56 protein-coding genes (2 of these 56 only partly in view) are annotated in these 56,108 nt (G+C 61.5%); 18 read left to right on the forward strand and 38 right to left on the reverse strand.

The features are described 5' to 3' along the window. The 3 genes from ACE3OA_RS13540 to ACE3OA_RS13550 form a co-directional block, all read left to right on the forward strand. A protein-coding gene (locus ACE3OA_RS13540; protein ID WP_374311495.1) for an FAD-dependent oxidoreductase crosses the window boundary here: on the forward strand, positions 1–375 show its final stretch. The gene continues 1,698 nt to the left of window position 1, outside the view; only the last 375 of its 2,073 coding nucleotides appear in the window; the start codon falls outside the window, past its left edge; its stop codon occupies positions 373–375. After that, on the forward strand, positions 372–833 hold the full coding sequence (gene ruvX / locus ACE3OA_RS13545; protein ID WP_374311497.1) for a Holliday junction resolvase RuvX: 462 nt from the start codon (positions 372–374) through the stop codon (positions 831–833). Before ACE3OA_RS13540 ends, ruvX begins: the two co-directional genes overlap by 4 nt. Positions 834–926: 93 nt before the next feature. Beyond that, positions 927–2,228: an esterase-like activity of phytase family protein gene (locus ACE3OA_RS13550; RefSeq protein ID WP_374311499.1), complete on the forward strand. Its 1,302-nt coding sequence runs from the start codon at positions 927–929 to the stop codon at positions 2,226–2,228. Positions 2,229–2,311: 83 nt separating this feature from the next. On the opposite strand, the gene ACE3OA_RS13555 is transcribed toward ACE3OA_RS13550, so the two are convergent. From ACE3OA_RS13555 to ACE3OA_RS13565, 3 genes are read right to left on the reverse strand one after another with little or no spacing between them, the layout of a single operon-like run. Next, on the reverse strand, positions 2,312–3,682 hold the full coding sequence (locus ACE3OA_RS13555; RefSeq protein WP_374311501.1) for an aspartate aminotransferase family protein: 1,371 nt from the start codon (positions 3,680–3,682) through the stop codon (positions 2,312–2,314). 56 nt (positions 3,683–3,738) lie between these two features. Beyond that, positions 3,739–3,861: a hypothetical protein gene (locus ACE3OA_RS13560; RefSeq protein WP_374311503.1), complete on the reverse strand. Its 123-nt coding sequence runs from the start codon at positions 3,859–3,861 to the stop codon at positions 3,739–3,741. A 2-nt stretch (positions 3,862–3,863) separates the two neighbouring features. After that, on the reverse strand, positions 3,864–5,213 hold the full coding sequence (locus tag ACE3OA_RS13565; RefSeq protein ID WP_374311505.1) for a glutamine synthetase family protein: 1,350 nt from the start codon (positions 5,211–5,213) through the stop codon (positions 3,864–3,866). Between the two features lie 190 nt (positions 5,214–5,403). Here ACE3OA_RS13565 and ACE3OA_RS13570 point away from each other — a divergent pair, with 190 nt between their 5' ends. Further along, entirely contained in the window at positions 5,404–5,838 is a 435-nt protein-coding gene (locus ACE3OA_RS13570; RefSeq protein WP_374311507.1) for a VOC family protein, read from the forward strand. A gap of 59 nt (positions 5,839–5,897) precedes the next feature. Here the strand turns inward: ACE3OA_RS13570 and ald are convergent, their stop codons facing one another. After that, complete coding sequence (gene ald, locus ACE3OA_RS13575) at positions 5,898–7,016, reverse strand: alanine dehydrogenase (protein WP_374311509.1); 1,119 nt, start codon at positions 7,014–7,016, stop codon at positions 5,898–5,900. Between the two features lie 68 nt (positions 7,017–7,084). Then, positions 7,085–8,443: an aspartate aminotransferase family protein gene (locus ACE3OA_RS13580; RefSeq protein ID WP_374311511.1), complete on the reverse strand. Its 1,359-nt coding sequence runs from the start codon at positions 8,441–8,443 to the stop codon at positions 7,085–7,087. Between the two features lie 195 nt (positions 8,444–8,638). Between ACE3OA_RS13580 and ACE3OA_RS13585 the strand changes: the two genes are divergently transcribed. Continuing rightward, a complete protein-coding gene (locus ACE3OA_RS13585; RefSeq protein WP_374311513.1) occupies positions 8,639–9,199 on the forward strand; it encodes a cupin domain-containing protein in 561 nt (186 codons plus the stop codon). 814 nt (positions 9,200–10,013) lie between these two features. Here the strand turns inward: ACE3OA_RS13585 and ACE3OA_RS13590 are convergent. Further along, positions 10,014–10,223: a hypothetical protein gene (locus ACE3OA_RS13590; RefSeq protein WP_374311515.1), complete on the reverse strand. Its 210-nt coding sequence runs from the start codon at positions 10,221–10,223 to the stop codon at positions 10,014–10,016. Positions 10,224–10,229: 6 nt separating this feature from the next. Continuing rightward, complete coding sequence (locus ACE3OA_RS13595) at positions 10,230–11,330, reverse strand: mandelate racemase/muconate lactonizing enzyme family protein (protein WP_374311517.1); 1,101 nt, start codon at positions 11,328–11,330, stop codon at positions 10,230–10,232. Between the two features lie 658 nt (positions 11,331–11,988). On the opposite strand from ACE3OA_RS13595, the gene ACE3OA_RS13600 reads away from it, so the two are divergent. The 6 genes from ACE3OA_RS13600 (at position 11,989) to xsc (ending at position 19,758) form a co-directional block, all read left to right on the forward strand. Further along, positions 11,989–13,155: an extracellular solute-binding protein gene (locus tag ACE3OA_RS13600; protein WP_374311519.1), complete on the forward strand. Its 1,167-nt coding sequence runs from the start codon at positions 11,989–11,991 to the stop codon at positions 13,153–13,155. 144 nt (positions 13,156–13,299) lie between these two features. Beyond that, complete coding sequence (locus ACE3OA_RS13605; RefSeq protein WP_374311521.1) at positions 13,300–14,385, forward strand: ABC transporter ATP-binding protein; 1,086 nt, start codon at positions 13,300–13,302, stop codon at positions 14,383–14,385. Continuing rightward, a complete protein-coding gene (locus ACE3OA_RS13610) occupies positions 14,378–15,382 on the forward strand; it encodes an ABC transporter permease (RefSeq protein ID WP_374311523.1) in 1,005 nt (334 codons plus the stop codon). The genes ACE3OA_RS13605 and ACE3OA_RS13610 overlap by 8 nt, the downstream gene beginning before the upstream one ends. Continuing rightward, the gene (locus ACE3OA_RS13615; protein ID WP_374311525.1) at positions 15,379–16,254 is read left to right on the forward strand and encodes an ABC transporter permease; all 876 of its coding nucleotides are present in this window, start codon (positions 15,379–15,381) and stop codon (positions 16,252–16,254) included. Before ACE3OA_RS13610 ends, ACE3OA_RS13615 begins: the two co-directional genes overlap by 4 nt. Positions 16,255–16,383: 129 nt before the next feature. Continuing rightward, complete coding sequence (locus tag ACE3OA_RS13620) at positions 16,384–17,880, forward strand: PLP-dependent aminotransferase family protein (RefSeq protein WP_374311527.1); 1,497 nt, start codon at positions 16,384–16,386, stop codon at positions 17,878–17,880. Positions 17,881–17,982: 102 nt separating this feature from the next. Continuing rightward, positions 17,983–19,758, forward strand: coding sequence for a sulfoacetaldehyde acetyltransferase (xsc, locus tag ACE3OA_RS13625; protein WP_374311529.1), 1,776 nt, complete (start codon positions 17,983–17,985; stop codon positions 19,756–19,758). Positions 19,759–19,878: 120 nt separating this feature from the next. On the opposite strand, the gene ACE3OA_RS13630 is transcribed toward xsc, so the two are convergent. The 7 genes from ACE3OA_RS13630 to ACE3OA_RS13660 all read right to left on the reverse strand — a co-directional run bounded on the left by ACE3OA_RS13630 (position 19,879) and on the right by ACE3OA_RS13660 (position 26,535). Continuing rightward, complete coding sequence (locus ACE3OA_RS13630) at positions 19,879–21,201, reverse strand: LLM class flavin-dependent oxidoreductase (RefSeq protein ID WP_374311531.1); 1,323 nt, start codon at positions 21,199–21,201, stop codon at positions 19,879–19,881. 5 nt (positions 21,202–21,206) lie between these two features. Then, positions 21,207–21,494: a hypothetical protein gene (locus ACE3OA_RS13635; RefSeq protein WP_374311533.1), complete on the reverse strand. Its 288-nt coding sequence runs from the start codon at positions 21,492–21,494 to the stop codon at positions 21,207–21,209. Positions 21,495–21,510: 16 nt separating this feature from the next. Further along, the gene (locus ACE3OA_RS13640) at positions 21,511–22,986 is read right to left on the reverse strand and encodes a hypothetical protein (protein WP_374311535.1); all 1,476 of its coding nucleotides are present in this window, start codon (positions 22,984–22,986) and stop codon (positions 21,511–21,513) included. A gap of 142 nt (positions 22,987–23,128) precedes the next feature. After that, the gene (locus ACE3OA_RS13645) at positions 23,129–23,908 is read right to left on the reverse strand and encodes a sulfite exporter TauE/SafE family protein (protein WP_374311537.1); all 780 of its coding nucleotides are present in this window, start codon (positions 23,906–23,908) and stop codon (positions 23,129–23,131) included. Positions 23,909–23,977: 69 nt separating this feature from the next. After that, positions 23,978–25,276: a S8 family serine peptidase gene (locus ACE3OA_RS13650; RefSeq protein ID WP_374311539.1), complete on the reverse strand. Its 1,299-nt coding sequence runs from the start codon at positions 25,274–25,276 to the stop codon at positions 23,978–23,980. A gap of 6 nt (positions 25,277–25,282) precedes the next feature. Further along, positions 25,283–25,963, reverse strand: coding sequence for a hypothetical protein (locus ACE3OA_RS13655; protein WP_374311541.1), 681 nt, complete (start codon positions 25,961–25,963; stop codon positions 25,283–25,285). Then, complete coding sequence (locus ACE3OA_RS13660) at positions 25,960–26,535, reverse strand: sigma-70 family RNA polymerase sigma factor (RefSeq protein WP_374311543.1); 576 nt, start codon at positions 26,533–26,535, stop codon at positions 25,960–25,962. Before ACE3OA_RS13660 ends, ACE3OA_RS13655 begins: the two co-directional genes overlap by 4 nt. Before the next feature lie 185 nt (positions 26,536–26,720). Between ACE3OA_RS13660 and corA the strand changes: the two genes are divergently transcribed. Continuing rightward, positions 26,721–27,692: a magnesium/cobalt transporter CorA gene (corA, locus tag ACE3OA_RS13665; RefSeq protein ID WP_374311545.1), complete on the forward strand. Its 972-nt coding sequence runs from the start codon at positions 26,721–26,723 to the stop codon at positions 27,690–27,692. Here corA and pspF read toward each other — a convergent pair. Then, positions 27,687–28,658 carry a phage shock protein operon transcriptional activator gene (gene pspF / locus ACE3OA_RS13670; RefSeq protein WP_374311547.1) on the reverse strand — a complete coding sequence of 324 codons (972 nt, stop codon included), beginning with the start codon at positions 28,656–28,658 and terminating at the stop codon, positions 27,687–27,689. The two genes, corA and pspF, sit on opposite strands and share 6 nt — an antisense overlap. Positions 28,659–28,828: 170 nt before the next feature. Here pspF and ACE3OA_RS13675 point away from each other — a divergent pair, with 170 nt between their 5' ends. From ACE3OA_RS13675 to ACE3OA_RS13690, 4 genes are read left to right on the forward strand one after another with little or no spacing between them, the layout of a single operon-like run. Beyond that, the gene (locus tag ACE3OA_RS13675) at positions 28,829–28,981 is read left to right on the forward strand and encodes a hypothetical protein (protein ID WP_374311549.1); all 153 of its coding nucleotides are present in this window, start codon (positions 28,829–28,831) and stop codon (positions 28,979–28,981) included. Positions 28,982–29,024: 43 nt separating this feature from the next. Further along, the gene (gene pspA / locus ACE3OA_RS13680; RefSeq protein ID WP_374311551.1) at positions 29,025–29,696 is read left to right on the forward strand and encodes a phage shock protein PspA; all 672 of its coding nucleotides are present in this window, start codon (positions 29,025–29,027) and stop codon (positions 29,694–29,696) included. A 57-nt stretch (positions 29,697–29,753) separates the two neighbouring features. Continuing rightward, entirely contained in the window at positions 29,754–29,990 is a 237-nt protein-coding gene (pspB, locus tag ACE3OA_RS13685) for an envelope stress response membrane protein PspB (RefSeq protein WP_374311553.1), read from the forward strand. Continuing rightward, positions 29,987–30,421: a PspC domain-containing protein gene (locus tag ACE3OA_RS13690; protein WP_374311555.1), complete on the forward strand. Its 435-nt coding sequence runs from the start codon at positions 29,987–29,989 to the stop codon at positions 30,419–30,421. The genes pspB and ACE3OA_RS13690 overlap by 4 nt, the downstream gene beginning before the upstream one ends. A gap of 50 nt (positions 30,422–30,471) precedes the next feature. On the opposite strand, the gene ACE3OA_RS13695 is transcribed toward ACE3OA_RS13690, so the two are convergent. The 10 genes from ACE3OA_RS13695 to ACE3OA_RS13740 all read right to left on the reverse strand — a co-directional run bounded on the left by ACE3OA_RS13695 (position 30,472) and on the right by ACE3OA_RS13740 (position 39,455). Beyond that, a complete protein-coding gene (locus ACE3OA_RS13695) occupies positions 30,472–30,807 on the reverse strand; it encodes a DUF1491 family protein (RefSeq protein ID WP_374311557.1) in 336 nt (111 codons plus the stop codon). Then, the gene (locus tag ACE3OA_RS13700; protein ID WP_374311559.1) at positions 30,804–32,492 is read right to left on the reverse strand and encodes a thiamine pyrophosphate-binding protein; all 1,689 of its coding nucleotides are present in this window, start codon (positions 32,490–32,492) and stop codon (positions 30,804–30,806) included. Before ACE3OA_RS13700 ends, ACE3OA_RS13695 begins: the two co-directional genes overlap by 4 nt. Positions 32,493–32,576: 84 nt before the next feature. Then, the gene (locus tag ACE3OA_RS13705; RefSeq protein WP_374311561.1) at positions 32,577–33,989 is read right to left on the reverse strand and encodes an amidase; all 1,413 of its coding nucleotides are present in this window, start codon (positions 33,987–33,989) and stop codon (positions 32,577–32,579) included. Continuing rightward, entirely contained in the window at positions 33,986–34,804 is an 819-nt protein-coding gene (locus ACE3OA_RS13710; protein WP_374311563.1) for a hypothetical protein, read from the reverse strand. Before ACE3OA_RS13710 ends, ACE3OA_RS13705 begins: the two co-directional genes overlap by 4 nt. After that, positions 34,801–35,658, reverse strand: a complete 858-nt coding sequence (locus ACE3OA_RS13715; RefSeq protein ID WP_374311565.1) for an ABC transporter permease — start codon at positions 35,656–35,658, stop codon at positions 34,801–34,803. Before ACE3OA_RS13715 ends, ACE3OA_RS13710 begins: the two co-directional genes overlap by 4 nt. Further along, entirely contained in the window at positions 35,655–36,743 is a 1,089-nt protein-coding gene (locus ACE3OA_RS13720) for an ABC transporter ATP-binding protein (RefSeq protein WP_374311567.1), read from the reverse strand. Before ACE3OA_RS13720 ends, ACE3OA_RS13715 begins: the two co-directional genes overlap by 4 nt. Before the next feature lie 8 nt (positions 36,744–36,751). Further along, the gene (locus tag ACE3OA_RS13725) at positions 36,752–37,099 is read right to left on the reverse strand and encodes a hypothetical protein (RefSeq protein WP_374311569.1); all 348 of its coding nucleotides are present in this window, start codon (positions 37,097–37,099) and stop codon (positions 36,752–36,754) included. 25 nt (positions 37,100–37,124) lie between these two features. Beyond that, on the reverse strand, positions 37,125–37,586 hold the full coding sequence (locus ACE3OA_RS13730) for a GNAT family N-acetyltransferase (protein WP_374311571.1): 462 nt from the start codon (positions 37,584–37,586) through the stop codon (positions 37,125–37,127). Between the two features lie 9 nt (positions 37,587–37,595). Further along, a complete protein-coding gene (locus tag ACE3OA_RS13735) occupies positions 37,596–38,081 on the reverse strand; it encodes a YajQ family cyclic di-GMP-binding protein (RefSeq protein WP_374311573.1) in 486 nt (161 codons plus the stop codon). A 42-nt stretch (positions 38,082–38,123) separates the two neighbouring features. Then, positions 38,124–39,455, reverse strand: coding sequence for an MATE family efflux transporter (locus ACE3OA_RS13740; RefSeq protein ID WP_374311575.1), 1,332 nt, complete (start codon positions 39,453–39,455; stop codon positions 38,124–38,126). A gap of 266 nt (positions 39,456–39,721) precedes the next feature. Here ACE3OA_RS13740 and ACE3OA_RS13745 point away from each other — a divergent pair, with 266 nt between their 5' ends. Next, positions 39,722–41,788 carry a putative bifunctional diguanylate cyclase/phosphodiesterase gene (locus ACE3OA_RS13745; RefSeq protein ID WP_374311577.1) on the forward strand — a complete coding sequence of 689 codons (2,067 nt, stop codon included), beginning with the start codon at positions 39,722–39,724 and terminating at the stop codon, positions 41,786–41,788. 52 nt (positions 41,789–41,840) lie between these two features. On the opposite strand, the gene ACE3OA_RS13750 is transcribed toward ACE3OA_RS13745, so the two are convergent. The 6 genes from ACE3OA_RS13750 to aguB all read right to left on the reverse strand — a co-directional run bounded on the left by ACE3OA_RS13750 (position 41,841) and on the right by aguB (position 48,692). Beyond that, positions 41,841–42,683: an ABC transporter permease subunit gene (locus ACE3OA_RS13750; RefSeq protein ID WP_374311579.1), complete on the reverse strand. Its 843-nt coding sequence runs from the start codon at positions 42,681–42,683 to the stop codon at positions 41,841–41,843. Beyond that, the gene (locus ACE3OA_RS13755) at positions 42,680–43,627 is read right to left on the reverse strand and encodes an ABC transporter permease subunit (protein WP_374311580.1); all 948 of its coding nucleotides are present in this window, start codon (positions 43,625–43,627) and stop codon (positions 42,680–42,682) included. The genes ACE3OA_RS13750 and ACE3OA_RS13755 overlap by 4 nt, the downstream gene beginning before the upstream one ends. A gap of 8 nt (positions 43,628–43,635) precedes the next feature. Then, on the reverse strand, positions 43,636–44,784 hold the full coding sequence (locus ACE3OA_RS13760) for an ABC transporter ATP-binding protein (protein WP_374311582.1): 1,149 nt from the start codon (positions 44,782–44,784) through the stop codon (positions 43,636–43,638). A 109-nt stretch (positions 44,785–44,893) separates the two neighbouring features. Then, positions 44,894–46,147 (reverse strand): polyamine ABC transporter substrate-binding protein, encoded by a 1,254-nt coding sequence (locus ACE3OA_RS13765; protein WP_374311584.1) that lies wholly within the window; start codon positions 46,145–46,147, stop codon positions 44,894–44,896. A gap of 285 nt (positions 46,148–46,432) precedes the next feature. Next, on the reverse strand, positions 46,433–47,659 hold the full coding sequence (locus ACE3OA_RS13770; protein ID WP_374311586.1) for a polyamine ABC transporter substrate-binding protein: 1,227 nt from the start codon (positions 47,657–47,659) through the stop codon (positions 46,433–46,435). A gap of 157 nt (positions 47,660–47,816) precedes the next feature. Then, on the reverse strand, positions 47,817–48,692 hold the full coding sequence (gene aguB / locus ACE3OA_RS13775; protein WP_374311588.1) for an N-carbamoylputrescine amidase: 876 nt from the start codon (positions 48,690–48,692) through the stop codon (positions 47,817–47,819). Between the two features lie 318 nt (positions 48,693–49,010). On the opposite strand from aguB, the gene ACE3OA_RS13780 reads away from it, so the two are divergent. Continuing rightward, positions 49,011–50,114, forward strand: coding sequence for a TRAP transporter substrate-binding protein (locus ACE3OA_RS13780; RefSeq protein ID WP_374311590.1), 1,104 nt, complete (start codon positions 49,011–49,013; stop codon positions 50,112–50,114). 59 nt (positions 50,115–50,173) lie between these two features. Here the strand turns inward: ACE3OA_RS13780 and ACE3OA_RS13785 are convergent, their stop codons facing one another. From ACE3OA_RS13785 to motB, 7 genes are all read right to left on the reverse strand, one after another. Next, positions 50,174–51,862 carry a TRAP transporter large permease subunit gene (locus tag ACE3OA_RS13785; protein WP_374311592.1) on the reverse strand — a complete coding sequence of 563 codons (1,689 nt, stop codon included), beginning with the start codon at positions 51,860–51,862 and terminating at the stop codon, positions 50,174–50,176. Beyond that, positions 51,859–52,464 (reverse strand): TRAP transporter small permease subunit, encoded by a 606-nt coding sequence (locus ACE3OA_RS13790; RefSeq protein WP_374311594.1) that lies wholly within the window; start codon positions 52,462–52,464, stop codon positions 51,859–51,861. The genes ACE3OA_RS13785 and ACE3OA_RS13790 overlap by 4 nt, the downstream gene beginning before the upstream one ends. Before the next feature lie 178 nt (positions 52,465–52,642). Then, a complete protein-coding gene (locus ACE3OA_RS13795) occupies positions 52,643–53,269 on the reverse strand; it encodes a LysE family translocator (RefSeq protein ID WP_374311595.1) in 627 nt (208 codons plus the stop codon). Positions 53,270–53,366: 97 nt separating this feature from the next. Then, positions 53,367–54,479, reverse strand: a complete 1,113-nt coding sequence (locus ACE3OA_RS13800) for a TRAP transporter substrate-binding protein (RefSeq protein WP_374311597.1) — start codon at positions 54,477–54,479, stop codon at positions 53,367–53,369. A 148-nt stretch (positions 54,480–54,627) separates the two neighbouring features. After that, complete coding sequence (locus ACE3OA_RS13805; protein ID WP_374311599.1) at positions 54,628–55,359, reverse strand: arginyltransferase; 732 nt, start codon at positions 55,357–55,359, stop codon at positions 54,628–54,630. A gap of 94 nt (positions 55,360–55,453) precedes the next feature. Then, positions 55,454–55,990, reverse strand: coding sequence for an RDD family protein (locus ACE3OA_RS13810; RefSeq protein ID WP_374311601.1), 537 nt, complete (start codon positions 55,988–55,990; stop codon positions 55,454–55,456). Positions 55,991–56,089: 99 nt separating this feature from the next. After that, positions 56,090–56,108, reverse strand: partial view of a flagellar motor protein MotB gene (gene motB, locus ACE3OA_RS13815; RefSeq protein ID WP_374311603.1) — the 3' end only. 989 nt of this gene lie beyond the right edge of the window; the window shows 19 of its 1,008 coding nt (coding positions 990–1,008); its start codon lies beyond the right edge, outside the window; the stop codon is at positions 56,090–56,092.

A 56,108-nucleotide genomic window follows, 5' to 3' on the forward strand; every position in this document is an offset into this window, starting at 1 on the left:
CAGGACAAGATCCAGGCACGCTTGATCAATATGGGTGTCGAGATTGTCGTCAGCCATCTCGTCGGCGCAGCGCATGCCGATCACGTCCAACTCGCCTGCGCCTTTACCGGCAAGACGCGACCGGTTCCGGCGGATGCCCTGGTGCTGGTGACCGCGCGGCTGCCGCAGGATCAACTCTATCTCGATCTCAAGGCGGTGGAAGGCCAGTGGGCCGCAGCCGGTATCGGCAGTGTCAAAGGCATCGGCGATTGCTGGGCGCCCTCGACCATCGCCGCCGCCGTCTATGCCGGAAGGCGCTATGCCGAAGAATTCGACGCGCCAGACATCGGCGATGCCGTGCCGTTCAAGCGCGAACTCGCCGAACTGCTGCCATGATCGTCAAATCGGTCCAGGAACTGGCCGAACAATTGCCGCGGCATGGGCGGCTGATGGGGCTCGATCTGGGTGAAAAGACCATCGGCATCGCGGTCAGCGATCCCGGCCACGTGATCGCGACGCCGATCACCACCATCCGCCGCAGCAAGTTCACCGAGGACGCCAAGCACCTCCTCAAGTTGGTCGATGAGCGTCAGGTCGCCGGATTGGTGATCGGCCTGCCGCTCAACATGGACGGCTCGGAAGGGCCGCGTTGCCAATCGGTCCGGCAATTCGCCAGCAACCTCGCCAAGCTGCGCGACATGCCGATGATGTTCTGGGACGAGCGCCTGTCGACTGTGGCGGTAACGCGCGACATGATCTCCGCCGACCTCTCCCGGGCGAAACGGGCCAAGATAGTCGATGAATCCGCCGCCGCCTTCATCCTGCAAGGAGCACTCGACAGCCTGAAACGGTGAGCTGTCGTCACAGCTTAACGTCAGAGTCACCATTTCGTCACATCTCATCGTTACGCGGGTCTCTGTTTGACAATTCTGACAGGGAGCTTGCTCATGACGAGGTTTGCGCGCCGATTTGGCATGGTATCGTTGTTCACCCTGATGCTGACCGGCATCGCCCAGGCGGAGGGACCGGAGATTTTCACCAGCGATGATCCTACCCTGCCCTTGGGCACCGTCACGACCGGGGCCAAGGAGCTGAAGCTCAACCGCGGCATCGGCAGTGCACTCTTCCACATGAAGGGCGATCCCGACAATGTCTTCTATTCGGTGACCGATCGCGGTCCCAATATCGATTGCGCGGAAGCCGAGGAATTGACCGGCGCCGATTTCAACAAGATGTGCGCCGGTGACGAGAAGGCCAAGATCTTCCCGCAGCCGAATTTCGTACCTTCCATCCAGCGCGTCGAGTTTGGCAAGGACGGCAAGTTCACCATCGTGGAACTGATCAACATTTCGGATGCGAACGGCAAGCCGATCTCGGGCCTGCCCAATCCGTTGAAAGGTGCCAAGACCGAGCACGCCTTCGACAAGGACGGTAAGCCGGTCGATTTCGATCCCAACGGCCTCGACACCGAAGGCCTGGTGCGGATGAGCGATGGAAGCTTCTGGCTGTCCGACGAATATGCACCGAGCCTCGTGCATGTCGCCGCTGACGGCAAGATCATCGAGCGCCTGGTGCCGCAGGGTCTGGAAGTCGATTTTGCAGCGGCCACCTACAAGGTCAGCGGCACGCTGCCGGCGATCCTCGCCAAGCGCCAGCTCAATCGTGGCATGGAAGGTGTCGCCATCTCGCCGGATGAGAAGTTCATCTATGGCCTGATGCAGAACCCGCTCGCCAACCCGGATGCCGATGCCTACAAGAAGGCGAATGCCACGCGCATCCTCAAAGTCGACGCCGCGACGGGCAAGCCGGTCGGCGAGTTCGTCTACCAGCTCGACCCGCATACGACTTTCAAGAACGACAAGAAGGCCGACAAGCAATCCGACGTGCGCCTCTCCGAAATCACGGCAGTCGGGCAAGACAAGCTGGTCATCCTGGAGCGCATCGCCAAGACCACCAAGCTGCATCTGGTCGATCTTTCCGCCGGCACCGATATTCTTGGCACGGCGTGGGACGATCCCAAGACCAGCCCGAGCCTGGAACAGGCCGATCTTGCCGCCGCCGGTGTCAAGCCGCTCACCAAGACCTTGTGGTTCGATAGCAGCGAACATGAGGGCATGCCGGCGAAGGTCGAGGGTGTCGCCATCATTGCGCCGGACACGCTCGTCATCATCAATGACGACGATTTCGGCATCGATGGCAAGAGCAAGACGCAGATCGTGCGCCTGAAGCTCGCTCTGCCGTCGATGTAAGCTCGGCGACGAGATCACAGGCAAAGAAAAACCCGCCCGACTTGAATGTCGGGCGGGTTTCGTTTTGAGCGCTAAGCCGTTGCTTAGAGACCGACGTCCTTGGCGGTGGCGTCGAGGGCGATCTTGGCGAGCTTCATGAACTCGTCGATATGCCCCGTAGTCCACATCAAGGGCGGGGAGAGCAGCATCGTGTCGCGCGTCGCCCGCATGACGAGGCCGTTCTTGACGCAATGATCGCGGCAGATGGTTCCGGTCTGGCCGAGTGGTTCGAAGGTCTTGTGGGTCTTCTTGTCCTTCACCAGTTCGATGGCGCCGACAAAGCCCATCGACCGGACTTCACCGACCAGCGGATGGTCGCGGAACTCCTCAAGGCGCTTGGCAAGGTAAGGGCCGGTCACGTCATGGACCGTCTCGACCATTTTCTCTTCGCGAATGATGCGGATGTTCTCGATCGCCACGGCGCAGGAAACCGGATGGCCGGAATAGGTGAAGCCATGATTGAACTCGCCGCAGGAATTCAGCACTTCGGCGACGCGATCAGCCACCATGATGGCCGAAAGCGGCATGTAGCCGGAGGTGAGGCCCTTGGCGAGCGTCATGAAGTCGGCTTCGATCTTGAACGGTTCGGAAGCGAACATGTAGCCGGTGCGGCCGAAACCGCAGATGACTTCGTCGGCGATCAGCAGCAGATCGTATTTCTTGCAGATCTTCTGCACTTCCGGCCAGTAGGTCGCCGGCGGAATGATGACGCCGCCCGCACCCTGAATCGGCTCGCCGATGAACGCGGCGACATTTTCCGCACCCAGTTCCAGGATCTTGTCCTCAAGCGCCTTGGCGGCGGCGAGGCCGAATTCATCCGGGCTCATCGAGCCGCCGTCGCCATACCAATAGGGCTGCTTGATATGGGCATGGCCGGGCAGCGGCAGGTCCGCAAGCTCGTGCATGTAGGTCATGCCGCCGAGGCTGGCCGCCACCATGGTCGAGCCGTGATAGCCGTTCCAGCGGCTGATGATGGTTTTCTTCTTCGGCTGCTTCTTGAGGTTCCAATAGGTCCGCACCATGCGCACGATGGTGTCGTTGGCATCCGATCCGGAGAGGCCATAGAAGACATGATTGAACTGCTTGGGCGTCATCTCGACCAGGAGCTTCGACAGTTCGGCCACGGGCGGATGGGTGGTCTTGAAGAAGGTGTTGTAGTAGGGCAGTTCGAGCAGCTGGGCATGCGCCACATCGGCAATGCTCTTGCGGCCATAGCCGATATTGACGCACCACAGGCCGGCAAAGGCATCGAGCATCTTGTTGCCGTCGGAATCGAACAGGTAGGTGCCTTCAGCCTTGGCAATGACGCGGGCGCCGAGCTTGCCGAGCTCCGTGTTATCGGTGAAGGGATGCAGATGCTGCCGGTCCTGGGCTTGCCATTCGGCCGTGCTGTTGCGCTTCATTTGTGCGGTCATGATAGAAATCCTTTGATTAACGGTCGGTTGTCGCGATGTCGGAAACAGCGCACCCGTCACGGGTTGAAATTCACCCGCGCCGTCAATATCAGGATCTCCTTCCGGCGCGAAAGCCGGCTGACCGCCGCCTCGATCGAGGCGGCGGTGCTGACCTGGAGTTTGCCGGTCGTCCTGTTCATGCTCAGACGTTCAGCAACAGATGCTCGCGTTCCCACGAGCTGATGACGTTCTGATAGGCCTCTATCTCGGCCATCTTCACGATCCACAGCGCCTTGATGAACTTCTCGCCGAGGAGCGGTCGGATCGGCTTGCAGCTCATGAATCGCTGCAGGGCTTCCTGCGCCGTCTTGGGCAGGGTGTGCGCCATGCGATAGGCGCTGCCGCTGATCTGGTTCGTGGGCTTCAACCGCTCGGTCATGCCCAGATAGCCGGCGACCAGCGATGCCGCCATGGCGAGATACGGGTTCGCATCGGCACCGGCGAGGCGGTTCTCGATGCGACGGGCCGGCCCGCTGGAGACCGGCACGCGCAGGCCGCAGGAACGGTTGTCGACGCCCCACTGCACGTTGATCGGCGCGTCGAATTGCGGTCGCAGGCGACGGTACGAATTGACGTTCGGCGCCAGCATCGGGATGAGCTGCGGCAGATACTTCTGCAGGCCGGCAACATGTGAACGGAACAGGGCTGAATCGCGGCCCTTGGTATCCGCGAACAGCGTCTTGCCCGTGCGCTTCTCAACCACTGACTGGTGGATGTGCATGGAGGAACCGGGCTGGTTGGCAAGCGGCTTCGACATGAAGGTGGCATAGACGCCGTGCTTCATCGCCGCCTGGCGCACCGTCCGCTTGAACAGGAAGGCCTGGTCGGCGAGTTCCAGCGGGTTGCCATGGTTGAAGTTGATCTCCATCTGCGCCGAGCCAGATTCATGGACCAGCGTATCGACGTCGATCTCCGAGCGTTCGCAGTAATCGTAGACGTCCTCGAAGATGTGGTCGAAATCGTTGACCGCGTCGATGCCGTAAGCCTGGCTGCCGGTTTCGGCACGGCCCGACTTGCCGATCGGTGGCAGCAGCGGCAGATCGGGATCGGTGTTGACCTGGACCAGATAGAACTCAAGCTCCGGCGCCACGATCGGCTTCCAGCCCTTGTCGTCATAGAGCTCGAGCACGCGCTTCAGCACGTAGCGCGAGGCATGTTCGACCGGCTTGTCGTTGACGTCATAGCAGTCGTGGATGACCTGCGCCGTCGGATCGGCATACCAGGGCACGATGCGGATGGTGTTGGGGTCCGGGCGCAGATAGACGTCCGGGTCCTGGAAGGAACCGATATCATCCTCATCGATGTCCGGATACTCGCCAGTGACGGTCTGCAGGAACACGGAACTCGGCAGGCGCAGACCGTCGTCGCGCACACCCTTCATGAACTTGCTCGCGGGCAGGATCTTGCCACGCGGAATGCCGTTCATGTCGGGGACAAGGCATTCCACCTCATCCACTTTTCGTTCGCCAATCCAATCGTCTATATACTTCATGATAAAGAACCATATATCTCAAATGTGATGGTCGGATATGACCTTGGGCGCCAGTCGATACGACCGGCAATGCAGGCAGAAACTAGCCCAAACAAGGCCTTTTGTCCAAGCCGGGCCGTCCTGCATCGGGCGCATGGCGCTGCCGAAGGGGAAGTCCGCGTTAACTGTCCGATTGTGAAGGAAGACAGCGATGTCAATGAGGCCGCGGGTCAGTCTTATTACTTTGGGCGTCGACGATCTCGCGCGTGCGAGACGATTCTATGAAAGCGGCCTGGGCTGGAAGATCTCAAGCGCCAGCAATGAGAACGTGGTGTTCATTCAACTGGCCGGCGGCGTAGGGCTCGGGCTCTTCAGCCGCAAGTCGCTCGCCGAGGATGCACACCTATCGGATGCGGGCTCAGGCTTCAGCGGCATCACCCTGGCGCAGAATCTCGAATCGAAGGAAGCCGTCGACCGCGCAATGGACCGGGCGATCGCTGCCGGCGGCAAATTGCTGAAGAAACCGGAGGACGTCTTCTGGGGTGGCTATTCGGGTTATTTCGCCGATCCTGAGGGGCATATCTGGGAACTGGCCTGGAACCCGTTCTTCCCCTTGAGTGCCGATGGCGGCATCACGCTCCCCTAAACAAAAACGGCGGGACCTTGCGGGTCCCGCCGTCTTCGATCCTTGCGGCTTATGCCGTCTTAGAGGCCGAGCGCTTCCGCGGCCGGCACGTACCTCTTCTTCAGATCCTCGGCCACGGCCTTGTAGGTGATCTTGCCTTCATGAACGTTGAGACCGTTCATGAGATGCGGATCGTCGCTGAGCGCCTTCTTGGCGCCCTTGTCGGCAAGCGCCAGGGCGAAGGGCAGGGTGGCGTTGTTGAGGGCGAAGGTCGAGGTGCGGCTGAGGCCGCCCGGCATGTTGGCGACGCAATAGTGGATGACACCGTCCACCACATAGACCGGATCGGCATGCGTCGTCGCCTTCGAGGTCTCGAAGCAACCGCCCTGGTCGATGGCGATGTCGACGAGGACCGAACCCGGACGCATCTGCTTGATCATCTTGCGGCTGACGAGCTTCGGGGCCGCAGCGCCCGGCACCAGAACGGCGCCGATGACGAGGTCGGCATTCACCACATGCTCTTCGATCGCATCGAGGGTCGAGTAGCAAGTATAGACCTTGCTGCCGAACATCTCGTCGAGCTGACGCAGGCGGTCGACCGAACGGTCGATCACGGTGACATTGGCTTCCATGCCCATCGCCATGCGAACGGCGTTGGTGCCGGAAACGCCGCCGCCGATGACGACGACCTTGGCCGGGGCCACGCCCGGGACACCGCCCAAGAGAATGCCGGCGCCGCCCTGGGCCTTCTCCAGGTAATGCGCGCCGACCTGTACCGACATGCGGCCGGCAACTTCCGACATCGGCGCCAGCAGGGGCAGGCCGCCACGGGCCGAGGTGATGGTTTCGTAGGCGATGGCGGTGCAGCCGGACTTGATCAGGCCTTCGGTCTGCACGGGATCGGGCGCCAGATGCAGGTAGGTGTAAAGGATCTGGCCCTTGCGGAGCATCTTCGTCTCCTTGGGCTGCGGTTCCTTCACCTTGATGATCATGTCGGCCTTGGCGAACACGTCCTCGGCGCTCTTGGCGATGGTGGCGCCAGCCGCCTTGTAGGAACGGTCGTCCATGCCGATGCCTTCGCCGGCGCCGGTTTCGACCAGAACCTTGTGGCCGTGATGAACGAGTTCGCGCACGCTCGAGGGCACCAGGCCGACGCGGTACTCGTGGTTTTTGATTTCCTTAGGAACGCCGATAAGCATAGGTCTTCTCCAATAAAGAACGAACCGGCCAGCCCTTGAGGGAGCCAGCCGGTTCGCAGATGCAATGGTTAGTCGATGGCTTTGAGGACGTCGGCCATGATCGAGACGGCCTGGTCGATATGGCTCTTCTCGACGATGAAGGGCGGCGACATGGCGATGATGTCGCCGGTGACGCGGATCAGCATGCCCTTCTCATAGGCCTTCAGGAAAGCGTCCATGGCGCGCGCACCCGGCTTGCCGGGGCGCGATTCCAGTTCGATCGCGCCGACGAGGCCGATATTGCGCAGGTCGATGACGTGCTTGGTGCCCTTCAGGCTGTGAATGGCGTTCTCCCAATAGGGCGCCAGTTCCTTCACGCGGTCGAAGAGGCCCTCGTTCTTGTAGATGTCGAGGACGGCGAGACCGGCGGCGCAGGCGACCGGGTGGGCCGAGTAGGTATAGCCGTGGAACAGCTCGATCGCATTCTCGGCCGAGGTGTTCATGAAGGTGTCGTAGATGTCCTTCGAGACGATGACGCCGCCCATCGGGATCGAGCCGTTGGTGAGGCCCTTGGCGCAGGTGATGAGGTCCGGCGTGACACCGAAATAGTCGGAACCGAAATTGGTGCCGAGACGGCCGAAGCCGGTGATGACTTCGTCGAAAATCAGCACGATGCCGTGCTTGGTGCAGATTTCGCGCAGCTTCTCGAGATAGCCCTTGGGCGGAATGAGCACGCCGGTGGAACCGGCGACCGGCTCGACGATGACGGCGGCGATGGAACTGGCGTCATGGAGAGCGACCAAGCGCTCGAGATCCTCGGCGAGATGGGCGCCCCAGCCCGGCTGGCCCTTGCTGTAGGCCATTTCCTTGGCGTTGTAGGTGTGCGGCAGATGGTCGACGCCACCGAGGGCCGTGCCGAACCACTTGCGGTTATTGACCATGCCGCCCACGGAGATGCCGCCGAAGCCGACGCCGTGATAGCCGCGCTCGCGACCGATGAGGCGGGTGCGGGTGCCCTGGCCCTTGGCGCGCTGATAGGCGAGGGCGATCTTCAGGGCGGTGTCGACCGATTCGGAACCCGAATTGGTGAAGAAGACATGATCGAGGCCGGTCGGCGCCAGAGCAGCGACGCGCGAGGCGAGCTCGAAGGCGGCCGGATGGGCCATCTGGAAGGGCGGCGCGTAATCCATCTCCTGGATCTGGCGCGACACGGCTTCCGAGATTTCCTTGCGGCCGTGGCCGGCATTGACGCACCACAGACCGGCGGTGGCGTCGAGCACCTGCTTGCCTTCGATATTGGTGAAGTGCATGCCCTCCGCCTTCACGAAGAGGCGCGGGTTGGCCTTGAAATGCCGGTTCGAGGTGAACGGCATGAAGAAGGCTTCGAGGTTGTTCGGCGTCGGCTTGAACTGAGTCGCCTCGAATGACTTCGTGGTGCGATTGGACATGGCAGCTTCCTATGGTTTCAGGGGCCGGTTCAAATGGGATGGCCGGACATTACCACGCTAAAGAAAATAAACAAGCGGCAGGCGGATCAATTCAATTGGTACAAGAATATCGGGCAAAACGATTGATTCTGTGAATCATGTGATTAATATACTTATCAGGCGAGCTTAGCTGTTAAGCTGCCAGCGGAGGCCGGCATGGACGAGAATCACGGATTCGATTTGGGCGCCCGCCTCAAGGCATTGCGGGAATCGCACAATCTTTCGCAGCGGGAACTCGCCAAGCGGGCGGGGGTCTCCAACGCCATCATTTCCATGATCGAGCAGAACCGCTCCTCGCCCTCGGTCGGCATGCTGAAGAAGCTGCTCGACGGTTTCCCCATGAGTCTCGCCGAGTTCTTCGCCGACGACCTCAAGCCCCGGCCGCAGATCTTTTTCGCGGCAACCGAACTCATTGAACTGGCCGGCGGACCTGTGTCCTACCGCCAGGTCGGGCGCGACATGTCCGGCAAGGCGATCCAGTTGATGCATGAGCATTACCAGGTGGGCGCCGATACCGGCGCCCAGATGCTGAGCCACGAGGCGGAAGAAGGCGGCGTCATCATCCGCGGCAAGCTCGAGGTCACCGTCGGCGACCAGGTGCGCGTGCTGGGGCCGGGCGACGCCTATTATTTCGACAGCCGCACGCCGCATCGCTTCCGCAATGTCGGCGCGGAAGAATGTGAAGTCGTAACGGCCAACTCGCCGCCGAGTTTTTGAGGCTGGTATCTGTCACGCCGCGCGCCCCTCCCAACCCTCCCCCCTGAAGGTGGGAGGGCTTCTATCCGAGTTCGCTTCGACACCTCGCTCTAAACTCCTCCCACCTTCAGGGGGGAGGTCGGGAGGGGGGCCGATTTGAAAACTCTCGCCAACCTCACCTCTCCCATCCCCATCAGGAATCGCTCGGGCAGCAAGCGGCCGTTTCGTGTCGGCCGCGACGTGGGCGGCTGCCTGCCGTCCCAGGAGGGGAACCCGGTCACCGCATCGGGTCCAGCGGGGGCCGACATATCCATCTGCGGCCCGAGGGGAGCGTCCTGTGACCCGGGACTCGCGGGGGATCGCTCATCCAGCCGATCCGGGAGGCCGGTTGCAGCCACCGGCCCAGGCTGCCCCCGGTGGAAGGGAGGCGATATGGTCGGCCTGCGCCCCGACCGGGGCTTGCGCCGAAGACAACCGAGCGATTCCGGATGGGCACCGGAGGGAGTGTGTGCACCAACGTATTAGTATCAAATTCCTAGCAAATTGTCAAGAACAAACAGGGAATATCGAAGAAGGATGATCGAGTCTTCGCTCACCCCCTCACCCTGACCCTCTCCCGCGAGGGGAGAGGGAAGGAGGTGCCGCTGGCAATGGCGGCTATTGGTATTGGCGGTTCCATGTCGCACAAAGCCCTATCCCTCTCCCTCCGCCGACGCATGTCGGCATTCGCCAACGGGCGGGAGGGGGGTGAGGTGAAGGGGCCGCGCATCGCTCTCCCGAAGCTGAGAAATTCGGGCAATTGCGGATGCGCGTCATTTCCGGGTGAACGCAGTGACTAGCGTTGGAATCTCGTGATCAGTGTGTAGGCGCCATAGGCAATGGCTGCAAAGGCAATGATGATGAAGAAGGCGATCAACTTAAGCAGATACGGTTCAGCAAGCTGCGGCACGTTGATACGACGCTTGATCCGATCCAATAGGCGATAGCTCGGAATGCCAGCGAGGATAGACACCACGACCGAAATGCCAATAGCCCACCAGTCCATCCCCTTTTACAGTTCGCTCTTCTGATACTGCGCCTTGTCGAGCCAGTCCTTGCGGATCTCGACGCCCCAGCCGGGGCCTTCGGGGATCTGCACCTTGCCGTCCTTGGCCACCAGGACGGGGTCGAACAGGCCGGTCTCCCACGGATAATAATCGAGGCCCTCGATCGAATATTCGACATAGGGTCCGGCATTCTCGATGGCGCCCATGAGGTGGAGCGTGAAGACGGTGACGAGCGACTGGTTGGCGGAGTGGGGCGTTACCGGCAGGCCGGCGGCCTTGGCCATGTTGACGACCTTCATCGTGCGGTTGATGCCGCCGAGATAGCAGACGTCGGGCTGCGCCACGTCGACCGCGCGCATGTCGATGGCAAAGCGCCAGAGGGCCAGATCGCAATCCTGCTCGCCGCCGGTGACGTCGAGGTTCAGGGCTTCCTTGACCTCCTTGGTCCAGTGATATTCCCAATAAGGGCAGGGCTCCTCGAAATGAATGATGCCGTGCTGCTCCAGCATGCGGCCAATTTCGATGGCCTTCTTCGGGCTGTAGCCGCTGTTGCCGTCGACCAGCAGACGCACGTCGTCACCCAGCGTCTTGCGGATCAAGGGCACGATCTCGTCGGTGCGGCCGGGCCATTCGTCCTGATCGTGGCCGCATTCCTTGCCGACGCGGAATTTGAAGGCGTCATAGCCGTGCTTGTCGCGCAGCTTGATGAAGCGCGCGGCCTCGTCCTTGGGCGTGATCTCGCCGCGCTTCATGCTGGACGCATAGACCGGGAAGGGGCGGGGCTTGCCGCCGAGCAGTTCGCACACACTCTTGCCCTCGATCCTGCCGCGCAGATCCCAGAGCGCGGTGTCGAGCCCGGTCAATGCGCGCATGAGGTAAGAGCCCGGAAACTTATGCTCGCGTTCCGGGATGGTCGTCACCAGGGTTTCGATGTCCAGTGCATCGGCTCCCAGGGCATAGCGCGCCACCTGGCGGTGAAAGATCTGGCAGGTGATGTCGGCATTATAGGTCGAGACCTGGCCCCAGCCCTGGCGGCCGTCATCGGTCGTCACCCGCACGAAGCCGACGGCTTGATTGCAGAAGGTCTCCAGACTCTTGATCTTCATCCGCTCGTATCCCCCGACGCCAGATATCGCGCACCCATCGTTGCGCATGGGCGGCAAATCTAGTCGGTGGGCCCAGCGGCCGCAATCTGCGTCCGGCCCCTTGCCGTATGACGGTTTCGTGACGCCGAAGCCTGCCGGGCTTCTGCTAGACTGGCCTCTGCTAGACTGGCCCCAAGAATGGCGCTTGGTTGGGTCTTGGAGAGGTTAGTGGCTGGCCCTATGAGTGCCATAGATTTGGGCCGGCTTGCGGGTATTACGCGACTGCGGTAAAACCAGCCGTCCAGATTTCGCACTTGCTTTGCGGAGAGACCGATGTCGTGTGATTTCACGTTTCCGGTGGCTTGCGGCAAGGCGGTTTCGCGCCCGCTTTCAGGGCAGCGGCTGAACGTCTCCGATAGCCTCGTTTCAAGAAATTCTCGCGCCGATTCCGGCTGCGGACGGGATAGGGTGCCACCGGCAATCCGATCCGGCGTCGGTCCAGTCATGTGATGTTTCGGGAGGCATTCACTTTTTCCAACTGAGATGTAAGATCAACCAGTCAGTCATTAGCAAGACGAAGGCCCCAACCCCCAAGGGAAGGGTCTAAAAGGTGAGAAGCTAACAGGGAATGATTGCTGCGGTTGGGCATTCCGCTCCACCGCCAACAGGGAGATGGTAGATGACAAAGAAGACTTTGACTTCCGCGCAACAGACCATGCGCGCGGCCTTGGTGTCGCGTCGCAAAGTGCTGCAGTCGGCGACGGCCGTCGGCGCCGCCGGTCTCAGCGCGCCGCTCTTCGTGAAGAACGCGTTCTCGTCCTCGGGTGAACTCAACCTGCTGATGTGGTCGGACGAATTTCCGGATCCCGTGATTCCGAACTTCGAAAAAGCGTCCGGCATCAAGGTCAACCAGACCCCGTTCTCGCAGAACGAGGAGCAGATCAATAAGCTGCAGGCGACCGGCGGCGAAGGCTTCGACCTCTGCCAGCCGACCTGCAACCGCGCCCCGCAATACAAGGACCTCGCCGTCCTGGCGCCGTTCGACACCAACAAGCTGAAGCATATGTCCGACCTGGTCGGGTCGATGCTGGAGAGTTCGCAGAAGCTTTGGACCTGGGAAGATGGCCTCTATCACCTGCCGCATTGCTGGGGCTCGGAAGCGCTTTCCTATCGCACCGACCTCTACAAGGGCGACGTTGCCAATCTCAGCTATGGTTCGCTGTGGGATGACGATGTGAAGGGTCACACGCAGGGCCGCGGCCATTCGTTCCTGCTCGGCATCGGCCTGTGGTGGGATGCGTCCGGCAAGATGCCGTCCAACCGCATGCTCGACGGCTACAAGGACGAAGCCTCGTTCAAGAAGCTGTGGGATCCGATCCTTGCCTTCGCCATCGAACACAAGTCGTGGGTGAAGCAGTTCTGGGATTCGGCCGATAACACCAAGTCCGGCCTGATGGAAAACGATGTGTGGATCGGCCAGACCTGGGACGGCCCGCCGCTGAAGCTGAAGTCGGAAGGCAAGCCGGTCAACTACACCTCGCCCAAGGAAGGTGCCATCGTCTGGCTCGACGGCCTGTCGCAGATGAAGGCCGCCAAGAACATCGACCAGATCTATGAGTTCATCAACTATCTGCACACGCCGGAAGTCGCCGCCCTGGTGGCCGAAGGCTCGGGCTACAACCCGGTCGTGACGGGTGGTGATGCGCTGACCTCGGAGAACTTCAAGAAGAACTTCCAGGAAGCCTATCCGGGCGATGCGCTGAAGAACGTCTGGCCGTGGCCGGCCGAGCCGGCCTGGTATGCGGAAATCCGCAGCCAGTACGTCGATCAGTTCAAAGCCGCGTAACAGCGTTCGAGCAGTATGTGGTCAGCCCCGGTTCGCCGGGGCTGACTCGTTTCTGGCCGGGTTCCGATCATGCTTGATCTCATCCGATCTTGAGCGGAAACTCGACCCAATCACAAAATTATAAATCTAAAACAGGGATTGCATATGAGTGCGGGCGTCGAGCTAGACCATTTAACGGTCCGCTTCGGTGAGTTCACGGCTGTCGACAATGCGACACTCGACATCAAGGGCGGCGAATTTTTTTCCTTTCTCGGTCCGTCGGGCTGCGGCAAGACGACGATTCTGCGCGCCGTGTCCGGCTTTCTGGAGCCATCCGAAGGTGCCGTAAAAATTGGTGGCCAGGACATGCGCGGTATCGGGCCCAACAAGCGCCCGACCGCCCTGATTTTTCAGAATCTGGCGCTCTTTCCGCTGATGACGGTGGCCGACAACATCACCTACGGCCTGCGCGTTCGCGGCATCGACAAGGCGGAGCGCAACAAGAAAGCCAATGAACTTCTCGACCTCATTGCCCTGCCCGGGCAGGGCAATAAACTGGTGAGCGAACTCTCCGGCGGGCAGAAGCAGCGCGTGGCAATCGCCCGCGCCCTGGCGGTGCAGCCCAAGGTGCTGCTGCTCGACGAGCCGCTTTCGGCGCTCGACCTCAAGTTGCGGCAGCATATGCGCAGCGAATTGCGCAGCATCCAGCGGCTGGTCGGCATCACCTTCATCTACATCACGCATGATCAGGGTGAAGCGCTCACCATGTCCGACCGCATCGCGGTCATGAGCGATGGGGTGATCCAGCAGGTCGCTGACGGCAAGGCCGTCTATGACGATCCGGCGACACCTTTCGTTGCGTCCTTTGTCGGCGAGAACAATGCCTTCAGCGGCACGGTCTCACGCGCCGATGCCGCGCACGCCGTGGTCGATACGCCGTTCGGTGCCTTGCGCGGCCGCAATCCGAAGGGATTGAAAGCCGGCGACAAGGCCATTCTTTTCGTGCGGCCGGAATCGGCGCGCCTCGAGAAGGGTGCTGCCGACACGACTTTCTCGTCGAAGGTGAAGGCTGTCGCCTTCGAAGGCAACATGTCCCACGTCTTCCTCGAAGGGGTGGGCAAGAAGGACATCACGGTCACCGTCGGCCGCCAGGGCAGCGTCAGCATTCCCGCCCAGGACGAGGTGGCGACAATCTCCTACGACGCGGATCTCGGCCTCGTCCTGCCGGAAGGGAAGATGGCCCGTGAGTAGCCGCGCTCTCGTCTTTTTCGTCCCCGTCATCGTCATCGCCATCTTCTGGTTGATGGCGCGGCAGGAGTCCAAGCGGGGCGTCGACCCCACGCATAAGGGCTTCTTCGAGCGCAATGGCATTGTTCTGGGTGCCGTCTTCATCGGGCTGGTCGCGTTCTGGACCCTGTTCCTGGTGGCGTTGCCCTATCTCTATATGGTGGTAGAGAGCTTCCACCCAAACCTGCCGCCCCTCAAGCGCGGCGGACCGGATGATGTCGTGACGATCGCGCAATACAAATCCTTCTTCATCACGCCCAATAGCGGGCTGGTGAACTCGACACATTTGTGGGCGTTCTTCTTCTCGATCCTCGCCTCCGTCGCGGTGACGGCGCTGAACTTCGCCATCTGCTATCCGCTCGCCTATTACATGGCCCAGACCGGGACGCCGCAGAAGGTGCGCCTGCTGATGCTGTGCCTGATCGTGCCCTATTGGGTGAACGAAATCCTGCGCGCCTTTTCCCTGCGCCTGCTGCTGGCATCCAAAGGCCTCATCAACCAGGTGCTGGTGGGGAGCGGCATCATCGATACGCCGATCGATTTCCTCGGCAACAATACCGGTCTCTATGTGGGCCTTTCCTATGCCTATCTGCTGGTGATGATGTTCCCGCTCTACAATGCGATCGAGAGCCTGGACAAGAACCAGATCGAGGCCGCGCGCGACCTTGGCGCACCCTGGTGGCGCATCCACAAGGATGTGGTCATTCCCTATGCCAAGCCCGGCATCGCTTCCGGCTGCACCATGGTCTTCATGCTGTCGGCGGGCTCGCTGGCGGCACCGCAATTCCTCGGCGGGCCGCGCACCTTGTGGTTCACGGCCGTCATCTACGACTTCTTCTTCCAGGCCTTCAACTGGGCCCGCGGGGCAGCCTATTCGTTCATCCTGCTGGCTGCCTGCATCGCGCTGGTTCTGGCTTTGCTGCGTCTCTTCAAAGTCTCGCTTGGGGAGACCATCCGATGAACTCCAAGATGATCATGAAGGGGATGATCGGCTTCTACATCTTCCTCTTCTTCCTCTATCTCTTCGGGCCGCTTCTGGTGATGGGCGTTACCGCCTTCAACACGCCGGCCTACCCGCAGGCCTACCCGTTCGAGAGCTTCACGCTCGACTGGTTCGTCAAGCTGTGGAACCACCGGGCCATGATGGACGGGTTGAAGAACTCCGTCATCATCGGCCTCGGCGTCGTGGCGATCTCGGTGCCGGTGGGACTCGCGGCGTCGATCATCATGAGCCAGATCTACCACAGGGCGCGGAGCCTCTATTATCTCATCACCATCTCGCCCTTGCTGACGCCCGGCGTCATCATCGGCATCTCGACGGTGATTTTCTGGAAGGACGTGCTGGGGGTCACCGACTTTACCAAGGCGGTGTTCTACAAGGGCATGATCCTGGCGATCCTCGGCCAGGCGAGCTTCGTCTCGGCCTATTGCCTGCTCATCTTCATGGCGCGGCTCACGCGTTTCGACCGTGCCCAGGAAGAGGCGGCGCTCGATCTGGGCGCTTCCTACCCGCAGGTCTTCTGGCACATCCTGTTGCCGTTCCTCAAACCCGCCGTCGTCTCGGCCGTCGTGATCGGGTTCCTGTCCTCGTTCGAGAACTACAACACCACGACCTTCGCCATCCTGGCGGATAAGACGCTGGTCACGGTGCTGGCAGGCGAGGTGCGGCAGGGCACGACCCCGGCGCTTTCGGCGCTCGCGGTCATCATCATCAGCATCTCGCTGGCCGGCGCCATCCTTTACGAGGTGGTGAAGCGCCGCGAGCAGGCCAAGGCCGACCGTGCCCAGCGCCAGGCCCAGATCGCCGAGCGCAACGAAGTGGCGGTGGCCTAGCGGCAAAGGTCTCAGGCACCGGGAGGCCCAGAATTGTGGCTTCCCGGTTGCCAGAACCGCTCGGTTATGGTGACGTGGTGCCAGTTCAGCCAGCCTGACCTGGCTGGCCAGCCGAAAAGGGGCAGTCGATTGGGCCACGATAGCCGCGCCATTCTGTTTCACCTGGAACATGACCGGACGACGACGCTGCAGGCGCAGCTGCGGCGCATGCTGGTCTCCGCGATCCTCGACGGCCAGATCCCGGCGGGCAGTCCGCTGCCCTCCTGCCGCGCGCTGGCCCAATCGCTGAAGATCGCCCGCAACACCGTTGTGCTGGCCTATCAGGATCTGACCGAGGAAGGCTTCCTCATCGCCAAGGAGCGGAGCGGTTTCTTCGTCAATCCGGACGTCCTCGCCTCGCGCCCGAAGGATCCGCCGGCCGGCACCGGCCGGGTGGAAGGGGGCGGGGGGGATGAGCCGGATTGGCTGACCCGCTTCAAATGCCGGCCGACCCAGCAGCGCAATATCGTGAAGCCCGCCAACTGGCAGGACCACGCCTATCCTTTCATCTATGGCCAGATCGACCAGAGCCTGTTCCCGCTGGCGGCCTGGCGGGAATGTTCGCGCCAGGCGCTGAGCGTCAATTCGGTGCGCGAATGGGCCAATGACCGATTTGCCGAGGATGACCCGCTGCTGATCGAGCAGATCCGCACCCGCCTGCTGCCGCGGCGCGGTGTCCGCGTGGGTGCCGACGAGATTCTCGTGACCGTCGGTGCCCAGCAGGCGCTCTATCTGCTTTCGGCTTTGCTGTTCGACCACAAGACCACTTTCGGCATCGAGGATCCCGGCTATACCGATGCCCGCAATATCGCCGGATTGCGTGGCTGCCGGTTGGTCTCGCTGCCGGTCGACGAGCAGGGGTTGGTGCTGGGGCCGCAACTCGACGGCTGCGATTATGTCTATGTGACGCCGAGCCATCAGTTTCCGACCACGGTCACCATGTCGCTGGAACGGCGCCACGCCGTGCTCGAGCGGGCGGTGGCGAAGGACTTCCTGCTGATCGAGGACGATTACGAAAGCGAGCTCACCCATCACGGCTCGCCGCAGCCGGCGCTGAAATCGCTGGATCGCCACGGCCGCGTGATCTTCGTCTCCAGCCTCTCCAAGACCCTGGCGCCGGGCCTGCGCATGGGCTTTCTGGTGGCGCCCAAGCCGCTCATTGCCGAGCTTCGCGCCCTGCGGCGCCTGATGATCCGGCATCCGGCCGCCAACAATCAGCGCACGGTCGCGCTGTTTCTGGCCGACGGGCATCACGACACGCTGCTGCGGCGCCTCTGTAACGTCTATCGCGAAAGGCTGGCGGCCGCGGTGACGGCGCTTGCCAAATATCTGCCGGAGTTCACCGTCAACCTCACCGCCGGCGGGACAGCATTGTGGATCAAGGGGCCGAAGGATTGCGACATGGCGGCGATTGCGGCCGCGGCAGAGCGGCGCGGCGTGGTGATCGAGCCCGGTGCGGTCCATTTCCTCAACCAGCCGGGCCCGGCCAATTTCTGCCGCCTCGGCGTCTCGTCGATCCCGACCGAGCGGATCGAAACCGGTATCCGGCTGCTGGCCGAGGCGGTCCGGGACGTGATGGGCAAATAGCTGGCCCATAGCTGTGCCCATGGCTGGACCTATGAAGGGGCCAGGGCTCTGCCTATCGTGGCAGCATCGGTTTCGACCTCCTAACGGAATGGACAATTCACCATGAAGATGACGACTGAAGAGGCCTTCGTGAAGGTCCTGCAGATGCATGGCATCGAGCACGCCTTCGGCATTATCGGCTCGGCTTTCATGCCGATCTCCGACCTCTTCCCCAAGGCCGGGATCAAGTTCTGGGACGTCGCCCATGAATGCAATGGCGGCTATATCTGCGACGGCTACACCCGCGCCACCGGCAAGATCGCCATGTGCATCGCCCAGAACGGCCCCGGCATCACCAATTTCGTGACGGCGGTGAAGACGGCCTATTGGAACCATTCGCCGATGCTGCTGGTGACACCGCAGGCCGCCAACAAGACCATCGGCCAGGGCGGCTTCCAGGAAGTCGAGCAGATGGCCCTCTTCAAGGACATGGTCTGCTACCAGGAAGAAGTGCGCGACCCCAGCCGCATCGCCGAGGTCTTGAACCGCGTCATCCTGAAGTCGCTGCGCAATTCGGCCCCGGCCCAGATCAACGTGCCGCGCGACATGTACACCCAGGTGATCGACATCGAACTGCCGCAGATCGTCGAGGTCGAACGTCCGGCCGGTGGGCCCGAGGCGATCTCGCGCGCTGCCAAGCTGCTCTCCGGTGCCAAGTTCCCGGTCATTCTGTCCGGTGCCGGTGTGGTCATCGGCGGCGCCATCCCGGACTGCCAGGCACTTGCCGAACGTCTCGATGCGCCGGTCTGCAGTTCCTACCAGCACAATGACAGCTTCCCCGGCTCGCATCCGCTGGCGGCCGGGCCGCTCGGCTATAACGGCTCGAAGGCGGCGATGGAACTCATCGCCAAGGCCGACGTCGTGCTGGCGCTGGGCACGCGTCTCAACCCATTCTCGACCCTGCCGGGCTATGGCATTGATTACTGGCCCAAGAATGCCAGCATCATCCAGGTCGACATCAACCCCGACCGTATCGGCCTCACCAAGAAGGTGACGGTCGGTATCGCCGGCGACGCCAAGCAGGTGGCTCAGTCGATCCTTGCACAACTTGACGCCAATGCCGGCAACGTCGGTCGCGCTGAGAGGAAGGCGCTCATCCACCAGACCAAATCCGCCTGGCTGCAGACGCTCTCCAGCATGGACCATGAGGATGACGATCCCGGCACCAGCTGGAACGCCAATGCCCGCACCCGCCAGCCCGAACGCCTCAGCCCACGTATGGCGTGGCGCGCTGTCCAGGCCGGCCTGCCGAAGGATGCCATCATCTCCAGCGACATCGGCAACAATTGCGCCATCGGCAATGCCTACCCGACCTTCGAAAAAGGCCGCAAATACCTGGCGCCGGGCCTGTTCGGTCCCTGCGGTTACGGCTTCCCGTCGATCATCGGCGCCAAGATCGGCTGCCCGGACACGCCGGTCGTGGGCTTTGCCGGCGACGGTGCCTTCGGCATCAGCATGAATGAAATGACTTCGGTCGGCCGCAAGGAATGGCCGGGCATCACCATGGTCGTCTTCCGCAACTACCAATGGGGTGCGGAAAAGCGCAACACGACCCTGTGGTACGACAACAACTTCGTCGGTACCGAGCTCGATCCGGATCTGAGCTACGCCAAGATCGCCGAAGCCTGCGGGCTCAAGGGCGTGCAAGCACGCACCCAGGCCGAACTCACCGCGGCGCTGAAGGAATCCTGCGAGGCGCAGAAGAAGGGGGTGACCACCTTCATCGAAGTGATCCTCAACCAGGAACTCGGCGAACCCTTCCGCCGCGATGCCATGAAGAAGCCGGTCGTCGTTGCCGGCATCGATGCCAAGGACATGCGCCCGCAGAAAGGCGCTTAAGCGATATTGCCCCTCACCCCGACCCTCTCCCCGCAAGCGGGGCGCGGGAGTTTCGAGTGGGTCTGCAGCAAGCTCCTCGCCCCACGTCAGTGGGGAGAGGGGCTGGGGTGAGGGGTAGTTTCAATTCTGCAGCAGGTTCTCGCGCAAGGTTGGTCCTGCATATTGGGTGCGGAAGCGCCCGCGCCGTTGCAATTCCGGCACCACCAGATCGGCGAACTCCTCGAAGCAGCCGGGCGTGTAAGTGGCGGCCAGCATGAACCCATCGGCCCCACCGGCGTCGAGGAAATGCTCCAACTGGTCGGCAATATCGGCGGCGGTCCCCACGAGGCGCGGCATGCCCATGCCTTCGGCATAGATGAGTGCCGCTTCCTTGATCGTGACCGGCGCGCCGCCCTTGGCATAGATGATGGAATCGAACAGGCCCTGGATGCCGGGGATCTCGATGTTCTGCACATAATCGTCGAGATTGTATTTCGAGAAATCCGGCCCGAAATGGCCGGAGATCCAGGCCAGCGCACCTTCGAGCGGGATGCATTCGCGGATGCGCTCGTATTTCTCCTGCGCCTCCGACCGGCTGAGGCCGACGACCGTCTGCACGCCGTAGATTTTCTTCACGCTGTCGACCGGACGGCCGAAGCGCGTCACCAGGCGTTCATCAAGATCGTCGGAATATTGCCGCATGCGTTCGACATTGGGATGAACGGCAAAGATGGCCTCGGCATGCTTGGCAGCAAAATCGCGCCCGCGGTCGGAGGAGCCCGCCTGCCACAGGACCGGACGGCCCTGCGGCGACGGCGCCACGAAGGAACGACCGCGGCTGCGGAAGAATTCGCCCTCGTGATTGACTTCCTTGACCTTGGAGACATCGGCATAGATGCCGCTGGCCCGGTCAGCGACGATGGCGTCGGGGGACCAGGAATCCCACAGCTGGTAGCAGAGCGACATATACTCTTCCATCCGCTCATAGCGGCCGGAGCGGGCCGTCATGTCGGCCCCGTAAGCATCCCACTCGCTCTTGGAATAGGAGCTGACGATGTTCCAGGCGACGCGGCCGCTGGAGAGATGGTCCAGGCTGGAAAGCCGCCGCACCATCGAATAGGGATGCTCGAAGGCCGTCGACAGGGTGACGCCGACACCTAGGTTCCGGGTTGCCGCAGCGATGATCGGCACGATGGTCGACGGTTCGTGCACGGGGCACTGCACCGCATATTTGACCACCGCATCCGAGCTGTTCTGCCAGTTGTTATAGGGTGCCAGTTCGTCGGCAATGAACATGGCGTCGAACAGACCGCGCTCCATGGTCTGGGCCATGTGCTGCCAATAGGGCGGCTTGGTCCAGTCCCAGTTGATCTTGTCCTTCGGGTGTCGCCACATGCCCGTGGCATGGCTGTTGACGCCATGCTGCACGAAGCCGAGGAGGTGAGCCTTCTTCCTGTTTGCCATGGTGATCAGCGCTCGATAAGGAAGGCGACGCCGACGGCCGCCGCCGTGAAAATGGCGAGGAACGGTCCGACATAGATCGCCCCCGGCACGATACCGACCAGGGTGATGACGACGGCCGAGGCGATGACGGCGAATACCGCCGTGCCGAGATGGCTGGCAGCGTCCGGAGCCTCCGTGACACCGGGTTCGTTTCTGGTAGCAATGGCGCGGTTTACCCCGCGCCAGAAGCCCGCCAGGAACAGGAGAGTTGCAGCAAGGCCGCTGATGAGAATGACGAGACTGACGGTAGACATGAATGTTCCCTTCTGATCAGGCGATGTCTTGCGCGGCTTTGAGCGACGCGATGTCGAAACGGGCGGGCTTCAGATAGGCACCGATCACCACGACGGCACCGCTGATGGCGAGGATAGACAGCGTGCCGACCAATTCTCCGTAATAGGAGCGCAGGGTCATGCCGATCAGGATCGAGAGCACGATACCACCGACGAAACCCAGGGTGTTGGTGCGTGGCCACAGGATGGCGAGCACCAGAGGCAGCAGGATCGATGTCTTCAACGCATAGGTCGTCAGCACCAGGGTGGTGAAGTCGATGCCGCTCAGAACGATCAGCAGGGCGACCGCACCGCCGGCCAGGACCGAGAGCTTGGTGACGATGAACAGCGACCGTTCCGACGTGTTCGGGAAGTACCGCTTGATGATATCGACCGCGACGACGGAGGAGAGTGCGGCACTGGCGCCGTCGATGGTCGAATAGCAGGCGGCGAGGATCACCAGCACATAGATCAGCACGACCGAGACCGGCAGGCCCAGATGCGAGACGATATAGGGGCCGACTGCGGCGATATCGCCGCCGATATCCGTGGTGGTGAGGCCATAGGCGATGCCGACCAGGCCCAGCATGCCAAGCGCAATCGGGATCGGATAGAACAGGCCGCCGGCCCAGAGGAAGGTGCGGCTGACATCCTTTGATTTCAGTGACCAGACCTTCTGCCAGAAAGTCTGGTCGGCGACCGTGGCGGCGAGGAGACCGAAGGCGAGGGTGATGCCGAACCCTGCCGCCGCATCCGGCCGCAGGACCGAGAGGTTGCGTTCGTCGGCGGCACCCACCGCATTGAACACCGCTTCGACACCGCCGGGGATCTTGTCATAAACGAGTGCGATGACGATCGCTGCGGGCACGGTGATCATCAGCGTATTGAGCGTCGCGGTCATCACGCTGGTCCACAGGCCGCCGAAATAGGAATAGGCGAGTACGGCCAGGATGCCGACGATGGCTGCAATCTGCCAATCGATACCGAAGATCGAGGATATGACGATGGAGGTACCTTTGAGGTTAATCAGGATCTCCAACACGATGCCGAAGATCATCGTCGCCGTGACGATGCCGGTCGCCACATGCGATCTGTTGAAGCGATAGCTGGTGAATTCCGAAATTGTATAGCCGTTCGGCATGTTTCGCCGCAGCACGCGCGCGAAGGGGATCATGGCGATGACGGCGAGGCCATTGGGCACCACGAACCAGAAGAGGCCGGAGAGGCCCCATTGATAGGTCATGGCGGCGCTCATCATCACGGCCATGGCCCAGGTCCAGACGGCGATGACCGAGCCGACGCCGAAGCCGAAACCGACCTTGCGGTCGGATATGATGAAGTCGTGCGTGTTGCGCACCAGATAGCTGCGGATGATGACGGCCAGAATGAGCGAAAAGACGCCGAGGCCGATCAACACGGCATAACCCAGGGCCGGTGTCAGTCCCGGTGTCAGAACGAGTGTTGTCTTGTCCATAGATCCCCATTTCGGCCGCGCGACGGCGGCCCATTTGCCAGAAAATGTCAGGGCAAATTGAGAGGAAGATGGCCTTTCCGCGCAAATGAGCATTGCTGCGGTCGACGCAAGCTCCGCTTGCGCGCGTAACGCGGGGTTGAAACTAGGCCGGGCTCATCCAGTCATAAGCCGCCTTGCCGAATGTCAGCAAAGCGAGCGCCATCAGGATGATCAGGACCAGACGGCGGAAAAGGGCCTGGTCGACATGGCGAAAGCCATGCGCGCCGGCCCAGACGCCGATCAGCAAAGCCGGCAGCCAGGCAAGGAACTGGGCGAAGCTCTGCGCGGTAATAAGGCCTTCATAATAATGGCCGGTGAGGCCCAGGATGTCAGTCGAAAGAAAAAAGGCGATGACCGAAGCGCGGCTCACGGCGGCGGCGGCCGGCGTCGAGAAATAGAACAGCACGACCGGCGGTCCGCCGATGCCGAAGGCGCCGTTGAAGATACCGGATGCAGCACCTGTCGCCGTGGTGGCGCCAGCACCTGGGGTCTTCTCCAGTCGGAAGCCTCGCAGCATCATGATGGCGGTCGCCAGCACAAAGATCGACATGGCGAGCTGCATCGGCGGTTCGGGAAAGCGCGCCAGGGCGAAAATGCCGAAGGGCAGGGCGACGACATAGCCGAGCAACAACCAGCGGATCGAGCGCCAATCGATTTCGCGCCAGATGCTGGGGATGAGATTGATCGAGGCCGCAACCTCCAGCAGGAAGATCGAAGGGACGATTTCACGCGGTGGCAACAGCAACGAGATGGCGGTGATGCTGAGGAGCGAAAAGCCGAATCCGGAGAATCCGCGGACGATCGCCGCCAGGAAGATGGCGGCGCTGCTGATGGCCAGAGGTTGCCAATTGTCGGTCGCGTAGGTCAGCACTGTGTCGATCATGCAATCGGCACTCTAGCCGAGCCGCCATTGGATCGATAGGCCAGGAAACAGATTTCGCTGGGGACAGGCTCAGGGGAGCAGATCGATTGCCGACGCGGCATCGATCCGCCCGGCGCCGAAGGCGGGGTCGCGCGCGGGGGCGCCGAGGTCAACAGCGGAGCCCTCGACCGCCTTGCGCAGCTGCGTGACAGTGAGGCCCTTATCGGTTGCCATCAGCAGGGCGGCGACCCCGGTCACATAGCCGGTGGCCATCGACGTGCCGCTGAAGAAGTCGTAGGAGCCGCCCGGCTTGGCGCCCAGAATGTCGACACCTGGCGCTGCCACGGAAATATAGTCGCCCTGATTGGCGCGCTTATAGAGCCGGTCCTTGGCATCCGTGGCCGTCACGGCAATCACGCCGTCCTGCGCCGCCGGGTAGGCGGGGCCGGCCTTGGGGCCTTCATTGCCGGCAGCGGCGATGATGCCGACCTTATGCAGCAAGGCCTCGTTGACCATCTGTGCCACCAGCTTGTCCTGAGGGCCGGTGAGGCTGAGATTGATCACCTGCGCGCCATTTTTGACCGCCGTATCGATGCCCAGTGACAGGAAGAAGGACGAGCTTTCGGCGGCACCCAGTTTTGCGTCCACCTCATGAAAGGCGCGCACGGCAATGAGGTCGGCCTTGGGCGCCACGCCATGGAGCGGTCCCTGGCCGACCAGGATGCTGGCAATCACGGTGCCGTGGGTTTCGGCATTGACCGCATCGCCGTCGACCACATCGATGCCCTTGATATGTGCGCCGCGCAGGGATTCGTGGGCGAGGTCGACGCCGCTATCGACCAGGCCGATGACGACGCCGGCACCACCCGATGCCTTGGCCGCCGCAGCATCGGCATGGATCTGCTGCAGCGCATATTGCTGGGCCGCGGCGTCGCCGACGCTGCTGTGGTAGACGAAGTTCTTCTGCACCCAGAGCGGCCGCTGATCGGCCGAGGCGCGCTCGAAGACCTTGTCGATGTCTGCGCCATCGGCGATACGCATCAGATGAACCCGCAGGCCGAGGCCGCCCATGGTGAAATCGCGGGTGGGCTTCAGGTCGAAATCGCCGGCGAAACGCAATGGCATCTCGGCATCGACCGATGGTGCGAAAATCACGCACAATTCGTTGGGGACAGTCTCGCCGCCACCGGCCTTCTTGCGTTTGTCGATCTCGTCCTGCGGCGGGCCGTTGAGAATATCCGGAACCGAGGCATCCGGACCCTGGCCGGGCATGTTGATCGTCGGCGTGTTGCCGCGCGGGCCAGGCGGCGTCAGAGCCTGCGCCCTGGCCTCATCCACGGTGGCAATCGCCGCCAGCAGACAGAGTGTGATGCGGATGGCAGCGTGCATTGCCGCTCAGCGCCGCTGGGCGCTGGCCACGAGATCGGGCCGCGATTGCAGCTTGGCGATGGCACCTTCGGCGCTGGCGGCATCGGGCAGGCCCAGAATGAAAGTCTGGCCCGGCTTCGGCCCGTCGATCACCGTCGCATCGATCTCGCTCAGCATCTGCGCAAGCTGCGCCGTGGTCACTTCCGGGCGGAAGGAGACGATGAGGCTGGCGGTGGGAGCCGGCGGCAGTTCACCGTCGCTTGCCGTCGCATAGCTTTCGCCGGCAGGCTTGGGTGAGAAGGCACCCAGCTGATAGAGGAAGGCGCCTTGCGCGATGATGAGGGCACAGGCGGCCACCAGGGCAAATTGCAGCGCAGGGCGGGGCGTCGCCCAGGATCCGAGCAGGCGCTCGAAGAAGCCGGGCTCATTCGCCACGACATAGCGTCGTTGCTTGGTGGTTTCGATCTGCTGCAGAAGCCTGGTGAGATTGCCGGGCGAAGGGGCGCCGACGGCCTCGTTGCTGTCGACCACGGCGCGCTGCTGCGCCTGGGCGCTCTGCAGTTGCTCGCGCAGGTCGGCCGAGCCCTTGAGCATGTCGTCGATCGCATCGCTTTCGGCGTGACCGAGCTTGCCTGTCAGATACCAGGGCAGCAGTTCCTGGGCATCCTCAAGGCTGAGCGGGCGCTTCTCGTCATTACGGGCACTCATGCCACCGCTCCTTTCACTCCGGCTTGCTCCAGCAGCACCTTCAGGCGCTGGCGGGCGTAAAACATGCGGGTCTTGACCGTGTTCTCCGGCAGATCCAGAACTTCAGCGATTTCCTGGACCGAAAACTCCTGATAGTAGGCCAGCTGCAGAATCTCGCGGTGATCCAGCGACAGGCGTTCGATGAGGCGCGCCAGCAGGCGCGACATGTCCTTGTCCGAAGCCTGCACATCCGGCGTCGGGCCGGAATCCTCGATATTGGCCGCCACTTCCTCGTCGAGCGCCACTTCGCGCATGCGGCGCAGGCGGCTGACGGCCTTGTGGTGGCCGATCGAGAACAGCCAGGTGGTCACCGACGATTTGCCCTCGAAACGCCCGGCCTGGCGCCAGACGTCGAGCATGGTCTCGCTCAGCACCTCTTCCGCCAGTTCCCGGTCCCGGACCATCTTGACCAGGAAAGCGAACAGGGCACGGTTGTGCCGCTGGTAGAACTCGGTAAAGGCGTCCCGATCACCCTTGGCAATACCGTCCAGGAGCTTTCCGTCGGAAATGACGTTGCCCGCGTCAAGCTTCATTCAGCATCTGCCATGTCATCAGTCCGTCGCTGGATCGGGTGGAATGGTTCAAATCGACTGCCGGGAAAGTAATCCGCCGGGCCGGCCTTGTATAGGCTGCTTGCCAGGGGCGGGTCGGTGGGCTAATCGGGTCAAAAAGGGCGCGGCATTTGCGCCGATCTGACCTCTTGGCGGAGCAATCATAAATGGGCCGCGTCGTAGATTGTGCAATTTATGAGGGTGGCCGGCGGATCGGCAGCCTCGACATCAACGACCCCGAGCAGATGCGGGTCCAGCCGGGCCGCGTGATCTGGATCGGCCTCTATGAGCCGGGGCAGGAGGAGCTTGCGAAGCTGCAGCGCTATTTCGGCCTCCACGAACTGGCCGTCGAAGATGCCTACCGCGCCCATCAGCGGCCCAAGCTCGAACTCTATGGCGAGACCATGTTCGTGGTCATGAAGACCGGCCAGATGGACGGGGTCCATGTCGCCATGGGCGAGACAAGCTTCTTCATCGGCCGCGGCTATGTCATCACCGTGCGCCATGGGCCGTCGGTAAGCTATTCGGAAGTCAGGTCGCGTTGCGAGAACACGCCGGAGAATTTCAAGAAGGGTGAGGATTTCATCCTCTATGCCCTGATGGATTTCATCGTCGACCGTTATTTCCCGATCGTCGAAAGCATCGAAGACGATATCGAGCGGCTGGAGGAGGCGGTGCTTGACGGCAAGAGCACGCTCGACGTGCTGGAGGAGATCGTGGTGCTGCGCCGCGACCTCTTGCATATGCGTCACGCCGTGGCGCCGCTGCCCGAAATCTGCCAGCGCCTGATGCGCTATGACATGTCGCTCATCGACCGCAACACGCATCCCTATTTCCGCGACGTGTTCGACCACAGCACCATCCTGCTCGACCGGATCGAGAACCTCCGAGAACTGATCAAGACGGTTGTCGATACCAAGATGCTGATGAGCGCCATGAAACAGAACGAAGTCATGCGGCAGCTGGCGGCCTGGGCCGCTATGCTCGCGGTGCCGACGGCGGTCGCAGGAATCTACGGCATGAATTTTGAGCACATGCCGGAATTAACCTGGAAATACGGCTATTTCGGCGTGCTCGGCATCATCATCGCGATCTGCGGATTGCTGTTCTGGCGCTTCAAGAAGTCCGGCTGGCTATAGTTTGTATTTCTGCAGCAGCCGGCGGAATTGATGGTAGCTGAGGTCGAGCCGCTGCGCCGCCTGGGTCTGGCTGCCGTTGCTGGCGTTTAGGGCACGCTTGATGAGGTCGGTTTCGAAGGCGGCAACAGCCGGCGCAAACGGCCCTGACGGTGCGGGCATGGATGGCGCGGTGGGCTTCCGGCCGAGGCGCCACGGACTTTCGAACGGATCGATCCTGATCTCGCCGATCGGTTGTTCGCCAGGCCCGGCGCGATAGACAGAGCGTTCGACGACGTTGCGCAACTCGCGCACATTGCCGGGCCAGGAATAGGCGAGCAGCATGCGCTGGCATTCCGGCGCGAAGCCGGGGAAAACAGGATGGCCGAGCGTGCGCGCCATGCGCAGGCCGAAGGCTTCACCCAGTTCCAGAATGTCGTTGGGACGGGCCCGGAGCGGCGGCAGCGTCACCACATCGAAGGCAAGCCGGTCGAGCAGATCGGCGCGGAAATCGCCCTTATCGGCAAGCGCCGGCAAATCGACATTGGTGGCGCCGATGACGCGAACGTCGACCTTCAGGGTCTGCTCGCCGCCGACGCGTTCGAACTCGCCATATTCGATGACGCGCAGGATCTGCTCCTGCAGGCGTGCCGAGGCGGTGGCAATCTCGTCGAGAAAGAGAGTCCCGCCATCGCTGCGCTCGAAACGCCCGCGCCGCCGCTGCCGGGCGCCCGTGAACGCGCCGGCCTCATGGCCGAAGAGTTCGCTTTCCAGCAGGGTCTCGGAAAGGGCGGCGCAGTTCACCTTGGTGAACGGTCCTTCCCAGCGCGGGGAGAGGAAGTGGAGGCGTTCGGCAATCAACTCCTTGCCAGTGCCCCGCTCGCCGATGACCAGAGCCGGGCGGTCGAGCTGGGCGAGGCGCGAGACCTGCTCCAAGGCTTCCAGGAAGGCGGGATCCGAGCCCAGCAGAGTGGCTGGTTCCGCAGTCATTTCACGGGAGGAATGCATCATATTGGTGAATATAGATAAAATGGCGAAATACGCTAGTCAAAATCGATATGTTTGAACGGGCATTTCATCTAAACCATTGAAAACACTTGGTAACGACCCTGGCACGGTGCTTGCTCTACTGGTGGCATCGATCCTCTGAGGAGTTTGCCATGACTGACGATACCGAACGCCACTCCTGCCGCGGCATTGCGGCCGACCTCGACCGCGCCGTGGATTGGCTGAAGACCTATCTGCGCAGCCGCACCGGCGCCGATTGGGCCTTCTTTGCCTGCGGCGTGCTGCTTGGCCACATCCTCTTCTAAAGGCTCCCCCCGACTTCCCCGAATTGATTGAAAGGACTTCCTGATGGGCATTTTCTCGCGCCTCAGCGATATCGTGAACGCCAACCTCAATGCGCTGCTGGACCGGGCGGAAGACCCGGAAAAGATGGCCAAGCTGATGATCCAGGAAATGGAGGACACGCTGGTCGAAGTGCGCTCGGCAGCCGTGAAGAACATCTCGGAAAAGAAGGAAATACAGCGCCGTCTTGAGCAATTGACGGCCGCCGAGGCCGATTGGGCGCAGAAGGCGGAATTTGCCATCGGCAAGGGCCGTGACGACCTCGCCAAGGGGGCGCTGCTCGCAAAACGCAAGCTGGCGGAAAGTGCCGATTCCCTGCGTGGGGAACTGGCCGCCGTCGACGAGGCGCTGACTCGCCATGACGAAGACCTCGCCCGGCTGCAATCGAAGCTGCAGGAGGCCAAGGCCAAGCAGAAGGCGCTGCTGATCCGCCTCAATGCGGCGCAGAAGCGGGTCCAGGTCCGTCGCACGTTGGCCGATGGCCGGGTCGACGATGCGCTGGCCCGTTACGAAACGCTCCACCGCAAGATCGACGAACTTGAAGGTCGGGCCGAGGTTTACGATATGGGTCAGGCAAAGACCCTGGAACAGGAATTTGCCAGCCTTGAAGCCGAGACGGGCCTTGATGCAGAGTTGGACGCGCTCAAGGAGAAGCTCCGTGCCGAGCGCAAGGCCTGAACCGGATGTTCTGGCTCTGCGCCATTGCTGCAACCGCCCATCCCAAAGGGACCGTAGATGAGTTTCCTCGAGTTCATGTCCGTTCCCGCCATCCTGTTCATGGTGATCGTCGCGCCGCTTTGGCTGATCTTCCACTACAAGACCACGTGGAAGAACCAGAAGGCCAATGGCGACGCCGAGGAGAAATCGGTGAAGGAAATGTGGTTGGTGGCGCAGCGTCTGGAAAATCGTGTCGCTAATCTGGAAAAATTGCTCGACGCCGAGGCGCCGGGCTGGCGGGAGACAAATCGATGAGATGGAATCATTCTTCAGGCGGCGGATCGTCAGATGGGCCCCGTCCCTTCTGGGCGTTTGAAGGCTTGCGGCGCATTCCGGAGAAGGGTCGTGTCAGCGGCATTTGCGCCGGCATCGCCGCGCATTGGGGAATCAATCTGAAATGGGTTCGCGTCTTTGCCGTGATTGCGCTCATCTTCGCGCCGATGTTCACGCTGGTCGCCTATGGGCTTGGCACATTTTTCCTGAAGCCCACCGACGAAGCGCCCGTCGCACCGAAAGCGGCGGCCAAGGATGATTGGGCGACCGGGGACCTGCCGCCGGATCTGAGCTTTCCCAGTCTGCGGCGCAAATTCCGCGACCTGGAAGAGCGCGCCGGTGCCATGGAGGCCCAGGTGACGTCGCAGGAATTCCATCTGCGCCGAGATTTCAAGCAGATGGGTGGCGCGTAATCTCAATCGTCATGACACGCCTTGGCGTGCCATGACGAGAAGAATGGCGACTAGAGAATCTTTCCCGGAAACGGATTTGTGCCGCTGCGATCCTCGATCTCGACGACCCAGAGATCCGGATCGCGCTGAACGGATTTCGCGATATAGGCGTTGGCATCCGCTTCGCTGAGCAGGGCGCCGCCCTGTACCGGCAGCCAGGCGATTTCGCCATCGGCGTCGCGCGTCTGGTTGAGCAGCTTGCATCCCGGCCCCAACAGGTTGAGCTTCACCAGGATGGCGCCGCCCCAGGCATCGCCCTTGTGTGCGACGACCGCCGTCAAGCCTCTGGAAAAGCACTGACGGATATGTGCCTGGACGTAAAGCTCGGTCGAGAGGCGATCGGTCAAGCCTTCTGGGCCTTCAGTGCCGCCTCGCGCAGCTCCGTGAGCGAGGCCTTGGGCGTGATCGCTTCCGGGTCGATACGCAATTCCAGCAAGGCCGGCTTGCCGGCGGCAAGCGCGCGCTCAAATGCCGGTGCGAATTCGGCAGTCTTTTCGACCAGTTCCGCATGCGCGCCGTAGGCCTTGCCAAGGGCGACGAAGTCCGGGTTGTGGAGTTCGGTCCCGCTGACACGGCCAGGATAGGTCTTTTCCTGATGCATGCGGATGGTGCCGTACATGCCGTTGTTGATGACGAGAAAGACGACATTGGCGCCGTACTGCACGGCGGTCGCCAGTTCCTGGCCGTTCATCATGAAACAGCCGTCGCCGTTGAACGAGACGACGATGCGTCCGGGTGCGGCGAGCTTCGCTGCCACGCCCGCGGGGACACCGTAACCCATCGAGCCGTTGGTGGGGCCGAGTTGCGTGCGGTATTTGCGATATTGGTAGAAGCGGTGGCTCCAGGTCGCGTAATTGCCGGCGCCATTGGTAAGGATGGCATCGGCGGGCAGACGTTCGCGCAGCCAGGCCATGATGTCGCCCATCTGCAAAGCACCCGGAATGGCACTGTGCTTGATGTTGTCGAGATAGTCGCTGCGCGCCCCTGAGGTCCAGGAATCCCAGGCCTTGTGATCGACCGGCGCCAGTTTCCTGGCGGCACGGGCAAAGGCCGCCATGCCGCTGTTGATGGGCAGGGTCGCCTGATAGACGCGGCCCAGTTCCTCGACGCTCGCATGCACATGCACCAGCTTCTGCGCCGGAACCGGAATGTCGATGAGCGTATAGCCGGAGGTGGTCATCTCGCCAAGGCGCGCGCCGACGGCGATGAGAAGATCGCATTCCTTGATGCGCTGGGCGAGTTTCGGATTGATGCCGATGCCAACGTCGCCGACATAGTTGGGCAGGGTATTGTCGAATAGGTCCTGGCAGCGGAAGGCGCAGCCGACCGGCAGATTGTTGGCTTCGGCAAAAGAGCGGAAGTCGGCGACCGCCTCGGCATCCCAACCGCCACCGCCGAGGATGACGAGCGGTCGCTGCGCCTTGGACAGCAGTGTCCGCAACTCACCCATATCGGCCTCACCGGGATGGGCGCGGCTGACCATGTAATGCATCGCATCGCCCACTTCGGCGATGTCGGTCAGCATGTCTTCAGGGAGAGCCAACACGACCGGTCCCGGACGGCCATTGACGGCGCGGTGGAAGGCCTGGCTCACCAGTTCCGGAATGCGCGCGGCGTCGTCAATCTCGGCGACCCATTTGACCATGGGCCCGTACATGCGGCGGAAATCGATTTCCTGGAAGGCCTCGCGTTCGACCTGATCGCGCGCGACCTGGCCGATGAAGAGGATCATCGGCGTCGAATCCTGGAAGGCGGTATGAACGCCGACCGAGGCGTTGGTGGCGCCAGGTCCGCGGGTCACGAAGCAGATGCCCGGCTTGCCGGTGAGTTTCCCGTAGGCGTCGGCCATATAGGCGGCGCCGCCTTCCTGGCGGCAGACGATCAGCTTGATCTTGTCCTGGGAGTCGTGGAGCGCATCGAGGGCCGCCAGATAGCTTTCCCCGGGCACGCAGAAAGCCATTTCGACGCCGTGGGAGATCAAGGCATCGATCAGGATTCGACCGCCATTGCGCGGCTTAACGTTCTTGGTCATCGGGGCACCCAGGATTGAAAGTCGTAAGTGTGAAATGCGGGGCTAGGGCTAGCGCCTTTTGCCTCGTTTTGGCAAGGGGTGGCCTCAGAGAGGCGGCCGTTTGTCCCACCAGGGGGCCAGTCTTTCCAGCGCCGCCCCCAGACCTAGAACACCCAGGTCGTCGTGACGGCGGCCGATGATCTGCAGGCCGATGGGCAGCCTGTCGCTGGTGAAGCCGGCCGGCACCGAAAGGGCCGGGCAGGGGCTGACGAAGTTCCAGACGGAGGTGAAATCGAGGGCGTGGTAGCGGCCTTGTGCATCCAGCTGCCAATACTCGGTATCGTTGCGGCCGACCTTGGCGGCCGGCTGGCACATGGTGCCGGTGATGATCGCTTCATTGCGGGCGAGGATCGGCTGGATCTCGCCCCACATGCGCGTGCGGACGATCTCGATCTTCTTGAATTCGACCGCGTTCATGGCGAGGCCGTTTTCCATCAGCCGCACGACATTGGGGTCCATCTTGGCGCGGTACTCCTTCAGCACATGGCCGAAGAAGGTGGCGAGATAGACGCCCCAATGCTGGCTCCACAGATCGTCCTCATCCTTGCCCCAAGAGATCGAGACCTCCTCGATGATCGCCCCGGCCTTGGCGTAGGTGTCGGCGGCGCGGCGCACGGCAGCTTCGACCTCCGGATGCCAGACGTGATTGCCGGCTTTCAAAAGAAGCGCCAAACGGCGGCCTTTGAGATCGGCCGGCAGCGGTGCCGTGAAATCGAGTGGGGTGGTCAGCGATTGAATGTCGCGCTCATCCGGCCCCTGCGTGATCTGCATGAACAGACATGCATCGCCGATCGTGCGGGCAAGCGGTCCGAAATGGGACAATTGATCGAACTGGCTGGGCAGGATGGTGAAGGGGATGCGGCCGAAGCTGGGCTTCAGGCCGACGATGCCGCAGAAGCTTGCCGGAATGCGCACCGAGCCGCCCATGTCGGACCCCTCGGCAAAGGGTACGCAGCCGCTGGCCACCGCTGCGCCGGATCCGCCGGAGGAACCGCCGGCGGTGCGTTCCGTGTTCCACGGGTTGCGCGTGATGCCCCAGAGCGGGCTCTCGGTGAAGCTCGAATAGGCAAATTCCGGCGTCGTCGTCTTGCCGATCAGGATACCGCCGGCATGGGCCAGCGCCTCGGCAATCGGCGCGTCATGATCCGGCACCCAATGCTCATACGCATAGGAGCCAAGCGTCGTGCGCTTGCCCTTGGTAGGCGTGAGATCCTTCAGTGCATAGGGCACGCCGTGGAGCGACCCGCGGAATTGGCCGGCCTTGGCCTCGGCTTCCATCTGCCTGGCCTGTGCCAGGGCTTCGTCGGCATAGACGAAGCAGAAGCAGTTCAAGACCGGATTGACCTCGGCGATGCGCTGCAGCGCATTCTCGACCAAGGTTACCGGCGACAGACTGCCGGCGCGGATGCGGGCCGCGAGTTCGGTGGCGGGCGTGAAGCAAAGATCGAGATCAGTCACGAGAAGAATCCATTCCGAGCATGGGTTAGGCGGTTCAGGCTGCGCGTGACCAGGACGATCAGGGCTATATCAACGCAGACCATCAGGGCGACCAGGGCATGATAGAGCGGCGATGCGTTCTGGGCGACCCCTGAAAGAATGGCGCCCGGTAGAAGGACGGCGTCACCGGACAAGGCGTTGCCGAGATAGAAATCGCCCAGAGACAGGATCATCGCCAGCAACGCACCGAAGGCGAGATAGGGTTTGAGGGTCGGGAAATTCAGGCGGTAGAAGATGGTCAGTTCGTCAGCACCGGCCTCCAACGCCGCTTGGCGCCAGGCGGGGTCGACGCGGCGCCAGCCGAGGCACAGGATGGCGGCCACCAACGGTGCCGCCACGGCTGCCTGGCTGAGAGCAACGAGGCCGAGCCCGAGTGCGTTGCCGCCCCATTGCGCCAGCTTGAGACAGGCGAGGAGGAAGAGGGCGCCGAGGCCAAAGCGCGGCAACAGGAATGGCAAGGCGGATAGCAGCAGCGGCAGGTAGCGACGACCCGTCATCCAGGGGCGCCACAACAAGGAGAGTGCCAGGCCCCAGCCGGTCGCCAGCGCACTGACCGCGATGGCAATCAGCGGAGTTTGCAGGAGGGCCGGCGCAATGCCAGCTTCTTTGCCCAGCGCGGCCATCAATTGACTGGCATCGGCGACGAGCAGAATGCCCAGGGCATAATAGAGGCCGAGGCTGAAGATGGCGCCCACCGGCAGAAGCAGGAACAGGACCAGCAGCAGACCGAGCAGCTGCATGACCAAGGAGGGGGCATGGCTGACACGGCGGATCATGGGCCTGCCTTTTGGCGTCGACCCGCTGCTGCGACAAAAAGAAAGAGCGGGATGGTCGCGCAGATGAGCATCAGAAGCAGCATAGCGGCTGCATAGGGCCAGCCGGTCTCGCTCTCAAGAGCTCGTTGCAGCCATTCACTGGCCTGCTGGAACTCACCGGTGCCGAGCAACCGCGGCTCGAGGAAGCTGCCGACCGAGCCGCAGAAGACGATTGCGGTGGTGAGGAATGCTGCGGGACGGCAAAGCGGCCAAAGCAGTCGACGCAGCAAGGTGAAACTCGTGGCGCCGCATTCGCGCGCCGCCTCGATAAGAGCTCGGTCAATTTGTGCGAAGCCGAAAGCCAAGGCGATGATCGCCGGCGGCAACCAGGCATGAATGCTGGCGATCAGTTCACCGGAAAAGCCGCTGATCAGCGCTGTCGGCATGAAATCGGCCGATGCCAGATCCTTGAAGGTCCGCATCCAGCCGAGGATGCGCATGCCGGGATCAAAGAACCACATGATGACGACGAAGCCCAGCGCCAGTCGACCGAGGAAGCGGCCACGGATCCCGATCAGATAGGCAATCGGGATCGCAAGGCTCGTCGTTGTCAATGCGGTGATCACGCCGAAAAAGAGACTGTTGAGAACGGCTTCGCGTGCTTCCGGCGACCCGAGGAGGCTGGTCCAGGCAGTCGGAGACAGGTCCATGAGCGACGGGCCAGCCGACTGCGACGGCATCGCCAGCAGGCTGAGCCACAGGACGAGGAGCAGCGGTGCCGCGACGATGACGATCTGCAGAGCGATTGCGGCCCAGCCGAGGCCGAGCAAGGGGCCACGCAGGTGCCGCGCGTTGCCTGATGCCGCCGACATCATTCGGCCGGTAGCAGGTAGGAATCGGCCCGGTTCCATCCCAGAGTCACGCGGCGGCCGCTTTCCAGCGGGAAGGGTGAGGGCAATGGAATTTCAGCAGTGATGCCTGGCGTGAAGCCATCGATCGCAACGCTGATTTGTGCATTGCTGCCGTGCGGCATGACGTCGGCGATGGTGCCGTCGGCCAGCATGTCGAAGCGGCGGATGCCGAGGAAGGGACGCACCACTTCGGGGCGCACCAGCAGCAAAGCGGGTCCGCTCGCCAGTTGCGCATGGCAACGCTCTCGTCCGATTTCACCACCGCCGGACTGCAGTAACGGTGAGCGCAGGAGCACCTTCGTCTCCTGCGGATCGACCTCGACCGGCAGAAGATTGCAGGGACCGGCGAGGCGCGCGACGGTGGCGCTTGCCGGGCGGCTGAAGAGTTCTTCCGGCTTGCCGCGCTGGATCTCGCGGCCGCCGACGATGATCGAGATGCTGTCCGCCAGCGCCATCGCCTCGGTAAGGTCATCGGTTGCAAAAAGCGTGGTCAGGCTGAACTGGCGATGCAGTCGCTTGAGTTCCGGCAGAAAGGCGCGGCGTGCCGCGAGTGGCAGGACTTGCAGGGGGCGCTCGAGCAGTAGAATTTCCGGTTCGCCGCCGATGGCGCGCGCCAGTGCGACGCGCAGTTGCTGCTCGGCCGTGAGCGAAGCGGGCAACTTATTCTGGATGTCGGCGCCAATACCGCATTCCTCGCAGAGGCGTTCCAGCCGGTTATCGATTTCAGCCCGGTCATGGCCGCGTTGCTCAAGCGGAAAGGAGATATTGGCGCGCGCGCCGAGATGGGGGAAAAGGGCCAAGTTCGGACGCACGGTCATGACGCCGCGTTCGCCCGGGGCACGCAGGGCAAGATCCTTGCCGTCGATCAGAATGCGGCCGTGCCGCGGTCGGGCAAAACCGGCGATGAGATCGGCAATCGTGCGCAGGACCGCCGGCTCCGGTGCCACGATTGCATAGAAGGCACCGCGTTCGACATTCGCCGAAAAGCCATCCAGAGAAGCGGCGGCCGTTCCCGCCGTCAGGTCCCTTAAGTCCAGATGGCTTGTCACCGACATCGTCAGTGGTGATGCGCTTCGTGCAGCATGGCTTGGCGCATGCCGGTGTCGTAGGCATGACCGGTGGGCGTCAGGATGCAGGCCATCGGGAACATCGACTTGATGAGCCCCTTGCGCTCCAACGCGCGCCAGGCCGCTTCATTGCCGAGGCCCGTTGCGTCGCTGGCGGACAAGACCCAGGGGCCAAGATGGAAATGATCGCCATGGGCATGGGGCAAGCGCTGGATCAGCGTGTGGCCGGGCTCTTCGGCGGGAGCGGCGTAGCCTTCCAATCCGGAAAGCGCCTGAAACAAGGTGAGCGTCTTCAACTGCAAGGCATTGAGGTTGAGCGGGTTCTTCTTCGGCGGCATGGCGGTCGGTCCTTAAATCGTGGCTTCAATCGGCCAGGGTCTTTTCCATGAAGAGGGAGTTCGGGTCGGGCTGATAGTTGCCGAATGGGCCGATCTCATAAAAACCGGCATTGCGATAGAGGGCGATGGCCTCCGGTTGTTTGATGCCTGTTTCCAGGCGCAGGCAGCCGAGCCCGACCGTGCGCGCATCCGCCTCGAGGGCCGCGAGCAATCGGCTGCCGAGCTTGGAGCCGCGCGCCTTGGGATCGACGAACATGCGCTTCACCTCGGCATAGCCGTCCTGGCGCAGGAGGGCGCCGATGCCGCGCACCTGCCCATCGATACGGGCCACGAAGAAGCTGGTCTCCGGGCCTTGGAGCGTGGTGATATCGACCAGGTGATTGCTTTCGGCTGGATAGAGTGCCGCATGATAGGCATCACTCGCGGCGAGCAGGGCGTGGATTTCCGGTTGGTCCGGGTTTTCGATGCGGATGACAGGGGTAAGCAAGACGGGCCCTCAGTCGCGGAAGTTGGTGAATTGCAGGGGCTGTTCGATCTTCAGTCCTTTGACGAAGGCGATCGCGTCCTGAAGATCGTCCCGCTTCTTTCCACTGACGCGCAACTCATCGCCCTGGATGGAGACCTGAACCTTCAACTTGCTGTCCTTGATATCCTTGACGATCTTCTTGGCCAGCGTCTGCTCGATCCCCTGCTTGATCACGACTTCCTGGCGGCGTGAATTGCCGGTCGCCTTCTGCTCTTCCTTGAACTCCAGGCACCCGACATCAAGCTTGCGGCGGGTGATATAGACCTTGAGGAGTTCCTGCACCTGCTTCAGCTTCAGATCGTCATCGGCATTGATCGTGATGATGGCTTCCTTGCGCTCGACGGTGCAATGCGAGCCCTTGAAGTCGAAGCGGGTGCCGATCTCGCGCACGACGCCCTGCACGGCATTCTCGACCTCGGCGAGTTCGGTCTTCGAAACGATGTCAAATGACGGCATCGGAACCTCCACAATTCTGCCAGAAATCTGCCACAGGCCCGCTCAATGCGCCAGCGCCCGGGGAATGCGCGGATACCATAGATAGAGGGTGACGGCGCGCAGGACGAAAAACAGCATCAATGATCCCCATAGCCCATTATTGCCGAAGGCGGGGATGGCGAAATATTGAGCGACGATGGCGCCGAGGGCTGCAATGACCATGCCATTGCGCATCTCGCGACCGCGCGTCGCGCCGATGAAGACGCCATCAAGGATATAGCACCAGAGCGCCACCAGCGGCGTAGCAATCAGCCAAGGAAGATAGGGTTCGGCTGCAGCGATGACGGCGGGATCGTTGGAAAAGAGACCGACAATTTCCGCCCCGTATTGCTGGATCAGGACTGAAAGCCCCAAGGCGAGTATGAAGGCCCAGAGCAACGATCCGGCAACGGCAAAGCGAAGTTGGCCGCGATCGCGCGCGCCGATCGCCTGGCCGGTCAGGGTTTCTGCCGACTGGGCGAAGCCGTCCAGCGTCTGCGCGATCGTGGCCATGAGGGAGAAGAGCACCTGATTGGCCGCAAGGGTCGCATCACCCATGCGGGCGCCGAGGCCGACGAAATAGACCATCACGAACATGATGGCCAAGGTGCGCAGGAAGATGTCGAAATTGACCGAGACGAGGACGAAGAGCTTGTCGAGATCGATAAGCGAGCCAGATTCGTCACTCAGCGGGACGATGCGCAGCAGGCGACGGGCGACAATCATACCGACAACCGCCGTGACTGCCTGCGCAATAGCGGTTGCGATGGCAGCACCATCGATGCCCAAATGGAAGCGGAAGACGAGGAGGTAGCAGAGGACGACGTTGAGGCCGTTCAACAGCAGTTGGAGGGCCAGGGCCCGGCCCATGCGCTGCAGCCCCACCAACCAGCCGAAAATGACGTAGTTGGTGAGATCGAAAGGAGCGCTGAACAGGCGGTAGTGGAAGTAGCGAGCGGCGAGGTCCGCCACGGCCTCGCTCGAGCCGAACATGGGGACAGCGACGAAGGCCAGCGGCACCATGACGAGCAGAATGATGAAGCCGAAGATCCAGGCGAGAGCGAGGGCGCGATTGAGGGTTGCCTTGATCTCGTCGCCGTCTTCGGCGCCATAGGCCTGGGCGGTGAAGCCGGCCGTGCCCAAGCGCAGGAAAGCGAACGCCCAGAGCACGAAAGTCGAGAGCGAGGCGCCGACCGAAATGCCGCCAAGTGCGATGGCGTCGCCGGTCTGTCCTATCAGGGCGGTATCGACCAGATTGGGCAAAACGGCGGAGAAATTGGCCAGAATCGCCGGAATCGCCACGGCGAGAATGCGGCTGTGGGTCACCCGGGGTGTTTGAAGGACTGTGTCGGTCATGGGCTGTATTGCGATGGGCGGCGCAATATAGGCAGGGCCGGCAAGGACTGGCAAGTTGGGCCAAGTCGCCGAATCCGCGGATTTGCGCCAAATTTCTACACTATTTCAGAGACCTAGGCCGATGGTAAGATATCTTTAAACAATTCATTCTAGTTAACGAGGACTATTTTCGCGATTGATTATAGTCATCGAATGAAGATGACTGGTTTGATTGATCCTTCCCGCGCAGGCGCCAGGCGGTGCCTTGGTCGAGATTGGTTGGCACGATGTTGGACGGTCACATTCTCTGTCTCATCGATGACGATGCCGAGCGCGCGGCGGTCGACAATGCGTTTGGTGTTGGCCGCTACGAAATTGACTTCACCACGACCCGCGCTGCCATCGCCTCAGCCAAGGGGAGCGATGTCCCAGCCGACCTGCTCTTGATACGCGTGCAGAGCCCCGCCGACGGGGATTTCATCCGCGACGTCCGGCAGCATCACGCCAGCGATCAGTTGCCGATCGTCTTCCTGGTCGATTCCGGGGCCGAGGCGCTGATCGAGCATTGCATCGCCTGTGGGGGCGACGATTTTCTGACCGTGCCGATCCATGGCGCCGAACTGCTGGCACGCGTTCGCAGCCAGCTGTCGCGCGCGCGCGCCATTGCCGCCAGCAGGCTCGAGCGGGAGCGGTTCGCCCTCGCCGTGGCTGGTTCGAGTGACGGTATCTGGGACCTGACGCTTGACGATGATTCCCTCTTCATGTCGGCCCGATGCGCCGAACTGCTGGGCCGCAGCGGCGAGGATGCCTTCAAGCGCCTGGAAGACTGGCTGACGATCATCCATCCCGACGATGTCGACCAGTTCCAGGTCGAACTGCGCAACCATCTTGAGGGCATCACATTGTCCCTGCAGATGGAATGCCGCATGCTGCATAAGAACCAGACCTATCGCTGGTTCCTGGTGCGGGGAACCGGTCAGCGCAACGGCACCGGCAAGGCGGTCCGGATCGCGGGGTCGCTGACCGATATTTCCGAGCGCAAGCTCACCGACGCGATGACGGGCTTGCCGAATCGCATCGTCCTCTATGACCGCCTCAACCAGACGATCGTCAAGAACCGGCGCAAGGCCTCGGCGAATTTCGGCATCATCCTGCTGCAGATAGATCGCTACGAGACGATGCGTGAGGCCTATGGCCAGGTCTTCTGCGATGCCGTACAGAAGGTCGTGGCGCAACGCCTGGTCGGCACGCTGCGCACGACGGATACGCTCACCATCATGGGCGAGAACACGATGTGCATCCTGCTCGATGTGATGCGCGACGATACCGATCTGGTGCGCGTCTCGCATCGCGTGCGTGCCGCGGCCGAAGAGCCGATCACGCTCGGTGACGAAAGCGTGCTGCTGAGCCTTTCCATCGGCATGGCCCAGGCGCAGGCGCATCATCAAAGTGCAGAAGACCTGATCCGTGATGCCACCGCAGCGCTCAACAAGGCGCGGGCAGAGGGCGGCGGGCAGGAGGTCGTGTTCGATCCGGACATGCAGCGCCGCGCGCGCGACCGGCTGCGCATTGAGGCCGAACTGCATCTCGCCTTGAAGCGGGAAGAGCTGCTGCTGCTCTACCAGCCGATCATCGATCTCAATTCGGGCCGGCTGGCCGGGTTCGAAGCCCTGGTGCGATGGCAGCATGCGCAGCGCGGCATGATCTCGCCGATGGACTTCATCCCGATCGCCGAGGAAACCGGCCTTATCGTGCCGATCGGCACCTGGGTGGTGCAGGAGGCGTGCCGACAGGGGCGCGCCTGGCTCGATCAGAATTTGAACCCTGATCTCTTTATCAGCGTCAACGTCTCCTCACGCCAGCTCGACGGACCCGCCTTGCCGGAGATCGTGCGCCAGTCGCTGCGCCAGAGCGGCCTTTCGCCGGCGCATCTCAAGTTGGAGATCACGGAAAGCGCCGTGATGCGCGATTTCGAACTCACCATGAAGCTGCTGAAGCGGTTGAAGGAGATCGGTGTCGGCTTGTCGCTCGACGATTTCGGCACCGGTTATTCGAGCTTGAGTCTGCTGCGCCGCCTGCCGGTGGATACGCTCAAGGTCGACCGTTCCTTCGTGACCGCCATGACGGTGGATGCGAGCGGCGTGAAGATGGTCGAAGCCATATTGCAGCTGGCGCGTCTCTTCGACCTCAAGGTCGTGGCCGAGGGCATCGAGCATGAAGAGGAAGAACGGCTCCTCAAAGGCCTTGGTTGCGAGTTTGGCCAAGGCTGGCGCTATGGCAAGCCGTTGACAGTCGACGCCTGCTTCGAACTGATGACCCAGCAGAGCGCCGCGACGAAGCGCATCGCCCGCTAATCCGAGAGATCTGAGCCGGGCACCCTGTTTGTGGCAGGGTGCCCGGCTCTTTCTATTTGTTGGACTGCAAGGCCGCCTGGATATCGCGCTGGCGGCGCTTCTCGCTTCGCGTCATCAGGATATGCGAGGTGATGACGCCGGTCGCAACCACCGTGATGATGATCGTGGCCAAGGCATTGATCGTCGGATCGACACCGCGACGGACCTTGGAGAAGATCAGCTGCGGCAGCGTGCCCGAACCTGGGCCGTTGTTGTAGATCGTGATGACAAGGTCATCGAGCGAGATGGTGAAGGCGAGAAGCCAACCGGAAATGACCGCAGGCGCCACGATGGGCAGCGTGATCAGGAGGAAGGTCTTCAGCGGTTTGGCGCCGAGATCGAGTGCCGCTTCCTCCAGCGACATGTCGAAGACGGAAAAGCGCGACTGCATCACCACCGTCACATAGGACATCGAGAAGGTGATGTGTGCCAGGATGACCGTGGAGAAGCCCATGCTCTTGGGCCAGCCGAACCAATAGCCCATCTCCTTGAATAGTAGCAGCAAGGAGAGGCCGGTGATCACTTCCGGCATCACCAGCGGCGCCGTTACCATGCCGCTGAAGGCCACGCGGCCGCGGAACTTGCGGTAGCGTGCCAGCACATAGCCCGCCATCGTGCCGAGGACCGTGGCGAAGGTGGCGCTGACGGAGGCGACGATGAAGCTGTTCTTGGCGGCGGTCAGGACAGCGCTGTCGGAAAGAAGCACCGGATACCAGCGTGGCGAGAAGCCCCCCCACAAGGTCATCAACTTGTTGGCGTTGAAGGAATAGGTGATAAGCACCACCATCGGCCCATAGAGGAAGAGGAAGCCGAGAACGAGGGCAGCGATCACGAACCAGGAAAGCCGATTGGTCATTTCGGCGCCTCCTGGGCTTTGTTTTGATAGTACTGAAACAGCATGATAGGCACGACGAGCGCTACGAGAATGGCGACCGCCACGGCGGACGACATCGGCCAGTCGCGATTCTGGGAGAATTCGTTATAGACCACGCGGCCGATCATCAGCGCATCGGGGCCGCCCAGCAATTCGGGAATAACGTATTCGCCGACGGCCGGAATGAAGACCAGGAGAGATCCCGCGATAATGCCGGGCATGGAGAGAGGGATCGTGATCATGCAGAAGGCCTTGAAGGGCCGGCAGCCGAGATCGGCCGCCGCTTCCAGCAAAGACATGTCCATTTTTTCGAGATTGGAATAGAGCGGCAGGATCATGAAGGGAAGATAGGTATAGACGATGCCGATATACATCGCTGTGGGCGTGTAGAGGATCTGAAGTGGCGTGTCGATGATCCCCAAGGCCAGCAACGCATCGTTGAGGACACCTTCCTTACCGAGAATGCTCATCCAGGCATAGACGCGGATCAGGAACGAGGTCCAGAACGGCAGGATGATGGCCAAAAGCAGCAGCGAGCGTGTCGAGGGTGAGCAGCGGGCGATGCCATAGGCCATCGGATAGCCGATGAGCAGGCAGAAGACGGTTGAGATCGCCGCCAGCTTGAGCGAGTTGCCATAGGCGATGATGTAGAGGAGATCGCCGCCAAGGCGCTTGAAATTGTCGAACAGCTGCTCATGCGCAACGCTTTCAGGCCCGAACATCGGCGTGTAGGGCGGTTGGGCAATCAGCGTCTGAGCAAAGCTGATCTTCAGAATGATCAGGCAGGGTATAACGAAAAAGACCGTCAACCACAGATAGGGCACAAGGATCACGGCCGCGCGGGGTCTGATTCCGAGGGCCATCAAGAAGTGTTGGAACTGCCCGCCGAGCGGCAGGGAGGATTTCTGGGGAATATCGCTCGCCATGATATTCCTCAGCTCAGCAGTGCCACGGGACTGTTGGCGTGCCAGGTCACATAGACCCGGTCATCCCAATCAATCACATGTTCAGCGGCGCGCCGCTGGTTCGACATCGTCACTTTTACTTCCTTGCCGCTGTCGAGCTTGATCAAATAGACCGACATGTTGCCCATATAGGCGATGCCCTTGACGATACCGGGGGTCGCGTTGTGTCTGTTGTCGGTGGGCGCAGTCTTTGACAACTCCATCTTTTCAGGCCGGATGGCGACCCATACCCACGCGCCGGGCGCTGCCGAAATGCCGTGATCGATATAGATCGGTGCGCCGCATTCGGCGGATTCGATCAGGACATGGTCGGGTTCATCTTCAACGATCTGACCTTCGAAGAGATTGACCGAGCCGATGAAGTCGGCAACGAATTTGGTGTTCGGGTATTCGTAGATTTCCTTGGGCGTGCCCACCTGGACGATCTGGCCGCTGTTCATGACGCCAATGCGGGTCGACAGCGTCATCGCCTCTTCCTGATCGTGCGTGACGACGATAAAGGTGATGCCGAGGCGATCCTGAATGTTCATGATTTCGAATTGGGTGGCTTCGCGCAGCTTCTTGTCCAGCGCGCCCAAAGGCTCATCGAGGAGCAGCAGTTTCGGCTCCTTGACCAGCGAGCGGGCGAGGGCGACGCGCTGGCGCTGGCCGCCGGAGAGCTGATGCGGTTTGCGGTGTGCGAACTGGCGCATCTGAACCATGTCGAGGATGGCGCCGACCCGGGTCTTGATCTGATCGGCCGGCACCTTGTCCTGCTTGAGACCGAAGGCCACGTTCTGCTCGACGGTCATATGCGGAAACAGGGCATATGACTGGAACATCATGTTGGTCGGCCGCTCATAGGGCGGGATGTCGGCCATGTCGACGCCATCGATATAGATCTTGCCGGAGGTCGGCTGTTCGAAGCCCGCCAGCATGCGCAAAAGCGTTGTCTTGCCGCAGCCGGACCCGCCGAGGAGGGCGAAAAGCTCGCCACGATAGATGTCGAGCGAAACGTCGTTGACAGCCACGAAGTCGCCGAACTTCTTGGTCACATTCTCAATTCTGATATAGGGCTTGGCGTCGGGATCGTTCCAGATCTGGGTTGTTGTTTCCGCTTTTGCTCGTTCAGCCGCCATGATGCTTCCTGCCAATGCTGGCCCGATGGGCCTAATTCATATGCCTCGCCTGCGAGGCCAATCCATCAATGAAGAGGGCAGCGGTTCGATCTGACCCGCTGCCCGGTTTTTATTGTCCAGTCTTCACCCGCGTCCACTCCCGGGTGATGATTCGATTTAGGTTCTGATCCCTGACGACGGACGGGAAGCCACGCTTGAGTACTTCCTCGCTCGGATAGATTGCCGGGTCCTCAAGGATTTCCTTGTTCACGAATTCCTTCGCCGGGAGATTGGCGTTGGCATAGTAGGTGAAGTTCGTCGCCGCCGCGATGACTTCCGGGCGCATCATGTAGTTAAGGAACAGATTGGCGTTCTTGGGGTGCGGCGCGTCGGCGGGAATGAGCATGCCGTCAAACCAGATATTAGTGCCTTCTTTTGGGATGGTATAGGCGAGGTTGACCTTCATGCCCGCTTCTGCTGCGCGGGTGGAGGCGGTGGCGTAGTCGCCCGACCAGCTCATGGAAATGCAATATTCGCCGTTGGGCAGCGCGTTGAGATATTGCTGCGAGTCGAAATTGCGGATGAAGGGCCGGACTTTCATCACCATGTCCGCCGCGGCGATGATGTCTTCTTCCTTCTGCGAGGTTGGGTCCTTGCCCATATAGGCAAGGGCCAGCGGGAAGACATCTTCGGGTGAATCGAGGAAGGTGACGCCGCAATCCTTGAATTTCGCGATCACATTGGGGTCGAAGATCATGGCCAAGCTGTCGAGCGGCGCATCCGGCATGCGCTCCTTCACCATGTCGACATTGTAGGAGAAGCCATTGGTGCCCCACATATAGGGGATGGCATATTCATTTCCCGGATCGGCATCCTTCGACAGGATTTCCATGATCTTGGGATCCATGTTCTTCAGGTTGGGCAGCAGGCTCTTGTCGAGTTTCTGATAGAGGCCGATCTTGATCTGCCTGGCGAAGAAGGACGAGGAGGGGAAGACGATATCGTAGCCGGTACCGCCGGTGACGAGCTTGGCTTCGAGGTCTTCGTTGCCGGTATAGGTTTCGTAGCGAACCTTGATGCCGGTCTCTTTTTCGAAATCGGCGATGGTCGTCTCGCCGATATAGTCGGACCAGTTGTAGACGTTGAGTTCTTTGACGGCATCGCCTTGTGCGGGAGCTGCCGAGGCCTCTTGGGCCGGCGGAGTTGCCGCGGTACTGGCGGCCGGATCGGTGGTTGCTTGCTGGTTGGTCGCGGGAGTCGTCGCTGCGGTATTGCTTGCCTGCTGCTCGGCCTTTTCCTCACCGCAGCCCGACAGGAACGTCCCCAGAGCCACCATTATGGTCGCCACGCGCAACGCTTGGCCGAATCGCATATCGCCAGACATGCCGCCTCCCCAGTTCTATGAACCTTGCCCCGCGATCAGCGCATCATTGGCTGATGCTGCGTCAGTTCGGGTCTTCCCTGCGTAATACTTTGTTAACAATTTTTTATATCTGACCCTGCCTGGGTACGTCGTGTCAACCCTCGGCAAGAGCCCGCACGCGGCTTGAAACGACGCGTTCATGATTCAATTCGCCACCCGCGCAATAAAAGACCCCGCGGCTTCAACCGCGGGGTCAGGGGAACAATCCTTGCGCAGAGCGTATGTTAGCGCTTGCGCGACGTCGCCTTACTGGCCGGTCTTGATTTTCGTCCAGGTGCGGGTGCGCAGGCGTTCGACTTCCGGCGACGCAACCTTGTCCGGGAACAAACGAGCCTGCACTTCCGGCGTCGGATAGACGTTCGGATCGTCGAGCAGGGCTTTATCGACCATCGGCAGCGCTGCCGCGACCGGGCTGCCATAGGCGACGTAATTCGCATTGGCAGCAGCCACCTTGGGCTCGAGATTGTAGTTGATCCATTTATAGGCCTGATCGATGTTCACCGCGTCGGTGGGCATCGCAATCGTATCCATCCATATCAACGTACCTTCCTTCGGGATGGCGTAGCCGACCTCGATGCCGTTCTTGGCTTCTTCGGCACGAACACCGGCAAGGCTGAAATCGCCGGACCAGCCGAGCGCCAGGCAGATGCTGCCGCTGGCGATGTCGTTGATGTAGCTGGAGCTGTGGAAGTACTTCACATAGGGGCGCACGCCCAGAAGCAGTTTCTCGGCCTCCGCATAATCATCGGCGCTGGCGGTATAGGGATCCTTGCCGAGATAGTTGAGTGCGATCTGCAGCACTTCCGACGGCGCGTCCAGCATCGAAATACCGCAATCGGCGAACTTCTGCGCCAGTTCCGGCTTGAACAGAATATCGAGGCTGTTCACCGGCGCGTCAGGCATGCGCTTGTTGATCTCGGCAACATTGTAGCCGACACCCGTCGTACCCCAGAACCATGGCACCGCATATTTGTTGCCCGGATCGAAGGCGGCGAGGACTTCCATGATCTTCGGATCGAGATTCTTGTAGTTGGGAATTTTCGCCGGATCGATCGGCTGGTAGACGCCGGCAACGATCTGGCGCGCGAGGAAGGCGGCAGAGGGATGGACCAGGTCGTAGCCGGTGCCGCCAGCCATCAGCTTGGCTTCGAGCATCTCGTTCGAGTCATAAACATCGTATTGGACGGTGATGCCGGTTTCTTTCTCGAAATTGGCCACCGTGTCTTCGGCGATGTAGTCCGACCAGTTGTAGACGTTGAGCTTGCCACCGGCGGAGGCAGCAGGGGCCGCCTCCGATGTTGCCGTCTCAGTGCTGGCGGCCGGGGCCGCTTCGCTGGTTGCGGTGCTGGCTGCTTCCGAGGTTGCGGCCGGAGCCGCCTGGCTTTGCGCTTCTTCCTTCTTCTCCTCGCCGCAGCCGGCGAGCAGCAGGGCGGAAATAAAGGCAACTCCGATCAATCTCGATTTTTGCACCATGGCCTCCTGAGTTTTGTTGACGTTTTGGCAAGGGCCGGCGGCCCGGAATCAATCCCAGAATCGCAATCGTTAACGCGACAATGGGCTATTGTCGCACCCACAAGGGTGGTTTTGTCAACAAATGCCCGTGAAGAGCCGCTGCGGCCATTCGACCGGTTCATTCGCTCCAATTCTGGCCGTCCAGGGTCATCAGCACGGTATAAAGATCCGGCCGGCGGTCGCGGAAGAGGCCCCAACCAGCGCGTTGGCGGCGTAGGGCCTGGAAATCGAAATCGGCGGTCAGAATGGCTTCCTCATTGCCGGCGGAAGCGATGATTTCGCCGCGTGCGCCGGCAATGAAGGACCGGCCGTAGAAATCCAAGGAGCAGGTGGCGCCGTCCTCGCGGCCGATGCGGTTCGATGCGACAACCGGTATCATGTTGGCGGCCGCATGCCCCTGCATCGCACGCTGCCAATGGTCGGCGCTGCTGAAGTCGGGGTCATTCGGCTCGCTGCCGATCGCGGTGGGGTAGAAGAGGATTTCCGCACCCATCAGTGCCATGGCACGGGCACATTCCGGAAACCATTGATCCCAGCAAATGCCGCAGCCGATCCGCGCATAGGCCGTGTCCCAGACCTTGAAGCCGGTGTCGCCGGGATTGAAATAGAACTTCTCCTGATAGCCGGTGCCATCAGGAATGTGAGACTTGCGATAAAGTCCCAACATCTCGCCATCGGCATCGATGATGGCGAGCGAATTATAATAGGCGTTGTTGGCCGCCTCGAAAAACGAGACCGGCAGGACCACTTCGAGTTCGCGGGCCAACTCCTGCATGCGGGCAATGGTGGGGTGGTCTTCGGCGGGTTGCGCCAGATCGAACAACTCGGCCATCTGGTCTTTGCAGAAATAAGGCGTTTCGAACAATTCCTGCAGCTGGATGATCTGCGCGCCGCGCTTGGCCGCCTGGCGCACCAGAATCTCGGCCCGGTCCACATTCTGGGCGGGATTCGGCGAACAGGCGAATTGAGTTGCCGCAACAGTCACCGTAGACATTCTACCCATCCCCATTTGCCAGTCCGATGGCCGGGCAATACACCGGCCAGTTCGTCGATCCGCTCGTCTCGATTCATAGCCGTTCAACGGAGCCGATCAAGCCTTTCCTCTCGGTCAGCCCCTCCTTTTGGACTACTTGCGCGATGTTCTGGAATCGTCACATTGTGTCCTGGGCGGCGCGCCATGCGGCTGCGATACCTAGGCTTGGCCCTGCGGCAACGCGGCATGCGCCCGGTAAGCAACTGACTCGATAAGCGGGATCCTGCCGGAGCGCCTGGGGGGTCCCAACAATGATCGTCAATATTGGGAGGTACCCCTATGCTTCGTCGCAATTTCATCAAAGGTGCCGGTATCGGTGGTGTCGGCTTGGCCGCCAGTGCCGTTGCGGCACCCGCCATCGCGCAAAGCGCGCCGGAACTAAACTGGCGCCTGACGTCAAGCTTCCCCAAGAGCCTCGACACAATTTATGGCGCTGCCGAGACATTCTCCAATTATGTCTCGGACGCGACCGATGGCAAATTCAAGATCCAGGTCTTCCCGGCCGGCGAGTTGGCGCCGGGCCTTGAAGCAGCCAACGAGGTTTCGAAGGGCTCGGTCGAAATCTGCCACACTTGCAGCTACTACTACTGGGGCAAGGATCCGACCTTCGCTTTTGGAACCGCCGTTCCTTTCGGTCTTAACAGCCGCATGCAGAATGCCTGGATGTATCACGGCGGCGGTATCGACCTCCTCAACGAGTTCTATGCCGGTCACAACCTGTTCGGCCTGCCGTGCGGCAACACCGGCGCGCAGATGGGCGGCTGGTTCCGCAAGGAAATCAAGTCGGTTGAGGACCTGAAAGGTGTCAAGATGCGCATTGCCGGTTTCGCCGGCAAGGTGATGTCGGGCGTCGGCGTCGTGCCGCAGCAGATCGCCGGTGGCGAAATCTACCCGGCGCTTGAAAAGGGCACGATCGATGCGGCCGAATGGGTCGGCCCCTATGATGATGAGAAGCTCGGCTTCTACAAGGTGGCCCCGTACTACTACTATCCGGGCTGGTGGGAGGGCGGCGCCTATCTCCACATCATGGTCAACAATGAAAAGTGGAACGCCTTGCCCAAGAGCTATCAGTCAATCATCCGTGCCGCTGCCCAGGCCACGACCGCTGATACCCAGGCCAAGTATGACTTCCTCAACCCGACGGCACTGAAGAAGCTGGTTGCCGGTGGCGCCAAGCTGAAGCCCTATCCGCAGGATGTAATGGAAGCCTGCTTCAATTCGGCCAAGGCTGCATACGAGGAAATCAGCGCCACCAACGCGCCGTTCAAGAAGCTCTATGAAGCGATGTCGGCGATCCGTGCCGACGAGTATCTGTGGTTTCAGGTGTCGGAGCATACCTTCGACACGTTCATGATGAACCAGCAGCGCAAGAAACAGCTTTAAGCTCCGCGCTGGAGCATCAAGGCCCGGCAATCGTGAGGTTGCCGGGCCTTTTTTCTGGGCTACTCCATTGTCGGCGGCTCCGACAAGTCGAGGCTGGGAAGCTGTTCAAGTTCGCTGCCACCCTCCAGCCCCTCGCCACCCGGCAGGGTGATCTCGATCTTGCTCGGGTCTACCGTCGAAATTTCATCCTGGTAATGCGTCACCAACTTCGGCACCAGCATGACGGCGGCGACCATGATCAGCTGCAGCAGGATGAAGCCGATTGCGCCGCGATAGATTTCGGTCGTCTTCACCCCGGCGAGCGTCTTGCCGGTTACCTTGTCCAGCCAGTTACCGACCGGTGCCACGGATCGCATGTAGAACAGGGCGAAGCCGAAGGGTGGTGTGAGGAAGCTGGTCTGCATGTTGACGCCGAGCAGCACACCGAACCAGATCAGGTCGATACCCAATTTGGCAGCAACCGGCGCCAGCAGCGGAATGATGATGAATGCGATCTCGAAGAAGTCGATGAAGCAACCTAGGATGAAGACCAGAATGTTGACTGCAATGAGGAAGCCCCACTGGCCACCTGGCAAGCTCGACATCAACTCTTCAACCCACACATGCCCGTTGACGCCGTAGAAGGTCAGCGAGAAAACGCGGGCGCCGATCAGGATGAAGAGCACGAAACAGGACAGCCGCGTGGTTGAATCGAGCGCTTCGCGCAATGAACCCCACGAAATGCGACGCTTTGCCAAGGCCATGATCAACGCGCCGGCGGCACCCATGGCTCCGCCTTCAGTCGGTGTGGCGATGCCAAGGAAGATCGTGCCCAGGACAAGGAAAATCAGTGCCAGCGGTGGGGTCAGCGTGATGACGACTTCCTGCGCCAGCCTGGACAGGAAGTTGAGCTTGAGCGATTTGTTGACAACGGCAAGGGCGTAGATGATGAGCGCGCCTATGGTCGCACCCCAAATGCCGGCCCCGTTCGGAACTGTCTCCGCCAAAGCGCGATCGACACCATAGGCGATGGCGACGCCGACAAGGCTTACGACAAGTAGCGACGTGGCACCGCTGCCCAGCGTTCGGGCTGCAGTCGGCAGGGCAGGGGCGGCTTTTGGCCGGATAATGGTGATGACGAAGACATAGAGACAGTAGATCGCTGTCAGCATCAGGCCAGGAACGATTGCACCCGCATACATGTCGCCGACAGAGCGGCCAAGCTGGTCGGCCAGGACGATGAGGACGAGAGACGGGGGGATGATCTGCGCCAATGTACCGGATGCAGCGATGACGCCGGTTGCCAGCGACCTGTCATATCCGTAGCGCAGCATGATCGGCAGAGAGATGAGGCCCATCGCCATGACGGAGGCTGCTACAACGCCCGTCGTCGCTGCGAGCACGGCGCCGACAAGAACGACAGCATAGGCCAGACCACCGCGGATCGGACCGAAGAGTTGCCCGACCGTATCGAGCAGATCTTCGGCCATGCCCGATTTTTCGAGCACAATTCCCATGAATGTGAAGAACGGAATGGCCAGGAGGGTTTCATTGTTCATGACGCCGAGCAGGCGTCCGGGCGAGGTCTGCAACAGGGGCCAGGACAACGTGATCTCGCCACCCGACAGCGGTGCCAGTTCGACGCCGATGAAGAAAAAGAACAGGCCGTTGGCAGCCAGGGCAAAGGCGACCGGATAGCCGGACACCAGGAACAGGACCAGCGCCGCGAACATGATCGGCGCGAGGTTGTGGGCGATCAGCTCGATCATCGGTCGCCCTCCTTGCCGCCATACGGATTATCCATGCCGGATGCCGCCAGTTCGGTGGTGACCGTCGTCTGCATGCTGCCATGGTCGTCCGGGTCGGCCATGATTCCGGCCAGAATGGCGATACGTTTCACGATTTCCGAAATGCCTTGGGCGAAAAGCAGGACGAACCCCACCAGAATGATCAACTTCGCTGGCCAGATAATGAGGCCGCCCGAGTTCATCGACATTTCCTGGGATTGGTAGGACTCAAGGAAGAAGGGCCAGCAGAGCCAGATCATCATCGAGACGAAAGGCATCAGGAAGACGATGTGGCAGAAAAGGTCGATCCAGTCGCGCGTCCGCTTCTTGAGGTGACTGGAAATGACGTCGATGCGGATATGGGCGTTGCGCTGCAGCGTATATGCGGCCGCCAGCATGAAAACGGCACCGAACAAGTACCATTGCAATTCGAGCCAGGCGTTTGAGCTGCTGTCGAAGGCCTTGCGGATGATGGCATTGACCGTGCTGACGATAATCGCCGCCAGGATCAACCATTTCACTTGGCGCCCAATAAAGGCCGTGACCGCGTCAATGCCGCGGCAGGCCGCAAGCAGTGCCTGCATCCCCTCATCCTCCCAGTCAGCCGCCATTTCGGCGGAGTCTTTTTCAGCCTCACCGCAAGCTATCTAAAGCCTTGATGGGACGCAATCATTCCTGATCTGGCGCTAAACCCGACTTTAGTCTGGGGTCAGGAGGTATATCCCATGGTCATCTTTGATCGGACCCCGTCCGTCGGTCCGTTCAGCCTTGGCCGGCCCTCGCGGTAGCGGTCAGGATGCCGGCACCGATCAGCAGGGAACCACCCAGTTTATTCGCCGTGCCCACGACGCGCTCATTCCGGATCGCCGCCCGGGCACGCGAGGCGATGAGGGCGTAGCCGAAGGCGTTGGCAAAGGCGAGGATTAGAAAGGTGGTTTCGAAAACGGCCATTTGGGTCAGGAAGTCGGCATGCGGATCGAGGAATTGGGGCAGGAAGGCGACGAAGAAGATGATGCTTTTGGGGTTGAGAGCGGTGACGATCCAGGCGTGGCCCAGCATCCGCATCGTGCTGGCGCCATCGTCCCGCGGCTTGGCATTCAAAGAGCCGCCGGCGCGCCAAAGCTTGATCCCTAGCCAGATCATATAGGCGGCGCCAGCCCATTTGAGGATCGTGAAGATCGTCGCCGAGGCGGCGAGCAAGGCGCCAAGGCCCAACATCGACAGGGTCATAGCGGTGAAGTCACCCAAAGCCACGCCGACCGCCATGGGCAACGCGGCACGCCAGCCCTGGCCGAGGGCATAGGAGATGACGAGCAGAATGGTCGGCCCAGGAATCACCATCAGCAGTGCCGATGCCGCAGCGAATGCAAGCCACGTTTCCCAGGCCATTCTCGATCTCCCCTCTGTTCAGGGAAGAAGCAAGCCACAGGCCATAAACCACGTCCAGCTTTTATACTGTTCGGCTATCTGATTGGAAAATAAAGAACTATCCGGTCGGATAGTCAAAACCAAGATCGCGCGCGGCCAGATAGCCGCCCTCGCTGACGCGGGTCCAGTTCAGCGTGGTCTTCCGGTATTTGAGATAGGAGGCCACGATCCGTTTGGTGACGTCATCGCCGCTATCGAGGACGCTTTTGACAACTTCGCTTGAGGCATTGCCGAAGGCGATGAGAACGTCCCGCGAGAACTTCTTCAACTGCACGTCATGTTCGTTGACCAGCGTCGCCAGGGCGGCCGGGCTGCGGCCGCTATATTCCGCTGCTGTCAGGCCATTCTCCGCCATGCAGGCCGCGGCGACGATCTGCTTGAGATCGTCAGGCAGGGCAGAGAACTTGCTCTTGTTGACGATGCATTCGAGACCGGTGCCCGGTTCCTGGAAGCCCGGCCAATAGTAGAACTTGGTGATCTTGTAGAGGCCGAGCGACAGGTCATTGTAGGGGCCGACCCATTCGGCACCGTCGATGGCGCCATCCTGCAGCTTGGCGAAAAGCTCGCCGCTGGCCATCGGCATGACGTCGACACCGAGTTTCTTCAGGGCCTCGCCGCCATAGCCCGGAATGCTGAATTTACGGCCCTTCAGGTCAGCGACGCTGTTCACTTCCTTGAGGAACCAGCCGCCCATCTGCACGCCGGTATTGCCGGCCAGGAAGGGTTTGACGCCTGCGGCATCATAGAGCTCGTCCCACAATTCCTGGCCGCCGGCGAAATTGATCCAGCCGTTGAATTCGGTCGGGATGAGGCCGAAGGGGACGGCGCTGAAGAAGCCCGCCGCCGGCATCTGGCCGATGTGGTAGAGCGAGAAGTCATGCGCCATTTCGGCGGTACCCTGGGATACCGCCGCGAAGCCCTGCAGGGGCGAAACCAGTTCGCCGCCGGCATAGACCTTTACTGTCAGGCGACCGCCGGAAAGCTGGTTGATGCGTTCAGCAAGGCGTTCGGCGCTGGAACCGAGGCCGGGCAGGCCCTTTGGCCAGGCCGTGACCATCTTCCACTCGATCCGGTCCTGGGCGATGGCGGGTTTGGGAAACGCACCGCCCAAGGTGGCAGCGCCCGCGGCACCAGCCGTTAAGGCACCGGTCAGAAAGCGACGACGTCGCATGCAAGCAATCCTCGATCTGGTCAATTTTGGCGCGGCGCGGGTCCCGAAATCGGGGGACACGGCGCCAGCCCGCTGGTCATTCTCGGGCCGGAAACTATCAGGTCACAATGGGCAAGGAAAGCGGCCTCAATCCGTTAAAGCGGAGAGTTCAGCAATCCACCGGCAACAGGGGCTTCCAGCCATCTGGGCCATAGCCCTCCAGGGGCTGGTAGCGCCGTTTGTAGTCCATCTTCTGGCTGTCTTTGACCCAATAGCCGAGATAGAGGTAGGGCAGGCCGGTCTGGCGGGCGAGTTCAATCAGGCGCAGGACGACAAAGCTGCCCAGGCTGTTGCGGGCTTGATCGGCGGCAAAGAAGCTGTAGACGGCAGAAATGCCGTCCGAGCTCCAGTCGGTCAGGCAGGCAGCGATCAGATTGCGCTCGGTATCGCGGAACTCGATCATGCGCGTGTCGATCGGGCTGTCGGCGATCATGCTGGCATAATCCTGCGGGCCCATGCCGACCATTTCCCCGTCATTGTGGCGTAGGTCCAGATAGCGGCTGAAGAGCTGGTATTGCTCCTGGGTGGGGTGTGCCGGTCGAATCTCCGACACCAGATCGGCGTTGCGGGCGAGAACCCGGCGCAGCGAGCGGGACGGGTGGAAGTTGGCGACATCGATCCGCACCGGGACGCAAGCCTGGCATCCGGCACAGGCCGGCCGATAAGCGATCGAATGGCTGCGACGAAAGCCGGCACGCGACAGCAGCTCGAACAGTTCCGTCGCCTGACCGCCGGACAGTTCGGTGATGATCTTGCGTTCCATCCGATCAGGCAGATAGGGACATGGGACCTCGGTGGTCACCATGAAGCTGATCGGAAAACTGCGGCTCTGGACGCTCATTGGACCATTTTAAGCCAATCCCGGTAGCGTTACCAGCTTTGGGGACACTGCCCGCGGACTCTGGCCGGGGACTCTGGCTGGGAACTTGGGACGCTCAGGCCGGATCCGTGCGAATGACGACTGTACCGACCACGAAATCGTGCAGCAGGCGGGACCGTTCCGTAAAGAATCCCAGGGCTAGGATCGGCAGGAAAATCGGCACCGTCGCAAAGAACAGGGCCGTGGTGAGGAAGGCCTGCACATGGTCGATGCGCCGCCCCTCCAGGTTGACCACCCGGATACCGCAAGCCCGCATGCCGAAACTTGCCCCCGAAGGCCCGCCGAGAAGGTAGGTGCAAAGCAGAATGTGGATGACCACCGGGGCGAGAATGAAGGCCGGCAGCGATACCAGTCCCAAAGTGCCGATCGTGGCCGCGCAATTGGCCAGCCACAGCACCGTCGAGATCACCGACACGATGAAGAAATCGAGCAAGGCAGCGCAGGTCCGGCGCAGCAGAATGCCTTCATAGAGCCCCGGGTCGCTGAGGTCCACGCCTGGGCCGAAACCGGGCGCATAGGCGTCCTCCGACGGCCGTTCGCGGCCCGTTTCCAGGCGTGCCAAAGGAATGGAGGGGAGTTTTCGCTCGGTCACGGCAGGGCCATTCTATCGCTGAACTGCCAGCGATATGTGGCTTTGCGGGGCAGGACGCAAGGGGCGGGAGCAACCGCTCTCCGCATTCTCACGCGAATGTCAGCCGCCGGAGCCAGGT

Origin of the sequence: Dongia sp. (assembly GCF_041906375.1) — a bacterium.
Taxonomy (GTDB): Bacteria; Pseudomonadota; Alphaproteobacteria; order Dongiales; family Dongiaceae; genus Dongia.

Excerpts from the sequence above, each read along its gene's own strand:
- pspB (WP_374311553.1), top strand. The coding sequence starts at position 29,754 with ATGAGTTTCCTCGAGTTCATGTCCGTTCCCGCCATCCTGTTCATGGTG.
- ACE3OA_RS13655 (WP_374311541.1), bottom strand. The coding sequence starts at position 25,963 with ATGAGTGCCCGTAATGACGAGAAGCGCCCGCTCAGCCTTGAGGATGCC.
- ACE3OA_RS13675 (WP_374311549.1), top strand. The coding sequence starts at position 28,829 with ATGACTGACGATACCGAACGCCACTCCTGCCGCGGCATTGCGGCCGAC.
- ACE3OA_RS13725 (WP_374311569.1), bottom strand. The coding sequence starts at position 37,099 with ATGCCGCCGAAGAAGAACCCGCTCAACCTCAATGCCTTGCAGTTGAAG.
- ACE3OA_RS13585 (WP_374311513.1), top strand. The coding sequence starts at position 8,639 with ATGGACGAGAATCACGGATTCGATTTGGGCGCCCGCCTCAAGGCATTG.
- ACE3OA_RS13650 (WP_374311539.1), bottom strand. The coding sequence starts at position 25,276 with ATGCACGCTGCCATCCGCATCACACTCTGTCTGCTGGCGGCGATTGCC.
- ald (WP_374311509.1), bottom strand. The coding sequence starts at position 7,016 with ATGCTTATCGGCGTTCCTAAGGAAATCAAAAACCACGAGTACCGCGTC.
- ACE3OA_RS13565 (WP_374311505.1), bottom strand. The coding sequence starts at position 5,213 with ATGAAGTATATAGACGATTGGATTGGCGAACGAAAAGTGGATGAGGTG.
- ACE3OA_RS13600 (WP_374311519.1), top strand. The coding sequence starts at position 11,989 with ATGACAAAGAAGACTTTGACTTCCGCGCAACAGACCATGCGCGCGGCC.
- ACE3OA_RS13580 (WP_374311511.1), bottom strand. The coding sequence starts at position 8,443 with ATGTCCAATCGCACCACGAAGTCATTCGAGGCGACTCAGTTCAAGCCG.
- ACE3OA_RS13595 (WP_374311517.1), bottom strand. The coding sequence starts at position 11,330 with ATGAAGATCAAGAGTCTGGAGACCTTCTGCAATCAAGCCGTCGGCTTC.
- ACE3OA_RS13805 (WP_374311599.1), bottom strand. The coding sequence starts at position 55,359 with ATGAGCGTCCAGAGCCGCAGTTTTCCGATCAGCTTCATGGTGACCACC.
- ACE3OA_RS13770 (WP_374311586.1), bottom strand. The coding sequence starts at position 47,659 with ATGGTGCAAAAATCGAGATTGATCGGAGTTGCCTTTATTTCCGCCCTG.
- ACE3OA_RS13740 (WP_374311575.1), bottom strand. The coding sequence starts at position 39,455 with ATGACCGACACAGTCCTTCAAACACCCCGGGTGACCCACAGCCGCATT.
- ruvX (WP_374311497.1), top strand. The coding sequence starts at position 372 with ATGATCGTCAAATCGGTCCAGGAACTGGCCGAACAATTGCCGCGGCAT.
- ACE3OA_RS13700 (WP_374311559.1), bottom strand. The coding sequence starts at position 32,492 with ATGACCAAGAACGTTAAGCCGCGCAATGGCGGTCGAATCCTGATCGAT.
- ACE3OA_RS13630 (WP_374311531.1), bottom strand. The coding sequence starts at position 21,201 with ATGGCAAACAGGAAGAAGGCTCACCTCCTCGGCTTCGTGCAGCATGGC.
- ACE3OA_RS13750 (WP_374311579.1), bottom strand. The coding sequence starts at position 42,683 with ATGACCAATCGGCTTTCCTGGTTCGTGATCGCTGCCCTCGTTCTCGGC.
- ACE3OA_RS13555 (WP_374311501.1), bottom strand. The coding sequence starts at position 3,682 with ATGACCGCACAAATGAAGCGCAACAGCACGGCCGAATGGCAAGCCCAG.
- corA (WP_374311545.1), top strand. The coding sequence starts at position 26,721 with ATGGGCCGCGTCGTAGATTGTGCAATTTATGAGGGTGGCCGGCGGATC.
- ACE3OA_RS13605 (WP_374311521.1), top strand. The coding sequence starts at position 13,300 with ATGAGTGCGGGCGTCGAGCTAGACCATTTAACGGTCCGCTTCGGTGAG.
- ACE3OA_RS13560 (WP_374311503.1), bottom strand. The coding sequence starts at position 3,861 with ATGAACAGGACGACCGGCAAACTCCAGGTCAGCACCGCCGCCTCGATC.
- ACE3OA_RS13570 (WP_374311507.1), top strand. The coding sequence starts at position 5,404 with ATGTCAATGAGGCCGCGGGTCAGTCTTATTACTTTGGGCGTCGACGAT.
- ACE3OA_RS13710 (WP_374311563.1), bottom strand. The coding sequence starts at position 34,804 with ATGATCCGCCGTGTCAGCCATGCCCCCTCCTTGGTCATGCAGCTGCTC.
- ACE3OA_RS13785 (WP_374311592.1), bottom strand. The coding sequence starts at position 51,862 with ATGATCGAGCTGATCGCCCACAACCTCGCGCCGATCATGTTCGCGGCG.
- ACE3OA_RS13745 (WP_374311577.1), top strand. The coding sequence starts at position 39,722 with ATGTTGGACGGTCACATTCTCTGTCTCATCGATGACGATGCCGAGCGC.
- ACE3OA_RS13660 (WP_374311543.1), bottom strand. The coding sequence starts at position 26,535 with ATGAAGCTTGACGCGGGCAACGTCATTTCCGACGGAAAGCTCCTGGAC.
- ACE3OA_RS13690 (WP_374311555.1), top strand. The coding sequence starts at position 29,987 with ATGAGATGGAATCATTCTTCAGGCGGCGGATCGTCAGATGGGCCCCGT.
- ACE3OA_RS13765 (WP_374311584.1), bottom strand. The coding sequence starts at position 46,147 with ATGTCTGGCGATATGCGATTCGGCCAAGCGTTGCGCGTGGCGACCATA.
- ACE3OA_RS13615 (WP_374311525.1), top strand. The coding sequence starts at position 15,379 with ATGAACTCCAAGATGATCATGAAGGGGATGATCGGCTTCTACATCTTC.
- ACE3OA_RS13645 (WP_374311537.1), bottom strand. The coding sequence starts at position 23,908 with ATGATCGACACAGTGCTGACCTACGCGACCGACAATTGGCAACCTCTG.
- ACE3OA_RS13635 (WP_374311533.1), bottom strand. The coding sequence starts at position 21,494 with ATGTCTACCGTCAGTCTCGTCATTCTCATCAGCGGCCTTGCTGCAACT.
- ACE3OA_RS13800 (WP_374311597.1), bottom strand. The coding sequence starts at position 54,479 with ATGCGACGTCGTCGCTTTCTGACCGGTGCCTTAACGGCTGGTGCCGCG.
- ACE3OA_RS13735 (WP_374311573.1), bottom strand. The coding sequence starts at position 38,081 with ATGCCGTCATTTGACATCGTTTCGAAGACCGAACTCGCCGAGGTCGAG.
- pspF (WP_374311547.1), bottom strand. The coding sequence starts at position 28,658 with ATGACTGCGGAACCAGCCACTCTGCTGGGCTCGGATCCCGCCTTCCTG.
- ACE3OA_RS13760 (WP_374311582.1), bottom strand. The coding sequence starts at position 44,784 with ATGGCGGCTGAACGAGCAAAAGCGGAAACAACAACCCAGATCTGGAAC.
- ACE3OA_RS13640 (WP_374311535.1), bottom strand. The coding sequence starts at position 22,986 with ATGGACAAGACAACACTCGTTCTGACACCGGGACTGACACCGGCCCTG.
- aguB (WP_374311588.1), bottom strand. The coding sequence starts at position 48,692 with ATGTCTACGGTGACTGTTGCGGCAACTCAATTCGCCTGTTCGCCGAAT.
- ACE3OA_RS13755 (WP_374311580.1), bottom strand. The coding sequence starts at position 43,627 with ATGGCGAGCGATATTCCCCAGAAATCCTCCCTGCCGCTCGGCGGGCAG.
- ACE3OA_RS13715 (WP_374311565.1), bottom strand. The coding sequence starts at position 35,658 with ATGATGTCGGCGGCATCAGGCAACGCGCGGCACCTGCGTGGCCCCTTG.
- ACE3OA_RS13590 (WP_374311515.1), bottom strand. The coding sequence starts at position 10,223 with ATGGACTGGTGGGCTATTGGCATTTCGGTCGTGGTGTCTATCCTCGCT.
- ACE3OA_RS13780 (WP_374311590.1), top strand. The coding sequence starts at position 49,011 with ATGCTTCGTCGCAATTTCATCAAAGGTGCCGGTATCGGTGGTGTCGGC.
- ACE3OA_RS13550 (WP_374311499.1), top strand. The coding sequence starts at position 927 with ATGACGAGGTTTGCGCGCCGATTTGGCATGGTATCGTTGTTCACCCTG.
- ACE3OA_RS13795 (WP_374311595.1), bottom strand. The coding sequence starts at position 53,269 with ATGGCCTGGGAAACGTGGCTTGCATTCGCTGCGGCATCGGCACTGCTG.
- ACE3OA_RS13790 (WP_374311594.1), bottom strand. The coding sequence starts at position 52,464 with ATGCAGGCACTGCTTGCGGCCTGCCGCGGCATTGACGCGGTCACGGCC.
- xsc (WP_374311529.1), top strand. The coding sequence starts at position 17,983 with ATGAAGATGACGACTGAAGAGGCCTTCGTGAAGGTCCTGCAGATGCAT.
- pspA (WP_374311551.1), top strand. The coding sequence starts at position 29,025 with ATGGGCATTTTCTCGCGCCTCAGCGATATCGTGAACGCCAACCTCAAT.